The following is a 56,760-nucleotide window of genomic DNA, read 5'->3' as shown; positions in this document are numbered from 1 at the left end:
AAATCGCCGCAACTTGAGCGATGGATTGCTTGCCTTCGATGGTCTTGGAAATCTTCTTCAATTCTTCAACCGCCGTACGAACGGCTTTGTCGATCCCTTTACGCAATCCGATCGGGCTTGCGCCGGCCGTTACGTTCTTCAAACCTTCGCGGATCAGTGCTTGAGCCAAAACCGTCGCCGTCGTCGTACCGTCACCGGCCACGTCATTCGTCTTGGTTGCTACTTCTTTAACGAGTTGAGCGCCCATGTTTTCAAAGGCGTCTTCCAGCTCGATTTCCTTAGCGATCGTTACGCCGTCATTCGTGATGAGCGGGCTGCCGAATTTCTTCTCCAGAACGACGTTGCGTCCTTTCGGTCCAAGCGTAACTTTTACTGCGTTAGCCAAAGTGTCAACACCGCGGAGCATCGAACGGCGGGCGTCTTCACTGAATTTGATTTCTTTTGCCATTAGTAAATTACCTCCCTGGTTAATTATAAATGGTTACAGCTGCAATTCGGATGTATAACGCACCGTCTTAACCGACGATGGCATGAATGTCGCTCTCTTTCATAATCAAATACTCTTTACCTTCGTACTTCACTTCTGTTCCGGCATACTTGGAAAATAATACGCGATCGCCTTCCTTCACTTCCAGAGGCACACGAACACCGTCCTTCAGCGCGCCGCTGCCTACAGCGACTACCCGGCCTTCCTGCGGTTTCTCCTTCGCCGTGTCCGGAAGGACGATTCCGAAAGCGGTTGTCTCTTCTTGTTCGATCGGTTCTACCAATACGCGTTCACCTAAAGGTTTGATCATGAAAAAATAGCCTCCTTTAAATATGTTGTGTTGATGGATTGAAGTAAACTATGTATTAGCACTCAACATACTCAAGTGCTAATAACCACTTTTATGATACTCAACTTGTTTGCAGATTTCAAGTCCCTGATACAATTTTTGTCTTTAATTTATGAAAATCTTGGACAGCCTCGCTTCACCATTCTATCCTCCGGAGGATAAATATATTCCATTGCGGGGATAGGGGCATAGACACTAAAGTACCCGCGTATTTTTAATGGACGCTATAGCCGCTAATTAGTTCCGTTAACATTCGCCCGCCGTCCCGCCGCAAAATAAAACCCGGTCGCGAGACAGACTCCTCCGAAACCGGGTTTTTCTTGATTCCAAGAACCTATTTATATCTCCGTTCCCGCTCGGCATCCGCCGCAAGCTGCTTCCGATGTACCCGCTTGGACAACACGACGCTTAGCTCGTAGAGAAGAATAAGCGGGACGAGTACCAGGAACGCGGAGAAAAAGTCGGCCGGGGTAATCATCACCGAAATGACCACCAGAATAAAGTAGGCCATGCGGCGCATTTTTTTCAGCCGGACAGGATTGAGCAGCCGCAGTTGGGTCAGGAACAGAATCACCAGCGGCAGTTCGAACAACAGGGAGATCGGCAGGACAATATTCATCAAAAACTTGAAATAGTCCGCCATTCCGTAGGTCTCGATCAGCCCCAGCTGCTTATTCAGCGAGCCCGTAAACGACATCGCCAGCGGAAAGACGACATAATAGCCGAAGGCCACGCCGGCCAGGAAACAAACGAATACATACGGGATGTATTTTAAGGTGGCCTTACGTTCCGCCGGCTTCAACCCCGGACTGACGAACGCCCAGAGTTGGTACAGCGTAAATGGCAGGGTAACCCCCAGCGCCACCACCATAGCGATTTTCATGTAGACGCCGACGCCGTCCCAAAATGAAAAGGCGTTCAGCTCGATTCGGACGCCGGATAGCGCATTGACCGTGATATAATGATAGATCGGGTCCACGACAAAAAAAGCGGCCACGAGAACCAGCACAAAAACGAATAAGACATAAAACAACCGCCGCCGCAGTTCCGCCAAATGAGCGACAACACTTTGCTTATCCTGCTCTTCAGCCAAAATTTTGCCTCCTTACCATCCGATGCGACATCTACAAACAAAATCCCTCCCGGTCAGGGAAGGATTCCTGGGAGCTTTCCTCTCAAGTTGGGCTCACTCCGGCAGGCGACGAGGGTCGCCCTTCTCGGGCTGCACCGCCGCAGTCACCGGTGCCTCGGCTTTCCTCGGCTCGGGCTCGTCATCGACGATATCCCGGGTCGCCTCCTTGAATTCACGGAATGTCCGTCCAACGGCGCGTCCGAGCTCCGGCAATTTGTTAGGTCCAAACAGCAGCAAAGCCGCAATGATGATTAACAAAATCCCGCCTGTCATCCTGACTCTCCTTCCGCAAACCCTTTCATTATAGATATACCATAACTTATATCACAAAATTAGTCCATAATTTTGACGGATTTCCCCATCCTCCCTGGGGGCTCAACGTCTACAGCCGAAATTGGCCGGTAACCATCAGCAGCGCTTCCGGAAGCTGGTCCATAATCGCCGCCAAGTTCTCGTGCACCCCTTTAGGAGTGCCTGGCAGATTCACGATCAAGGTGCGTCCGCGAATACCGACAATGCCCCGGAAGAGCATGGCTCCCCGGTTTTTCTTCATCGCCGTATAGCGCATCGCCTCAGCCATCCCCGGAACCTCCCGCTCGATGACCCTCCGCGTCGCTTCAGGGGTTACATCTCGAATGGCCAGTTCCGTTCCGCCTGTCGTCAAAACCAGATCGGCGTGAAAATAATCGGTCATTTCGATCAAGGCCGCGATAATTTCATCCGGTTCATCGGGAACGATTCGATACTCCACAATTTCTCCGCCAAGCTCTTCCTCCACCAGCTCGCGAATTACCTGGGCGCTCGTGTCTTCACGTTCGCCTCTGGCTCCTTTGTCGCTTGCCGTAAGGATCGCTGTTTTCCAAACCATGAGTCACCCTCCTCATCCATCTCGGAACGAAAAATGATATTAACCCTCTCTGACATAATCCCCGCTTTTTCCGCCGCTCTTCGAGCGCAGCTGCGTAGGGCCGATCACGATATCCTTCTGCAGCGCTTTGCACATATCGTAAACCGTAAGCGCCGCGGCGGAAACGGCCGTGAGCGCCTCCATTTCCACGCCGGTTTTGCCCTCCGTCTTCACCGTGGCTTCCACGTACAGCTCGTCCTTCCCGTTATCGGTAAAAACGAGGTTCACCCCCGTTAACGGCAACGGGTGGCACATCGGAATCCAGTCTGACGTGCGCTTCGCCCCTTGAATTCCGGCGATTTGGGCTACGGCAAGGACATCCCCCTTCCCGATCCGGCCTTCCTTGATCGCTTGCAATGTAGAAGGAAGCATGCGGACCGTCGTTTCCGCAACCGCTGCGCGGACCGTGGACGCCTTGCCGGAGACATCCACCATACGGGCTCTGCCCTGCTCGTTAAAATGAGTCAATTTCCCTTGACCGTCTGCCGAATCCATTCTTCTCCTCACTACTTTCCTTCTATATATATTGTACCGGACGCCGTAAACAGCATGTCCAGTCTAAAATCATGTTCTTCCATCGGAAGCGGCTCCTTCACGATAAGTTCCCGGTACGCGAGGGCTGTCTTTAGAACCCGTCGGCTTCCGCACGACATCACAGCATGACTCGTCTCTCCCAGGACGCTCATGAAACGGTCATAGTACCCGCCGCCGTAGCCGATCCGACCGCCGAGGCGGTCAAAGGCCAGCCCGGGGACCAGTATCACGTCCAATTCCCCGTAGCGGCTGACAGGCCAAATGGGAATTTTCTCATTCGGCTCCGGGATTCCCCAAAGCCCCTCGATCAAGTCCTGTGCCCCGTTCAACCTATGCAGCGTCATCACTCCGCCACCGGACACACGGGGAACCAAGATCCGGTCTCCCCGATCCCGGCAGTTTCGCAATAGCGGAGTTGTGTCCGGTTCATCGCGGAACGACAAATAACTGAAAACCGTAAGAGGGGCGCCCTTTCGGGCCCGCAGCGGACCGAGCACTTCCTGCTCCGCACGCAGGCAGGCAGCCAGCGCCTCGGCTTGACGCACAGCCTCCGGAATACTCGACCGTACCCCAGCCATGTGAGCTCTGAGTTCTTTTTTGCGTTCCTTGATGTCCATCCGTAAACTCCCTCCCGTCAAAATACGGGAACTGCCATCTCCTCCCTTAGTGTATCATTGTTAACGCAAAATGAAAACTGAACCGGCAGGTTTCATCCCTTTTCCGCCGGGAATGAGCGGTGCATTTACCCCGCATTTCATGTACACTGAATACAGATGGGTGTGATATATAGGAGGATCAATACGATATGCTGCTTCAAGCTACGGACATTACGAAATTGTACGGAGTAACCACCATCCTCGGCGGGATTAACCTCCAGGTTCTGGAACGGGACCGGATCGGTCTCGTCGGGGTAAACGGCGCCGGCAAATCCACTTTGCTGCAAATTTTGGCGGGTGAATTGACTCCGGATGGCGGACAAATTTTTAAAGCGAAGGAAACGAGGGTCGGATACCTCGCCCAAAACAGCGGTTTGCAATCGGACCGCACTATCTGGGAGGAAATGCTCGCCGTTTTTTCCGATTTGACGGAAACCGAGCAGGAGCTCCGGCAGATGGAAATCCAGATTGCGGACCCTGCCGCGGATCATGAGGATAAAGCCTATAAAGAATTGCTCAGCCGGTACGCCGCCAAGTCCGATTGGTTCAAAGACCACGGCGGTTATGAAATCGAGACCCGCATCCGCAGCGTGCTGCACGGCATGGGTTTCGGCGGCTTTTCGCCGGATACCGTGATCTCCACGCTCAGCGGGGGGCAAAAAACCAGGCTGGCGCTCGCCCGGATTCTGCTCCAGGCCCCGGATCTGCTCATGCTGGACGAACCTACCAACCATCTGGATATCCAGACGCTGACCTGGCTGGAGGACTATCTGCGGAACTATTCGGGCGCATTGCTCGTCGTATCCCATGACCGTTATTTTCTGGACCGGCTCGCCAATGTGATCGTGGAGATCGAACGGCACCAGTCCCGCAGATATACCGGAAATTACAGCCGTTATATCGAATTGAAGGCGGCGGAATACGAAAGCCAAATGAAGCTCTACGAAAAGCAGCAGGACGAAATCGCCCGGATGGAGGCTTTTATCCAGCGCAATATCGTACGGGCTTCAACCACGAAACGGGCGCAAAGCCGCCGCAAGGCGCTTGAAAAAATGGAAGTCATGGACCGGCCGCCCGGCGACTTGAAGAAAGCGAGTTTCTCCTTTGAAGCGGAAATCATGAGCGGTAAGGATGTGCTTCAGGTTGACGGTCTCTCGTACGCCTTTGAACCCGGAGCCGAGCCGTTATTCCGCAATGTTTCCTTCAGTTTAATACGCGGGGAAACCGTGGCTTTGATCGGACCGAACGGGATCGGCAAATCGACGCTGTTGAAAATGCTCACCGGAGACCTTTCCCCTACTTCGGGCAAGTTGACCTGGGGAACGAAGGTGAAGATTGGTTATTATGACCAGGAACAAAGCCATTTAAACCCGGGCAACACCGTGCTGGAAGAAGTCTGGAGCGCGTTTCCCCATTTGGAGGAAGTTCGGATACGCAGCGTGCTCGGCAATTTTTTGTTCAGCGGCGAGGATGTGCTTAAGAAAATCGCGGCATTAAGCGGCGGGGAAAAAGCGCGGGTCTCCCTGGCCAAGCTGATGCTGCAGAAGGCCAACGTGCTGATCCTTGACGAACCGACCAACCACTTGGATTTATTCAGTAAAGAGGTGCTGGAATCGGCTCTGCTGGATTATGACGGCACATTGCTGTTCATCTCGCATGACCGCTACTTCCTGAATAAAATGGCCGAACGTATCGAGGAACTGAATCCCGACGGAATAGAACATTTCCTGGGTAATTATGACGATTATTTGGAGAAAAAACAGGAGCTGCGCGAGTTGGTTGCCGAGCAAACCCTGGCCCCTTCCGGGAAAGAGAGTCGTAATCAAACCAGTCCCCCCGGGGAAAAAGCGGGCGCGATGTCCTATGAGGCGGAAAAGCAGGCAAAACGGCAGGAACGGGCGCGTGCCCGCAGGTTGGAACAGTTGGAAGAAGACATTTCCAAATTCGAATCGGACATCGCCGATTTGGAAGCCGAACTTATGCTGCCTGAGGTCTACCAGGATTATGCCCTGCTGCAGGAGCGCCAGGCCGCGATTGATAAGCTCAAGTCGGAGCTGGCTGCCGCTTATGAAGAATGGGAGGCGCTGGCGGCAGAATAATTTGCAAAATAGTCAAAATAGCCCGGCTCCCTTTATTCACAACTTTATCCACAAAATCAACAGGGATACCCACAAGAAAAAACGACCATTGAGGTCGTTTTTTCTTGATTTCTAAGCTGATTTTGATCGTTTTCCTGTATTATCCACGAAGTTATGCCCATTATCCACAGTTTTTTGAAAATAAACCGGTTGTTTTCACGAATAAGCCTCCGTCTTTGGCCGGCAAGCTTTCAGTCCATTTTCATAATCAAGGACGGTATGCTAGAGATATTGTTGTCCACAACTTGACTTTTCCGGTTTCCCTTAACCCATTCCCAAGTGATTGTTCTCCTCGCAAGAAATTTCCCAAGTCCGAATTTCATAGTTCTCCGCTCCCGATTTTACGAACGGATCATTTTCCGCCCACCGGATCGCCTCCTCCATTCCCTCCGCTTCAATAATCACCATCCCGCCTTTATAATTCCCGAACGGTCCGCACATGACCAGTTTCCCCAAACGGTCCAGTTCCCGCAGATGATGGACATGGTCCCGGACCAGGGACTCATCCAAACTTCTCCCGGGATTTAAAGTCAACAAAATGACGTATTTTGTATAGCTCTTTTCCTTTAGATTATTAACCATTTTTGCTTCATTCCTTTCTTAATTTATGATACGAAACTCCCATACCGGCAAAACTTGCTCCAGAACTGGAGCTTGATCCCAAACAAACCAACCGAAATACCTATTGCCATTTCCATGAAAAAATACAATCATTTATATAAGAATTTATTACAAATTTGTCATAAAGGAGCTCGATGATGAAGTTAGCTAAAATCGCCTCTATAGCAGCCTTAGGGACAAGCCTTGTCTTCGTAGGTGGCTGCCAAATGTCCGGTACGTCCGGAAGCTCATCCTCTTCCCTTCCCGTTAAGGAATCCTCGTTGCCAGGCGGGGGAGTCGCTTTTCCGGAGAACGAACGAATCCATCTGTCGACCAATCAAAAATGGGTCGCCGACGAAGGTCATCTGTCCGATTTGATCCGCCTGCAGTGGACCGCCGACCGAGCCAAACCGGCCATTTCCTGGGCCGACCAAAACGGGGATGACAAGACAGCCATCGTGTCCCACGATAAAGCCAACAATCCGGAACAGCACGACCATAAACACATTTCCATAGAAACGACGATGTCCCCCACGGGGAAAAATAAAGGCGAACTGTTCACCCGGTTTGAAATCCCTTACGATACCGACGTAGCCGAAATCCGCACGCATTCCTCCAACTTCAACGTCATGGACGGGATTATGAGAGTCGCCGGAGAAGGCGCCCGTGACGTCCAATTTGCCAAAACCGGCAAAGACAACGCAACCACACCGCTTTGGGCCCTCCGGACGAATAACGGAGAAACGGCGGGAAATAAAGGAGCCGATTTCAACCTGATCCGGTATGACGATCAAGGCCAGCCCATCGACAGCGCCATCGCCGTCAGCCGGGAGAAAGGCAACGTCGGAATCGGGACGTCCGATCCGGAGAGCAAGCTCGATGTGAACGGTGATTCGATTCGGATTCGCGAATCGCGCACGCCGGCTTCGGCAAACTCCCCCGGAAATCAAGGAGACGTCGTTTGGGATGAAAACTACATTTACATTTGCGTGGCCAAGGATACCTGGAAGCGTACGGAACTTAAGTCCTGGTAGCTTGTGTTTAAGTCTCTCGATAATAATCCTGAGTGGTAGGGAGCAAGGTTACGATCTGAATGAGCAGGCCCAGAAACATATAAACGAGATGAACGATGTAAACCGCATCAAGAACATACATCTGCACCGTGATCCAAATGATTAAGACAAAGCCGGTATACAGCGAGAAGGTCCATGACCAATGAACCGTTTTAAACACATTTAACGCTTCTCCGAGTTTCCAGCGTTTTTTGCCTAACAAAGAAAACAGGACTCCCAGTGGACCGATGCCGAGCACAAGAAAGAGGATCAAGCCCGGAATCAGGAAATTCGTAAAAACAGGGACTCGCATCATATCCGGGGGCATCCCCAGCCCCTGCCCGCTGGGGTCCAGCACTAAAGCGCCCCCGCCAAAGAGAGCCCCAACGCCTAAAAAGAAATGAAGGCCCATTAATATCTTTACGGTTATGGGCATGCTCGCCATCCGATTCATGACTCTCCCCCTTGTGATATAAATCACAATTATTAAACTGTTTCTCCCCCTCTTAACGCACGAAGACGAAACCTCCAGGCTTCGTCTTCGTTGTTAGATACACCATATCATACCCGCGGTTTTCGGGAAATCCCCCGCCTTAAGTTTTGCGTTGAAACCGCCGCACCGGCATGAGTAAAATAGACATAATCGTCATCACTTGCAAATGTCGAACCGAAGATGCGGAGGCGAAGGAGCATGAAGCGGAGAGTAGTGGACCATATTGTAGATCTGGTAGGCGAAACGCCCGCCGTAAAAATAAATCGTTTGACCGGAACCGGGGACGCGGAGGTGTATGTGAAGCTTGAGTTTTTTAATCCCAGCGGCAGCGTAAAGGACCGGGCAGCCTCCTACATGATCGCGGAGGCGGAGAAAGCCGGGCTCCTCCGGCCGGGCGGCACCCTTATCGAGCCGACCAGCGGAAACACCGGCATCGGGCTGGCCATGAATGCGGCCGCCAAAGGATATAGGGCCATCCTTGTCATGCCGGATAATATGACACCCGAGCGGATCAACCTGTTGAAAGCTTACGGAGCGGAAGTGGTGCTCACCCCCGCTTCGCGGCGGATGCCGGGCGCCATTGACAAAGCCTTGGAGCTGCAGGCAAGCATACCAGGCAGTTTTATTCCCGGGCAGTTTCAGAACCCGGCCAATCCTTCGATCCACCGCTTGACGACAGGTCCCGAAATTCTGGCTCAAATGGAAGGCCGGCTCGACGCCTTTGTCGCCACCTCGGGCACGGGAGGGACGATCACCGGGACCGGAGAATATCTGCGCGAACATTTGCCGGAGATCCGCATTGCCGTCGTGGAACCCAAAGGGTCGCCTGTGCTTTCGGGCGGCGAGCCCGGTCCGCATAAGCTGGTGGGCACGAGCCCGGGTTTTGTCCCGCCGGTCCTCAATACGCAAGTTTACGATGAAATCGTTCAGGTGGACGATGACGACGCGTTAAATACGGTACGGCGGCTTGCCGCCGAGGAGGGCATCCTCGTCGGGCCCTCATCTGGCGCGGCGGTTTGGACCGCCCTTAAACTGGCCCGGATGCTCGGCAAAGGCAAACGGGTGCTTTGCATCGCCCCGGACACGGGCGAACGGTATATCAGCATGGGGATTTTCGAGTAGGCATAACCGGCCCGTCTTTAACGGAGCCGGTTACTTGCGGTTTCGGGTCATCCAATCCACGGCATAGTCCACCAGAGGCATTTGCGGCATGAGCAGGCAAGCGGCTCCCGCCAGGTTCCCCCGCCGGACCAGGCCCGTGTCTCGTTCGAAGTCGGCCCCGATCCGGTCGAAATCTTCGGCATCGATTTCGACATCGCGGTAATCCACCCACTTTTTCAGTCCATTCACCATCATGGGGGCGTTTTGGACGGTTTCTTTTTTGCCGGGGTAATCCGCCCGATATTCGGCCAAATGGATGGAAGTGTTGTTGCCATGACCTACGCCCAGCAGCAGAACCCAGCCTTCCGTCTCGTATATTCTCGCCAACGGCGAGGTTTCGCCCAACCCGTAATCGAGACCGTGGCCGTCGGTGATGTCCCGGGCTTTAGCTCCTCTGGCGGCAAAAGAGACGTTCGGATGCCCGCTCCGGATCGTCCCCCCTTGTTTCCGGAACAATTCCGGGATAACTCCCATGTACCACAGCGGCGTCAGATCGGGATCGTAAGCCGGCATTTGCTCCCGGATCGTCTCCCACCAAGCCTCGGGAACCGGGGGATTCTGCCAACCGGACGGATCGCTAAGATCACCGGAATGCGTCGGTACGACCAGCGTCCCCATTTCTCCCAAGGCTTCTTCCAGGGCCAGAATGACCGCAACCGGCCCTCCGGCAACAAAACCGCCCAGGGACTTATAGGAGGAATGCACAAGCAGCGTCATTCCCTCTTCGACGCCGAGCGCCCGTAAATCGGCGAACAGCGAATCTTTTGTGATCAGCGGACCTTGTACCTCGTTCATCCTATCTTCCCTTCTTTTCTGTGAAAATAAATCAAAATACTAAACCAAAGCGCTCTAGGTTCTCCGGCTGCGCATGGCCAACAAGAGCTGGATGTCCTCGCGCCCCGTTTCCGCAAAAGCGCGGTACTGCGGCGAATCCGCCCCATAAATCGCCATCTTTCCTTCCGCATCGTAGTGAACGCCCCAGCCGTATCTTTTGGGAAGGGCCGAGGCCCGCATGCAGGCATGTTTTTTGGCGAACAAGGCTTCCCGAAATTCTTGCCTGCGTTCGAGCAGCATAGAGTCGGAAATGCCCTTGTGCCGGACATGCGTTTCAAACAGCAATTCATCATAATTATACTTGTACGGATTCGCTGTGAGCAGCTCGTACTGAATGACGTGCACCGGCTTGCTCTCCTTCCTGCTTATCGGCTCGATCCCTTCCTGAACCGGGCAATCCGAGGAAATCAGGATAAATGTATTTTGATAACTCATGGTAAGGGGGCGCTCCTTTCAAAACGACACGTCTTTCTCCCAGTATACTAAGTAAACCGCCGTCTGCGGAAGCAGAAAAAGAGTCCTCCATCCGCGGACTTGCCTGCGGATGTGGACTCTGCGATTTTATTTACCCTTCCCGGTTATTCAACGCGCCGACCAGGCCTCCAAAGACAAGGAGGGCTCCGGTTTCAGCTCCATCTCCGAAAACTCCCCGCGCTGCCATTTCAGGTAGGCTGCGGCGCCGATCATGGCCGCGTTGTCGGTACAGTATTTCATCGGCGGGATCGACAGCGGAATGCCTTCCCGTTCACAGCGTGCGCCCAAGGCTTGACGGAGGCCGCGGTTCGCGGCCACCCCGCCGCAAAGCAGCAGTTGTACGGCGCCGGTCGATTTGACGGCGCGGATCGCTTTTTCCACCACGACCTCGATCACCGACTCTTGAAAACCGCGGGCGATGGCGGCCTGATAGCCGTCCTCCCCGCGCATACGATGCCGGTTGACCGCATTCAGGACGGCCGATTTCAGGCCGCTGAAGCTAAAATCGTATGAGTCGTGCTCCAGCCAGGCACGAGGAAGCTCCTCCGCCACCTCCGATTCCATCGCCAGCTTGTCGACATGCGGCCCGCCCGGATATGGAAAGCCGAGCGCGCGCGCCACCTTGTCATAGGCTTCGCCGACCGCGTCGTCCCTCGTCCGGCCGATCAGCTCAAAGCTGCCTTCCCGGCGCATGAACACGAGCTCCGTATGTCCGCCGGATACGACCAACGCCAGGCACGGGTAACGGATCTCTCCCACCAGCCGGTTCGCATAGATATGGCCCGCAATGTGGTGGGTGCCGATCAAGGGCTTGTCGAGCGCAAAGGCCAGGCTTTTGGCCGCCATAATACCGACCAGCAGGGCGCCAACCAGGCCCGGCCCCTCGGTCACGGCCACGGCCGACAGCTCTCCGGGAGCGATCCCCGCCTGCTCGACCGCCTCCTCCAGCATGAGCGTAATGCTCTCCACATGCTTTCGGGAAGCGACCTCGGGGACAACGCCTCCGAACGCTTTATGCGTCTCGATCTGGCTGGCAATCAAATTCGACAGAACCTCGGTCCCGTTCTTGACGACCGCCGCCGAAGTTTCGTCGCAGCTCGTTTCCACCGCAAGTATATAACAATCCTGATTCCGCAAGTTATTCGCTTCCTTCCTTCTCGCCGCTTCCGCGCAGCTCCTCCGGCAGCTCGCACCACATGATTACGGCGTCCTCCTGATTATCGGAATAATATCCCTTCCGCACGCCCGCCGGGACGAAGCCGAGCTTGGCGTAGAGCGCTTGCGCCACTCGGTTGGTGGCGCGCACTTCAAGGGTCATCCGTTCCATGCCGAGCTCCCCGGCCCAACTCATCATCCGGCGCAGCAGCCGCTCGCCCAAATGCCGCCCCCGAAAAGCGGTTCGGACGGCTATATTCGTAATATGCGCCTCATCGACGATCGTCCACATCCCGGCGTATCCTACCGGGTGCCCGTCCACCTCCATGATCAGGTAGCGGGCAAAATGGTTCAGCGTCAACTCGTTGCGAAAAGCCTCCTCGCTCCAAGGCAGCGAAAAGGACTCGTGCTCGATGACCATCACATCGGGAATGTCCCCCAGCTCCATCGTTCGGAACCCGACATGCCCGGCGGTCTCTTCCTTAAGATATTCCATGATCACCGGCCCCCTAACGCCGTTCCCGCAGCCGTTTGGCTTCGGCTTCGGCCAGTTGGGTGTAGTTCGGCTCGAGGGCGTGCACCTCGTCGCCGCCCGCCGTCCGCGCCCGGCGGACGGCAGCCAACCCGACGGCGATTCCCTCCAGTTCGTAGGGAATCACGTGCAGCGCTTCGCCGAGCAAGGGCCGAAGCGCTTCAGCCGCGGGCGCATGCTGCCCCGTTTCGCCCACGAACCATACGCCGGCCGGGCGTTCCGCCGGCGCCAGCTCCCGCAGCCGGGCGCCCAGCTGCTCCGTCCAGTCGCTCATGAGCCGGACCGCGTCCGGCTCCATGCGCTCCGGACACGGCCGCCCGGCTCCGGCAGCGAACAGCGCGGTATAGGTCTGACCGCGCCGCGCGTCCACCAGCGGGATGACCCAGTGGTCCCCGCTGCCGGTTTGGACGCCGAGGTCCGCGGCGTCCAGGCCCGCGCCCTGCGCGAGCCCGCCCCAGGCGAGCGCCTCCAGGCTCGACAGGCCGTACACCGGCAGGCGCAGGGCCCACGCCAGCGTCTTCGCCGTCGTGACGGCGATCCGGGCTCCCGTATAGGAGCCCGGGCCCACGCCGACGGCGACGCCGTCCAGCGCCGCCTTCGCAATGCCGGCGGCCGCCAGCGCATCTTCGATCGCGCCGATCAAGTACGCCGAATGGTTCCGTTCGGCGCGGATATTTCGCTCCGCCAGCAATTTGCCGTCTTCCATCACGGCCACCGCCAGGGAGGACGTCGATGTATCGAAAGCCAATAACCGCCGGACTGGCCGTACCTCTTGCTCGTTACTCATGATCCCCGACTCCATTCTCCCGCAAGTTGTCGATCCAGGCTTCGTAGGGCTGCCCGCAGCCTTTTAAGTAAAAAGTCCGCTCCCCGTCCATCCCCGATTCGATGTAGATATACAGCGTCTCGGGCGGCAGGAGTTCTTCGATCAGGCTCGCCCATTCCACCAAGGTTACCCCGGCGCCAAAGAAATACTCGTCCAGTCCAAGCTCCTCCGCTTCTTCCAGCGACAGGCGGTACACATCCATATGGTAAAAGGGCAATCTGCCCGCATACTCCTTGATCAAGGTAAACGTCGGACTGTTCACGGTGTCCGCCACTTGCAAATGCTTGGCGAACCGCTGAGAGAAAGCGGTCTTTCCCGCTCCCAAGTCCCCGTCCAACGCGATGACGGTCCCGGGAACGGCCATATGGGCCAGCCGGCCGGCGAGCCGGTCGGTCCCCTCCAGGTTCTCCGCCCGAAACACGAATCCCGCGGCGCCTTTATCAAACATCCATTCATCCATTCTTCGGTACCCTTCTTTCAGTCATAACCTCCGGCTTGGCCGGTGGCTTCCATCAGCTCTATAAGAACATGTTGCGAGCAAGCGTCTCGCTCGTGCACAAGTGCACTATCGTGGCATTAAGCAATTTGAATGCCGTGCAGGTAAATAAGGGCCTGATGAGCACTGAAGTTGCATCAAACCTGACAGGGTGCTACTTATTTTGAAACTTGTCGCCTCGGTGTGGCGAGTTGGATCCGGCGTGTCCCATTTCCCTAACCGCCGTCGCATGAGCAGCCTTGCAAGAAAGACGGAAATTAACGCTAACGGTTGCCACAGCCGTTATTTGTCCTGAAAACGCCGATTTCCCATTCTAATGGTCGCCACAGCGCTTATTTTCGCATAAACAGGCTGTTAAAGCGAGAATCCAAGAGAATAACGGCGCTCACGACCGTTAGAATTTCGAAAGGGCTACTTTTCGTTAAATAGCGGCTGCTACAGCCGTTAGACTCCTCTCAGGCGTTAGTACCAGCCGGAATGCCTGACCTTTTGCAGGAATTCATACTCGATTATTTCAATGCAGGTCAGCCTTGGAAGGCAAAAGAAAATTTCCCGAAAAAAAAGGAAGACTACGCCATGCGTAAGATAGGGCTCCCATTTTTAACCACACTCTTCTTTCATGTTAGGGTTAGTGCATCGCTAGTGCCTGATGAGGCGCTATTTTGTCGAATTCGACTAGGCGGTGTGAAATAGCGGCTTTTTCGGGTCTTATTGTTGGGAAAGCGGGCCAGTCCCTGATTATGGGGCCCTGGGCAGGTCAATAAGGCCCTTTTGGGCCGCTATGATTCGCCCGAAGCCGAATCGGGCGGAAATAGCGCCCCAAAAGGCCGCTATTTCCACCGGGCATCCAAATACCTGCAGATATTCAAAAAAAGCCTGGCGGCACCCGAAATGCCATGGGACTGGCGCCCGCTTTTCATCCGTAGCCCTCAAAAAACGTATGTCCCCATTATATCGGTCTGTCCCAGGCCCCGCAACACGGAATCCGACCCCGGTAGGCTCGAACTGACCCTTATAGAAAACCAAATTTTATCTAATACTAAGGAAAATACGATTTTAAAGGAGCGATTGATAGATGCATACCGTCTGGAAGGGAGCGATCAGCTTCGGTCTTGTCCATGTGCCGGTCAAGATGTTCTCCGCCACCGAGGACAAAGATATTTCGATGAAATATATCCATAAAGTGTGCGGCAGTCCAATCTCCTACGTCAGGCGCTGTCCCACCTGTGACGAAGATGTAAATTGGGAGGAAATCTCGCGCGGGTACGAATACGAAAAAGGCAAATACGTTCTGTTTGAGAAAGAAGAGCTGGAACAGCTGTCCGCCCGTGCCGAAAGAACGATCACCATCCTAGATTTTGTCGATCTTCATGAGATCGATCCGATTTATTTTCAGAAAACTTATTACCTGTCTCCGGACCAGGCCGGATCGAACGCTTACCAACTGCTGCTAGAGGCGATGCGCCAATCGGGTAAAATCGGGGTCGCAAAAATCGCCATCCGCTCCAAAAGCAGTCTGGCCGCGATCCGGGTGATGGAAGGCTGCCTCGCGGTGGAGACGATCTTTTTCCCCGATGAGATCCGTCCGATCTCGCAAGTGCCGAACCTTCCGGAACAGATCAGCACCAATGAGAAGGAACTGACGATGGCCCGGCTGCTGATCGAACAGTTGTCCACCCCGTTTGAACCGGAAAAATACACGGACGACTACCGGGAAAACCTCCTGCAGCTGATCGAAAGCAAAGTGGCCGGAGAGGAAATCAGCCTGGCTCCCACCAGGCCGGAGAGCAATGTGATCGACCTGATGGCCGCGCTCCAGGCGAGTATCGAGGCCGTCAAGCCGATCGCCACCGATCCCGGGCCGGCCAAGGCCAAGCGGGGCCGGACGAAGGCCCCGGCGGCAGAGGGCGCGGCCGCGGCGGGCGGCGGCAAAAAGACCAAAGCCCCCGCGGCGGGCGCAGGTGCGGGCGAGCCGGAAGTCGTGACGAAGCCTAAGCGCAAAAGCACGGGGAAAACCGCGAAGAAGACGATATCCTGAGCATACGCCTGCTCCGCTTTAGCGGCTCCCCTTGACCCTTAAACCTGCTGGGTGAGGACGCAGGCTTCGGCAGGCACGCCCGCCCAGCCCTGGATGACCGGGTGACGCATGGTCCCCCCGGGCGTCCATTCCAGAAACTGGACTTTCACGGTAAGCTGCGGCATCAGCCAGTCCGCCCCTTTAATGCGTTCCGGCGTGTTGGCGAATGGCCTTGTTCCCGTTCTGAGCTGATGCGCCAGCTCCGTGATTTTTCTCCATTCTTCGATTTTCCATTTTCCCGTTCCGGCATGGCCAATATACAGAAATCTTCCTTCTGCATCGTACACCCCCAGTAGAATAGCGTTGACCCTGCCGTCGCGGTAGGTAACTCCGCCGATGGCTGCGTATAGATCATGCGCCAGCTTCAGCTTGGTCCAGCGGGCATCTTTTCCGCCGACCGCATAGGTGCTGTTCAGCCGTTTGCAGACGATGCCCTCCCAGCCCTGCTGTTTCATCACCGCAAAAAGACGGTCCGCGTCCGCCACATTGGGAACGGGCTGCAGCCGTTCATGCGGAACGAGGATCTCCTTCAGCAGATCCTGGCGTTCTCCTAGCGTCCTCCCCGTCACCCAATCGCCGTTGCAGTACAATATATCAAAGATCATATAAATCGCCGGAACCCGCGAAACGGCCGAGCGGATCTCCTGGTCCCGCCGCAGGCTGTCGCGTTTCATCACTTCGTGGAAGGAGGGCTTCCCGCCGGAGATCGCGATCATTTCACCGTCCAGAATCACCGAGTTCGCACGACAATACCCCGGCACATCCGTGAATTCCGGATATTGGCGGGTGCGGTCGTTTCCTTTTCGATTGATCAGCCTCACCTCCCGGCCGTCAAAATAAGTCAGCATGCGCACTCCGTCCCACTTTACCTGGGCGACCCAATCTTCCCCATGGGGCACTTCATGCGCTCTGACCGGCTCAAACGGAATGACCGGCTTTAGCTCCATCTCTCCGTCCTCCTTTTTCGCTTCCACCGCGTCATTTTTCTCCTTCCGATGGTGCGGGCTTTTTTCCAAGTGTGCCCACCCGCCCTGCTCCGCATTCCTGTTCCTGTATTGGCTAACCTATGCTCCGGTATCCTCCCCCGGCCTTCTTTATCCCGTCGGGGGGAGGCTTATAGTTTCGGGGAAACGGGCAACGCTATAAAAAGAAGCTGGAAGGAGGGTCTTGTTATGGCGCGAACGATCAAAGGGAGTATTACGATTGAAGGAGCCGAGGTGCCTGTAAGCAACCCGGACAAGCTGCTATGGCCGGAAGCCGGGATTACGAAGCTGATCTACTTGCAGAGGCTGGCCGAGCTTTCGCCTTATCTGCTCCGTTATTGTCAAAACCGCCTGCTGACAACCATTCGGTACCCCGGAGGCATTCACGGCAAATTTTTCTACCAAAAAAACGCGCCCGATCCGCTCCCGTCCTTTGTCCAAACCGCCGAACACGAAGGAATCCGGTACATTGTCATGGACAGCCTTCCCGTCCTTTTGTGGCTCGGCAATCTGGCGGCCATCGAGTTTCACCCCTCCCTGCATTATGTAGGGGAGTTATTGCCCTGCGAATGGATGATCGACCTCGATCCAACCCTGCAGGAAGAGCCCCGGATCATGGAGGCCGCCTCATATGTCGGCGAAATCCTTACCTCGCTCGGCCTGTCCTCGGTGCCCAAGACTTCGGGAGCGACCGGCGTGCAAATTATCGTGCCGATCCAGTATGGCGTTACGTTCGATGAACTGCGGCTGATCGGCCATTTTGTCGCCCGTTATGTCACTGAGAAGCATCCGCGCCTGTTTACGATCGAACGGCTAAAAAAAGACCGCGGCGATAAAATCTACTTCGACTACCTCCAGCATTACGGCGGAAAAACGCTGGCCGCCCCCTACACGCCCCGTGCCCGGCAGGCGGCCAGCGTTTCGACGCCCCTTACGTGGGAGGAGGTCGCCCGCAATCCGTCTCCGGCCGATTTCCATTTGCTCAATATCGGGCAGCGCCTTCGGGAGCGGGGGGATCTGCTGCAGGATGTGCCGCCTCAATCGGTGGAACTGATCCTGCAGCACTTGCGGAAGCCGGGGGTCCGCTAGGGGAACAAGCAATGGGAACCTGCTTGAAATGGCCCTGTGATTGCGGTACATTGATGTTGTGGAAATAACGACCAATACATGTTTTTGTCGGTGTGAAGCACATGCCGCCTTGATGCGCAGGCCCTTTTAGGAGCCGCGTATTGGGGCGGCTTTTCTTTTTAATAATTTCGGAAAAAGCGGGAGGCAAACAAATGAGCGTATTTGAAGAGGTCTATGCGGGTTGGCTGCAGCGGCAGTTGAGCGAAGAGACGAATGCGAGGCGGCGGGAGCTTTTGGCGAACGGGTTGGGACACGGGACCGTGGAATTTCTGCGCGCGATCTGGTTTCCGACGATCGGAAACCTGGATCACTTATATGCCGAGTACGAGGTACGCGATTTGAATAACGGCTGCCGTTACCTTGACCTTGCCTACATGCCGGGCCCGGGCGGTGCCAAAGGCTGCATCGAGCTGCATGGTTTCCGCTCCCACGCCAGAGATATCGAGGCCGGCCGGTTTAAGGATCTATGCATGAAGCAGGCCTTGCTGGTCCTGGACGATTGGTACTTTCTCCCGATTGCCTACCTCTCCATCAAAGAGGACCCCGCCGTCTGTAAGCAGTTGGTCCTCGCTTTTGTCGGAAAGTTCCTGTCCGGTGCGGTTCCGCCCGATTTGAACTGGGCCGAAGCCGAAACGCTGCGCTATGCCCGCCGTTTGCTGCGGCCGTTTACGCCCCCGGAACTTGCGAAGCATCTGCAACTGTCGGAAAGACGGACAAGAGTTATACTGCATTGTCTATTGGCGAAGAAGCACCTCATAGTCGCGAGCGGAAATCAGCGTTATCGTTCATATAAACTCGCTTAAATGGACCGAGAGTGGAACGGGATGATAACGGCGCCATTATAACGGTCGCCACAGCCGCTATTTTGCCAAAATTCACCTAAACAGATTTCTAACGGTCGTGAGCGCCGCTAATTTGCGGAATTCGAAGATAAGTCGACCCAAATGGCTCGAATAAGAACTCTCACGACCGTTAGAATTTAAAGCCACTCTATTTCAGGAAAATAACGGCTTTGGCGACCGTTAGAATTTTCATTGGCTCTCTCCCTCCCCCGCTCGCCCCTACAGCAGCGGCGAGAGCAGCCGCGCGACCAGCTCGGCCATGCGCTGCCTGCGGGAGCGGCGGGCGAATTCCCGCGGGTTGATGCGGCGGGAGTCGACCATGTCCTGCTGGAAGTCCCGGGACAGGCGGGCGATGGTTTTTTCGTCGAACAGCAGGGCCGTCATCTCGAAATTGTAAAAAAAGCTGCGCATATCCATATTCGCGGTTCCCACGGAGGCCAGTAAGTCGTCGACGATCAGCACTTTGGCGTGCATGAAGCCTTTGGTGTATTCGTAAAACTCGACTCCCGCCTGCAGCAGTTCCTCCACATAGGACAGCGAGGCCAGTTTCACGAGGCGGCTGTCGGAGTTGTAAGGGATGATAATCTTAACATCGATGCCGCTCACCGCCGCGGTTTTGAGGCCCGCATAGACGCTGGCGTCCGGGATGAAATACGGGGTGGCGATCCAAATCCTCCGTTTGGCCACGGCGATCGACCCGAAACACATTTCCTGGATGGCGTTCCAGTGTTGATCCGGACCGCTGGCCAGAATCTGCACCTGTTCTTTGCCGAGACAATGATGCTCAGGGAACAGATCGGGGTCATGAATCCCCTGACCTGCGGCCAGCTTCCAGTCGCCAAGAAACGTGTTTTGCAAAAAATAGACAGCATCCCCCTTAATCTGCAAATGGGTATCCCGCCAATACCCTACTTTATCGTAAAGGCCGAGATAATCGTCACCGACGTTCAGCCCGCCCACAAATCCCACTGTCCCGTCCACGACAATGATTTTGCGATGATTGCGGTAATTGATCCGGCGGTCCAGCGTGGCGATCAGCGGAGGCAGAAAAAAATAAACCTCTACCCCGGCCTCCCGCAGTTCCCGCACGAAAGAACGCGGCAAATGATAGCTGCCCAACCCGTCACAGATGAGGCGCACCTTCAAGCCCTCCCGGACTTTCCAGATCATGACTTCCTTAAATCTTCCGCCTAAGCCGTCATCCCGAAAAATATAAAATTCGATATGTATGTGATGTTTGGCTTTGCTCATCTCTTCGAGCATGGCCTCAAAGGCCTCTTCCCCGCTGCTCAGCACCCTGGTCTCGTTGCATCCCGTAATCGGGCTTTCCGAGAGATGGGTCAGCAGACCGAAAAGGCGCTCCTGACCTTCGAAGCCTTTATTGTTCATTTGCCCGGAGGCTTCCACAATGACCGACTGCTGCCACAGCTTGGCTTTCATCTCCTGAAACAGCCGGGTTCCCTGGCTCCGCAGCTTCCTGCGTTTTTTATAATCCTGTGCCACAAAATAGTAGAGAATAAAGCCGATCAGCGGAACGACGAACAGAATGAACATCCAGGCGACCGCCTTGCTGGGCTTCCGAAACTCCAATACAAGTATCGTAGCGATTTGAAAAATGAATGCGAGCAAAACGGTAACCAGCCACACCATGGTCTTCACCCTTCCCTTCAATCAGCATTAACCATTCTGCCTCCGGTTTATTCAGGTCCACTCCGCCTCGTCCTCCGATATATCAGACAAAGCCGGATTTTTTGACATGTTTTAAGAGTCATAGGAATAGATAAGTTATAGAAGCTCATTTTGAGAGGAAGGGAGATGCCATGAAAACCGCCAGTTTAGGCCTCGCCCACCCCCGGCGGATGACCCTGCTCGTCCTGAGGGATGCCAACCAGCCCGTAAAACAGCTTCAGGTTTCCAAACCGCTGGTCATCGCCGTGCCACTCTTTGCCTTATTGTCCATTTCCGGGCTGATCATCAGCCTCCAGATTCAATCCGGACAGACGATTTCCCGACTCGAACACCAGGTGCGGGATCAAGAACTGCGATTCGAAGCAATCGTGACCGACAAAAACGCAGCGATCGAAAGGCTGCAGAATGAAGTGATCGCGTTGTCCGGGCAGTCCCGTGAAATGATGGACCGGATGGAACGCGTTTCCGAGCTTGAAACCGAGCTGCAGCGATTCATTAAGAAGTATGGCGGACAGGAAGGTTTGCGGAACCTCTCTTCTCTGTCCTACGAAGAACCCGAAACCCTCGGGGTGGGAGGCGAATTTATTGCGGTCCATGAGAACGAAATTGAACAGTTGGCTGCCGTGACGCGTGAACAATTTGCGGAAATGAGCTCGCTCCTGGACGAAATGGAGCGCAATATCCCCAACACGCTAAAAAAAGCCCGGCAGACACAGCGCTCGATTTCGGGCACGCCCACCGAATGGCCGACGTTGTCCAAGCGCCTGACTTCCAATTTCGGATACCGGAGCGACCCTTTTTCGGGACGGGCCTCTTTTCACGCCGGCATCGACATTGCCGGAAAAACCGGCGACCCGGTCTACGCCGCGGGTGCGGGGAAGGTGATTACGACCGCCAGGGACGGGTCTCATGGCAATTACATCGTGGTGGAGCATCCCGGAGGACTGCAAACCTGGTATCTGCACCTTAGCCAGATCGGCGTTTCCGAGGGGGACAGCGTCAAAAAAGGACAGGAAATCGGCGGCTTGGGCAGTACCGGCCGGAGTACCGGCCCCCATCTCCACTTCGAGATCGTCAAGCAGGGGGAACCTGTCGACCCGTTGCCTTATCTCAAGTAATTTTTCATTATATTTTTCATGAAGGAGGCAAAAAACGATGCTCAAAAAGAACAGTGCCGCCGCAGACGGTACAGATACGCTGATAGGGAAGGGAAGTTCGGCGGAAGGCAAGCTGGAATGCCAAACGAACATACGGATTGAAGGGAAATTTTACGGTGACATCGAGTGCGGCGGGCAGGTCGTGATTGGGGAAACCGGCGAAGCGTTGTCCAATATCAAAGGGAGCGACATCATCGTGGCCGGTAAAGTCATCGGCGATATTACCAGCCAAGGCCGGCTTACCATTACCGGCAGCGGGCAAGTCGAAGGAACCGTCCATGTGGCCAAACTGGTCATCATCGAAGGAGGGCTCCTGAACGGATCGGCTCAAATGGAAAGGACGTCTCCTTCCGTGCTTCCCGTCAAAGAGAAGTCCTCGAAAAAAGCGGCTCAGCCTGAAGCGGGGTAATCGCGGTGACTCGAAAAAAATAAGTTCCCGGCTGCATATGATGCAATCGGGAACTTTTTTGTTGCTGAATGCTCGGGGTTATGCGGCGACGTCCCTCTTTTTGAATACGAGCCAGGCGATGACCAGGAACGCGATCACATAGCCGCTAAGCACGGCGGCCGAAAAGCCAAGCGTCATTCCCGCAGGCCCCAGCTCGCCTCCCCGATACTTGCTTAAGTCCATATTCACGAACAGCATATACTTCGCCCAAGGATAACGGGCCGGGTGAAACAGCATTGTAAAGAGCCCGCCCGCAAACAAAATGAACATCGACAGACCGATGGCGATTCCCCCGGACCGGAAAACGGTAGAGATCATAAAAGAAAAGGTCGTAATCACCAGAAGGTCGATATACCGATAAAACAAATTCTCCACAATCATCCAAAAGGCTTCCACCCCTGCCGGGAATACACCGGACGGTATATCAGAAAACAGAAGGAACGAAACCGCCAGGCAGGCCAGGAAAAACACCACCGTCGTCAGCACCGTAAACAACAGCACCGCCAGCAGCTTGGATAGCAGAATTTTCGTGCGGGTCCAAGGCCGGATGAGAAGCAGCTTGACCGTCCCCCAGGTAAACTCTCCCGCAACGATGTCGGATGCGACAACCACCGAATAAATCGTGACCAAATAGTAGAGAAAAGACAATTGATCCACCGCATCCCAGACTCCGACCGGGCTTGTCGAGCTGCCTAAATAGTACAGCGTACCGAACAGGATCGTTAGAACGACCAGAATGGCCGCCATCACCCAGGTCCGCAACCGACGGTAGATTTTCATATTTTCATTTTGGATGAGCCGTAAAAAATCAATCAATTTCTCCGCCCCCCGTCATTTCCAAAAATTGATCCTCGAGCGAACGGGTCAAAATCCGAATGCCGTATACGGAAATCCCGGCCAAAACGAGCTTTGTATTGATTTCGGCGGTTGCGGAGCGATCGGCGGTGACTATCAAGTGCTTGCCTTCAAGCCGACCTTCCTTTACGAGATGCAGCGCTCTTTCGGGTGCGTCCACTTCGAATGCGGTTTCTTGGGGGCGGTCCGCGGCGCTGTTTTCCCTGTCGAGCGTTTTGACATCGATCAGCCGCCCATGCTGAATGACCGCCACGGTATCGCACATCAACTCCATTTCGGATAAAAGATGGCTGGAGACGAAAACCGTCGTCCCCTCCTCTTTCGCCAAAATCCGTAGGTAATCCCGCAACTCGCGAATGCCTTGGGGATCCAGGCCGTTCGTCGGCTCGTCCAAAATAAGCAGCTTCGGCCGGTGCAAAATCGCCTGAGCCACTCCCAGCCGCTGCCTCATGCCGAGCGAATAGGTTTTCACTTTATCGTGAATCCGGTGCTGCATCCCCACGCGCTCCACCGCTTCCATAATCCGATCCCGGGTAATCCCGGGAGACATCCGCGCATAGTGCAGCAGGTTCTGATACCCGGTGAGGAACTTGTACATTTCCGGATTCTCCACAATCGCCCCGACCGCCGAGATCGCCCGCTCGAAATCATTTTTGACGCTGGCTCCCTGGATCAGAATATCTCCCTTTGTAATCGACATCAGACCGACCATCATCCGGATGGTCGTCGTTTTGCCGGCCCCGTTCGGTCCCAGAAAGCCGAATACCTGGCCCGGCGGGATGTCCAGGGTCAAGCGGTCGATCAACACCTTGGATCCGATTTTTTTGGTGACGTTCTTGATACGCACGACTGGCTCCTGCGTCATATATTCACTCCCCCTCCTGACCAACCCATCGGCACTCCTGATCAATGCGCCGGTATTTTCCCCTATTTTACCATAAGTACCGGTAGAATGGGTTCCCGCATATTTCCATGCAAAAAGCAGACAATAACCCATGAATCCCCTGAAAGGAGTATGAAGAGATGGCCCAAATCAATCAGCAGGAGTTGCAAAGCCTGCGCCATCTGATCGGCGCGCATGAAACGGCAAACCAAAAGATGCTGGCTTACGCTCAGCAGAGTACCGATCCGCAGGTGAAAGCTTATTTCGAAAAATCGGCCCAGGACGCGTTAAACACCAAGCAACAGCTTTTGTCATTCTTGAACTAGGGAGGAATCAAGTCGACATGATGCAGGAAAAAGAAATGGTCAATGATGCGCTGTCCATGGTCAAAAACAGCCTGACTACCTATGCCAGCGCGATCTCGGAATGCGCCAACCCCCAGCTCAGATCGACCATCCAGCAGATCAGAAATAACTGCGAAGCCTCGCAGTACGAACTGTTTAGGCTGGCCCAGTCGAAAGGTTATTACCAGCCGGCCATGATGGCCGATAACCAGGAAATTCAGCAGGTAAAAACGCAGCTTGGCAGCTAATGGAGAAATGAATTGCAAAGAAGACGGCCCTGATCCCCGGCCGTCTTCTATTATCGTCGTCTTAATTTACTTTACCGTACCGATATATCTTCGCAAGCTTTCCTCTACGCATCCGGCGATCAATTGTACAAACGGCTCCAGCCCACTTTGAACGCTTGCAGCTTCCAGCGTCTCGTAATACCTTAACCGATCCCTGGTCTCAGACTTTAGTATGGCCGGAGGATATCCGTATTTCATAAGGATTAAGTTCATGAGGAGCCTTGCCGTTCGCCCGTTCCCATCGTTGAAGTGATGAATATAGACGAAGCGGAAGTGGAATTCCGCTGCCAGTTGGACGGGATGAAGCTTATCTTTTTGCTCGTAATACCACCGGACCAATTGCTCCATTTTCTCGGAAAGTTCGTCGTCGATATTTTTCAGAACAAGATGATGAAGCGACTTGATCACGAACTCGGTTAATTCGATCTTGCGGTCTACGATATCTTGAACATAATCAATAGCTTCGGAATGGTGGACGACTTCAAAATGCTCACGCAGTTTTTTGCCCCCAATAGTCAAACCATCTTCGAGAACAAGTTTCGTTTCCAGAAGGGTCAGCGAGTTTCCTTCGATCGCATTCGAGTGGTAGGTCCATTCGACACGATAGACTTCTTCCAGATTTTTGACGGCTGCTGCCGGCAAAGGCCGGAGGGCATCCAATTCGCTTTTAAGTTGATCTATTGTACCGAAGTCCATATTACCGCTCCTTATCCCGCTATTATCCATCATATATCATGAGTGGGTATAATAAAATCCGGGCTTCTCCGCCTTTTCCTTATTTCGAAATGGCCTTGAACGCGGCCGACTGCTCCCGGATGCCCTTCTCCGCCGCAAAACGCTCGATGCTGGAAGCTCCGAAGAAGCCGTCGATATCGGGTATATTTTGCATGATATAAGCGGCATCCGCCGGCTCGGCGATCGGGCCGCCGTGGCAAATGACCATGATCTCCGGACGAACGGCACGCCCCGCGGCAATGATATCCTTGATTTTCACGACGCAATCATCCAGGGTGAGCGCTGTCTTCGCGCCGATCGTACCTTTCGTGGTAAGCCCCATATGAGCCACCAAAATATCCGCACCGGCTTCCGCCATCGCCTTGGCCTGATCCGGGTCAAAGACATAAGGGCAGGTCAGCAGGTCCAACTGATGCGCCTTGCGGATCATTTCCACTTCCAGGTTATACCCCATGCCGGTTTCTTCCAGGTTCTGCCGGAACACGCCGTCGATGAGTCCCACCGTCGGGAAGTTTTGCACGCCGTTAAAGCCCATATCCTTCAATTGCTTTAAGTAAATATCCATGACGCGGAACGGGTCGGTACCGCAAACGCCGGCCAGCACCGGAATGTCCTTCACAACAGGCAGCACCTCGGAAGCCATTTCGACCACGATTGCATTGGCATCGCCGTAAGCGAGAAGCCCGGCCAAAGAACCTCTGCCGGCCATCCGGTAACGGCCGGAGTTGTAAATAATCAGCATATCCGCGCCGCCCGCTTCGCTGCTCTTGGCGGTAATGCCGGTGCCGGCGCCTACGCCCAGTAGGATCTTTCCGCCTTCAACTTCCGCTTTGAATTTGGCCAGGATTTCGTTTCGGGTCATCGTATTCATGTTTTATTTCTCCTTTTGTCTGTGAATGATTAGGCTTTGCTCTCCATCATGGCAATGAGTTTTTTAGCGGCGGCAAGCGCAAAGGAATCATCGTTGATGTGCTCATCCAATTCGCAAAGCTCCACCCTGCTGTGATTCAGGTTGGTTCTTAAAGCATCAAACAAAGCTTGGTTCTCCTCGGGGCCATGGAAAGGCTGGCCCTCGGCGTCAATCATGGAGACGCCCTTCAGCGGCAACATTAAAACGCTTTCACCCTTGGCCAAATTCAGCTTCTCCGCCAATTTCTCGCCGACGGCTTTGTTTTCCTGGGCCGTAGTACGCATCAGGGTGACCGTCGGATTATGCCGGTACAAGTTGCGGTGCTTGTAGCGCTCAGGCACGGTGTCGATCGGGCCGAAGTTAACCATATCGCAAGCCCCCACGGAAACCACCTGCGGCACGCCGCAAAGTCCGGCGGCTTCGCTGCGGTTCGGCCCGGCATTCAGCACGCCGCCAAACAGCTCATCGCACCATTCGGTCGTCGTCAAATCCAGCACACCTTGGAAATAACCGCTGCGCACCAGGTCCTCCATCGTGCGGCCACCGGTACCGGTAGCATGAAAGACCAGCACTTCATAGCCCTGCTCCTCCAAATAGGATTTGGCTGTTTCTATGCAGGGGGTCGTCACCCCAAACATGGTGGCGGCAACCAAAGGCTTTTTCTCTATTCTTGTAGCTTCATGCTCGAGCATGCCCGCCATGGCAAAAACCGCGTTGCTGAAAATCTTGGTGGAAATGGAGTTGAGTCCGGCCACATCCACAATCGAAGGCATCAAAATCACGTCGCTGGTGCCTATATACTGTTCGGTATTCCCGGAAGCCATGGTAGATACCACAATTTTCGGTACGCCGATGGGCAGAGCCCGCATCGCCGGCGTGATAATCGAGGTGCCGCCTGAGCCGCCCAAAGAGATGATGCCTTGGAACTTGCCTTCCTGATAAAGGCGGAGCACGGTTTTTTCGGTTCCCTCTGCCATAGCTGCCGTGGCGCGAGCCCGGTCTTTCCGGGCTACCAGTTCCCGAAGATTTTCACCTGCCTCGGCAGCAATTTCTTCGTTGGAAACATCGGGAACAAAGGCGGGTTCAAAGGTTCCCGTATGCAGGGTCAAGGTGTTAAGGCCGATTTCCGCAAACAGCTCCTTCAAGTAAAGGAATTCCTTCCCCTTGCTGTCGAAGGTCCCCACGATGGCTACGGTTTTCATTGATTAGAAACACCTCCTGGAATGATCTGTTTCTGTCCGCCGTTGATCATGTAACGGCTTTCAGAACTGATAACCTAATTGTACGACTTGGCGGAAATTTTGATATTGTTTGAAGTACGCCGTTTTTGTGCTTATATTAGATTTCGCCCCGCTGGCCGTATTCTTTCGGGGAGTGGGTTTTTCGATAGCCTGTGGGCGTCATGCCTTTATATTTCTTGAACATTTTGGTGAATTGAAAATAATCGCCATAACCAACCAGCTCCGCCACCTTTCCCACGGGCATGTCGGTCTCCCTCAGGAAGTCCCCCGCCTTGTTCATTCGGAAACGGATCAAATATTCCGTAAAGCTGCAACCGACAATTCGTTTGAACTTGGCGCTCAGATAGGAAGGCGTGACATGGGCCGCCAAGGCCAGCTCGCTAAGGAGAATCGGTTCATTATAGTGATGGATGATATGCTCTTTAATAAACTCCACATAGTCGTAGTCCTGAGCCTGTCCGTTCAACACTTTGATAAGGCTATTTTCTTCCTCGTCGCTTTGGGAAATTTTAAAGGATTTGGTTGTGTTCAAAATGGCCTTTTCCGCCGGAATCCGTTCGAAGGAAGAGCCGCCTAAAAAGCCCTGGCAAGCGGAGTTGTCGTAAAAGTAGCGGGCATCGATGGAGGATTTGATCGGGCCGCCGTAGACCATCTTTATCGCCTCCGGACGAATCCGATCGCAGGTATCGAAAATCCGCTGGGCATCCCCCCGCCCTCTGTCCAACGACTGCACTTTCTTCGCGCCCAAAACGCCGCCGGTCGTCAGCCCCAGATGGGCGCAGATGATATCCGCTCCGGCCTTCAGCATCTGCTCCGCCTGCCAGGCATCAAAGACAAAGGCCAAGGTAAACAGCCCCTGCTCATGGGCAAGGCGGATCGCCTCGATTTCCTGACGATAGGAGATCCCCTCTTCCTCCAGTGCCTCGCGAAACTTCCCGTCGATCAGTCCGATCGTGGGCCAGTTGTTGATCCCGTCAAAGCCGGATTTTTTAATATGCCTAATGTATTCCGGGAGCGAAATACCAGGGTCCGTAGCGTTCAGTCCGAATAAAATCGGAGTATCCTGCAGGAGCGGCATCAACTCGCGCGAGGCAAAATCCATTACAACTTCATTGCTGTTGGAATAACAAAGATAACATCCCAGAGACGCCCGTCCCATCTGCCGAAAGCGTCCGGCACTAAGGGCCAGAATAAGATCCGCCCCGCCCAAGACGCTGTATTTGGTCGTCATGCCGCTGCCGGCAGCGACACCTATAATATGTCCGTTGACTTTGATTTGAGCATTTAGCCGCTTGAGTATTTCCTGTCTTGATATTTGCATGGCGAGACCTCCTTAATGCCAACGATATCAATCGATCAGGTTATTCTACAAATTCGCGCTATTACAACACGATTTTATATCCATATATTGTAAAACGCTATGCGATCTTATTTTGATTTTATGTGTTTATATCTTTTTCCGCTATAGTACTCAAGGTAATTTTCCGGAAATCTATTAAGCCGGGTTGAATTTCTACCGATAATAAACTTATTCGACAATTTTCTACATCTATACAGCATAGATCAGACAGCTTAGGAGATGTTTCCTTTGATTGAGATGAACCTGGAAGAACAGCGCCTCCATCGAATTCTTGCAAGATGGGGTTACAATTCACACGCACACTTATATTATCTTGGCGATAAAGAATGGTTTTGGGACTCCGGAATGGAGGCATTGATCGCCTATCGCACGGTCGGAAACCGGAGAATCGTCCTTGGCGACCCTTTGGGCCCACCGGAAGCGATGGAGCGAATCATCAGAGAATTTATCGCTGATTGCCGGAGAAGGAAGCATATCCCCGCCTTCTACCAAACGGGGGCTTCGAACCTGGACATGTTCCGGGGCTATGGATTCAGACATCTCAAAATCGGTGAAGAGGCCCATGTGAATTTGCCGGAATTCCATTTAAACGGTAAGGCCTGGTTAAAATTGCGCAACCGCCTGAATAAGTTTGAACGGGCGGGGTTCTCCTTTGCGGTGCACTTCCCTCCGTATTCCGAATCCTTTTTGGCTCGACTTCATACCATTTCGGAGGAATGGCTGGGCGGGCGGAAGGAAAAAGGCTTTTCCGTCGGTTTTTTTGACCGTGAATACATCAGCCGGTTTCCCGTAGCTTTATTGGTTGGACCGGACGGAGAATACGAGGCCTTCGCTTCGATCGTCGGCGATCCGCCGCTGCTGTCGGCCTCGGAGGAGGTTCCGGTTTGCAGGCAGCTCACCGTCGACTTGATGCGATACTCCAAGGCATGTCCTCACGGGACTATGGATGTCCTCTTCGCCTCCCTGTTCAAATGGGCTAAAGAGCATCACTATGACTCTTGCGGTCTGGGAATGGCCCCCCTGGCGAACGTGAATGAACTGTTGATCGCCCGTTGGATCTACAAATTCGGGAACCGTTGGTACAACTTTAAAGGGTTGTACGATTACAAAAACAAATTCGCCCCGGAATGGAAGGAAGTTTACCTGGTGTATCCGCCCTCCTCCTTGTCGCTTACGCTGGCCCTCCTGATGTATATGGTCCATACGCCGGGGACCCGAAATCCCGCAAAAAGACAGCCCGCCGCGCCCAGCGTCTCGTAAAGCCCGATGCGGGATATAACGGGGGATGGGCAACGAGAGGAAGCTGCACAGATTCGCAAAAATAACGCACCCCAAAAAAACGCCGCCTCCGTCATTTCCCTGACGAAGGCGGCGCCTTTTCGTTTGCAGTTTAGTTACAGACGGGTTGATGGGCACTAATTGACCGCAAGATAGCTCACCTGGCAAAGTCCCCGTTTCCTCTGTCCTTAATTCGAAGTTCCTCTATCCGCTTGCTGATCCTTTAATACCTGATCCAAGGCGACCTGTCCTTCGTCCTGAATCATTTTAGCCGCTTCATCAAGTGACTTTTTACCCTCTTGCACCTGGGAGAGCTCTCCGCTCACAATAGACTGGAGCTGTACATAAAACGCATCGGGAATTTTATCCGAATTCATATGATCTGGGTTTATCTTTGGTTTTAGAGCATAAAAGACATCGAGACTTTGACCTCCGTACTCTTCATTAAACCCCATTCTTGACAGCAAAGTCCCATTCATTGATTTTGATTTCACTCGGGCGTAATCTTCACCGTTCACGAATTTAAGGAACTCCCAGGCAGCGTCTTTGTTCGTTGAATTCCCATGAATCGCAAATATCTCGTCCACACTTGCAGTCAGGGTTGTTTCAGGATCCGAAGAATTCACCGGCCCGGAGACGATCCCCATATTGATCGGCTTGTCATCTTTCAGGATGTCCCGAGCTAGTTTTGCATTTTGTGATGTATAAGGATCGCCTATAATCATAGCAACCCGTCCCATCAGAAACGCCTGGCTGCGGTAGTACTCTTCGATCGATCCTCCCGTAAATCCGGCATCCTTCGGATTATAAATGACTCCCGATTTTTCAGCTTCTATAGCCAACCGGTATACCTTTTTCCAGGAATCCGTGTCAACTGTCAGCTTCAAGATATTCGGATTTACACTCATCAAGCCTTCCGTATTGGCAATGAGATCGACCAAATTTCCTACAGACATCGGATAGTTCATTACCGTTATCGGATAGTCATTTCCAAAGCCGTATACCCGGGACCCCTCATCTCCATCGGTTGGAAACCGGCGCGCCAAATCCAAGACTTCCTGCCATGTCATTCCATCATGCGGTTGTTCAATCCCGTATTTGCTGAATAATCCTTTATTATAAAAGAGGGCGGTCCCATAAAAGGTCGGAGCAAGGCCGTATAACTTATTCCCCCCCAACTCCTTTAACAGGTCAATGAGCCCCGGATAGATTCCCTCTAAAGGATAATGATCTTTTTGAATGAGCGAGTCCAATTCCAAAAGTTTGCCTTCAGATATATAGTTTTTAAAAGTAGCTGTATCTAGTATCAGGATATCCGGTTGTTCGGTTTTTACAAGCTCGTCTAAAGCTTCCTCATAAGTTCTATCCCGCCCATTGCTGTTCAGGTTTGGGGTACGGATCACTTCAAAGTCGATATTCGCGTGACTCATCCTAAATAGATCGCCGTATTGCCGAAAAAAGGCCTCCTCGTTGGGATAGAGCACTTTCAGAGTCACTTTTATTTCCTCGGAATGATGACCGGCCCCCCTTGTACAGCCTGCAACAAGTAAACAACTCATAATAACGATGACCACCAAGCCCTTGTTAAACTTTTTACCATACATCTCACCCATTCCCCCAATCATCCGAAAACCGCGTCAATTAGCATGCTGCGCTTCCATACCTTGCACTTTGCCGCGCTTAATTCGGTATATGTAGTCCGCTTTTTTCGCGACTTCATTGGAGTGGGTGACGACGACAACACATTTTTGAAATTCATGTGCGCTTTCTCTCAGAATTTCCGTGATCTCCGCCGCGTTATCTTCATCCAGGTTTCCGGTCGGCTCATCCGCGAGCAACACGGGAGCATCCGATGCCAAGGCACGGGCAATCGCTACCCGTTGCTGCTGGCCTCCGGAAAGTTGTAGAATATTTCGTTTTGCCTCCTCGTCCGTAAGGCCCAATCTTTTCAAAATCTCCAGTGGATTCTTGTGTGTGATCATCTTGATATTTTCCACGGGATTCATATAATCGATAAGATTATAGTTTTGAAAAACCAACGCTACGTGATGCCTCCGATGGTACTCCAGTCCTTTTTGCGCTATATCCTCACCATTAAACAGAACTTTACCTTGCATCGGAGAATCCAGTCCCCCCAGGATTGAGAGCAAGGTTGTTTTACCTGAACCGGATGGGCCAATTATGGCATACATTTTCCCTGTTTCCATGCTCATATCAACCCCACTAAAAAGTAATTTTTGCTTGTCGTAGGAGTAGGATACATGGAGTGCCTCAAAATACATCGCCTTTTTACCACCCTTCTTAGCTCATTTTGGAAAGAATTTCTTTGGGATTCAGCCTCATGACCGAAACGGATGACATCCCTACGGCGATTACAATAATCAAGGTTCCGATCAAGTATAGCTGGACAAAACTCCTTGAGGTTACCTTTACCTCGATACTATCTAAGGCTTCCGTGCCGGCTATCGGCTCAGCAACCACAACTGACGACACCGCCACGGTGCCAGTCTGTTCACTTGGTTCTCCCCGGGAAAGCTGCTGCTGCAGCAGCGCGTTCCCTACGTTCTCCGCAATAGCATTTCCCGAAAAATAGGAGATTCCAAACGCAACTATTGCGATGAGCAGAACTTCCGTCACATACTGACCCAATATTTTGAACTTATGGATTCCTAAAGCCAGGAAAACCCCTGTTTCATACACTCTGTTTCTCATCCATAGCGTTAAGAGCAGAGAAAGAATGGCAACGCTAACCGCCATCATAATAATCAGCAATATCTTAACCAGACGAGACAGGTTGTTTAATGGTGCAGCCGCCTGGCTGTATGTCTCGTTATCCACACTGACATTAAATTGTTTCCAGTCCATGCTTGGGAGTGCTTCAACTTTTTCCACTATGGAATTTAATTGATCAGGGTTTTGCACAAAAAACGTAGCCTCCGAAAACCCTGGCTCCTTATCGCTATTAAACAGCTCCGCCTGCGAATAAATATCCGTGAACACACGGTTTTCGATCATGTTATAGGCAGAAGTCATCTCGGTTATTTGGTCCTCACCCGTCGGTTGAAATAACCCGACAATCTTGAGTTCAATCTTGTTGTGCGGATTGATCCCCAGTTGGTTTGCAACGCTATCCATGATCCCCAGTTTTAAGCTATCCCCGACTTTCAATTTGTTTTCCTCGGCTAATGCGCGACTGATCACAGCAACATGACGATCCTTCGGTAAAATGTGGCGCCCCTCGGACAGCTGAATGGATCGTGCTGTAAAAAAATCGCTGACCTCTGTTCCTGACACCGCTATGGCGTTAACCATATTTTCATAGCCGTCCTTAATAGGAAGTTTGCCTCTCAATAAATTAAAGTTCTCGGCATGAGGCTGCCACATTTCGGAGGCATAGTAGTTCTTTATTCCACCCACCGATTTGACGGACTCCAGCGTTTCAGCCGAAATCAGCGGACCCGTACTGTATGAATTTATACTTAGTTTTCCGCCGTCACTGGGTTCCGTTCTTTCCGTAACTACATAAGGGTTATCTTTACTCATATCTATGTAGATGGTAAATCTCCCCCCCAGCGATTCTCTAAGGTCGGTGCTTGCCGCTTGAGAAGCGTCTTTAATGGATATTCCCGTCAAAACAAAAGTCGCGATCACGAATAAAACCAAAAACAATAAAATACTCTTTCCTTTTTTTCGAGTTACGTACATTACTGCCCGATGCATAAAACTCATGATGAACAAAGCCTCCTTTTCAAGGATTGTGATGACGAGAACCAGTTTAACACCTTGAAATGGAAGCCATTTAGAATGTATGTGGAGCACGGATGTAGTCATAAAAAAAACCGCCGAGATTATCCGGGCGGTGAATTTACTTTTTTATTAGAAGGCTAAAGGCCATCCCTTTTTTCGATGGTGTTGGAGTGAACGTGTAGCTAATCCGTAAGGCGTTTAGAATGGAATCGACAATATACAAACCCAGCCCGTTGCCTCCCGGATCTCTCCCTCTTTCATATTCCGGCCGGTAAAACGGTTTAAATAATTCTTTCAGATGCTCTTCGGGGATGGGGTCGCACTCATTTTCAATGACCAAGTGGTCAGCATCACAATACACCCTTACTGAATGTCCCCTTTGGGTATAAGAGACCGCATTGGAAACGAGATTGTTTAGCGCTTTGCCAAAAAGCTCTGGCGGCAAATGGACAGTCTCCCCCTCCGTAACGTCCAACTCAAACCGAATGCCTTTAGCCTTGGCTATGATTTGAAAAGGCTCGCATAATTCGGTTAAGAACGCCGGAAGATGAATGTCGGTTGTTGCTTCATCCCGTACCAAAACACTCAAGTTTGAGGTATCAAGAACATTTTTGATCATCTCGGCCAGTTGTTCCGTCATTCGCTTGCACTTCGGTAAATAGACTTCATGATCCTTGTATTTGCCTACGCCAAGCATCATATTCTCCAGCATCGCATTCAGTGCGGTTACAGGCGTTTTCAATTCGTGCGAGGCCATTCTCAGAAAATCCACTTTTGATTTTTCGGATTCACTCACCTTGATTTTCTCTATTTCCAAATTTTCGATGGTTTTTAGGAGGCTGTGATATAACCGGTTCACGTTGTTCCCCAAAGCGCCGATTTCATCATCGGACTGAACTATACACCATGCGCTTCTATCCAAGGTTTCCATCTGTGCTGTTTCAGCCGAAATCCGTCGAATCGGCCGAGTCATCGCTCTGGAAAAAAGCAGGGAGCAGAGCACGGAAACTATAAAACAAATAAGCATCGAAATGGGAAGAACGGAACGAATAATGCCGGCGATATAATCGGAGAGGTTTAAAGTAACTGCCGTCAATACGGGATCATCAGTATATTCTTTAGCAGTGAAGCTTACGGGAGGCGTTAAAAGGTAAAATAAAGTATGGGCCATTACATTCATGAATACCATCAAGCCAAGCGTATACAAAAAAGTTTTGGGGAAAATTTTCAACCGTTTCATGGGCGAGCCTCAAACTTATAACCGACACCCTTCACAGTTACAATCGATTCCAGCCTAAGTTTTTTGCGAAGGTTCTTAATGTAGGTGTCAATGGTTCTGTCATTAATGGTACATTCTTCCCCCCATAAATCGTCAAGGATTTGGGTTCTGGTCAATACATGTCCCTGATGTTCCACCAACAGTTTCAACAGTTCAATTTCTTTGGGGGTAATATCAATTCTGCCGCCTGCGTCGCTAGCCGTATAACCGGAAAAGTCCACCTTGACATCTCCGAATGTCATAAAGCTGACGTTTTGCTGTTTATTACCTCTGCGGAGTAACGCCGTTACCCGCTTGCCCAGCAGCACCATGGAGAATGGCTTGGTTATATAATCATCGGCTTGGATATCAAAACTGATAATTTGTGTGTATTCATCACTAATGGCCGTTAACATCACAACGGGCACCGCACTGGTTTCCCTCACCTGCAAAAGAACCGACAGACCTGAAATTTTGGGCAACATAATATCCAAAATGATAAGGTGGATACTATGATCTCTAAAACAGCGCAAAGCTTCCTCCCCATCAAAAGCGGAAATAACCCGATGTCCCGCAACTTTCAAATATTCGGCAATAGCCTCATTGGTTTCCCGATCATCCTCTACAACCAGTATCGTTGACAATCCCCCGCGACCTCCTCATACCTATCTGAAGTTTATTTTAACTGGTTAGTATGAAATGTATATGAAAAAACGCCGCCCCCGTTATTTTCCTGACGAAGGCGGCGACTTTTCGTTTGCAGTTTAGTTGCCGGAGCGGGCAAGCTCCCGCGTGTTGGCTTCGAAGGCGGCGAGCAGGGCGGCCTCGCCCTTCAAGCCTTCGTTCTCCACCTTGCGGATTTGCTCCAGCATCCGCTTGTAATCTTTCGGAATGACGCGGACGAATTTCGGCAGCAGTTCATTCCAATTGTCCAGCACGCGGCGGCCGACGATGCTGTCCGTATACAGGACATGGCGGCTGATCAGCGTGCGGAGCTGGTCGGCCTCTTCCGGTTCGAATACCTGCTCCAATAGCACCATCTCCAGGTTGCACCGCTTGACGAAATCGCCCGTCACATCCAGGACGTAAGCGATCCCGCCCGACATGCCCGCCGCAAAGTTGCGGCCGGTTTCGCCGAGGACAACGACGCGTCCGCCGGTCATGTATTCGCAGCCATGGTCGCCTACCCCTTCGACCACAATGTTCGCGCCGGAGTTGCGGACCGCGAAGCGCTCGCCCGCGATCCCGCGGATGTAGGCTTCGCCGCCGGTCGCGCCGTAGAACGACGTGTTGCCGACGATGATGTTCTCTTCGGCCGCGAATGTGGCCTTCGGCGACGGCTTCACGATCACCTTGCCGCCCGATAGGCCTTTGCCGGTGTAGTCGTTCGCGTCGCCTTCCACCGTCAGCGTCATACCCTTCGGCACGAAAGCGCCGAAGCTTTGGCCCGCCGATCCTTCGAACCGGAACGTAATCGTATCCTCCGGCAGACCGGCCGCGCCATAAATGCGCGTCACTTCACTGCCGAGGATCGTCCCCGTCGCCCGGTTCACATTGCAGATCGGCAGCAGCGCGCTGACGGCTTCGCCGCGCTCCAGCGCCGGCGCCGCCAGCTCCAGGAGACGCGTCATATCCAGCGTCTCCTCCAGGCCGTGGTTTTGCCGGCGGGTGCAGTAACGGCTGCCGCCCGCAGGCACCTCCGGCATGTGAAGCAAGGCGGACAGGTCGACGCCCTTCTTCTTCCAATGGTCGACCGCCTTGAGCGTGCCCAGGCAGTCGGTCCGTCCGATCATTTCATCCAGATTACGGAAGCCGAGCTCGGCCATCCATTCGCGGAGGTCTTCGGCCACGAAGGTCATGAAATTGACCACGTGCTGCGGGTCACCCGTGAAGTTTTTGCGCAGCTCCGGATTTTGGGTGGCCACGCCGACCGGACAAGTGTCCAACTGGCAGACGCGCATCATGATGCAGCCGACCGCCACGAGCGGAGCCGTCGAGAAGCCGTACTCCTCGGCGCCGAGCAGCGCGGCGACGGCGAGGTCGCGTCCGGTGAGCATTTTGCCGTCCGTCTCCAGGACAACGCGGTCGCGTAAATTGTTCAGCATCAGCGTCTGCTGCGTCTCGGCGAGCCCAAGCTCCCAAGGGAGGCCCGCATGGCGGATCGAGCTTTGCGGGGACGCCCCGGTCCCGCCGTCATAGCCGCTGACGAGAATGACATCGGCACGGCCCTTGGCCACGCCCGCAGCGATCGTGCCGACCCCCGCTTCGGACACTAGCTTGACGTTGATCCGTGCCCGCGGATTCGAGTTTTTCAAATCATAGATCAGCTCCGCCAAATCCTCGATCGAATAAATATCATGGTGCGGCGGCGGCGAAATCAGACCCACGCCCGGTGTGGAACCGCGGACTTCGGCGACCCAAGGATACACCTTGCGGCCCGGAAGCTGTCCGCCTTCCCCCGGCTTCGCGCCCTGCGCCATCTTGATCTGAATTTCATCGGCATTGACCAAGTAATGCGAGGTGACCCCGAAGCGGCCCGAGGCGACCTGCTTGATCGCGCTGCGGCGCAGATCGCCGTTGGCGTCCGGCACATAGCGCGCCGGATCCTCGCCGCCCTCGCCGGTGTTGCTCTTGCCGCCGATGCGGTTCATCGCGATCGCGATCGTCTCGTGCGCTTCTTTGCTGATCGAACCGAACGACATCGCTCCGGTTTTGAAGCGGCGCATAATCGATGTGGCCGACTCCACTTCTTCCAGCGGAACTTTGGGTCCGACCGGCTTCAAGTCCAGCAGCGAACGGAGCGTAAGGTGTTTCTCATTTTCCCCTTGAACTAGAGAAGCGAATTTTTTATAGAGTCCGTAATCACCGGTACGCACGGATTGCTGAAGCAGATGAACCGTCTGCGGGTTGAACAGATGCTCCTCCCCGTCATTCCGCCATTGATACTCCCCTACGGAATCCAGCACCGGATCTTTACCGTCCTGACTGGCGAAAGCGCGGAAGTGATGGGATAGCGTCTCCTGCGCCACCTCTTCCAGCCCGATGCCGCCGATCCTCGACGGCGTCCAGGTAAAGTAACGGTCCACGAAATCCTCTTTTAAGCCCACCGCTTCAAAAATCTGCGCCCCCCGATACGACTGGATGGTGGAAATCCCCATTTTTGACAGCGTCTTTATGACGCCTTTCGTCGCGGCCTTGATGAAGTTGCTGACGGCCTTGTAATGGGAAATGCCTTGCAGCAGTCCCTGGGTGATCATGTCATCCAGCGTTTCGAAAGCGAGGTAAGGGTTCACCGCGCTGACCCCATACCCGAGCAGCAGGGCGAAATGGTGAACCTCACGCGGTTCCCCCGATTCCAGCAAGAGGCTGACCTTCGTCCGCGTTTCCTGTCGGATGAGATGATGATGCAGCGACGAAACGGCCAGCAGCGCCGGAATGGCCGCATTTTCGGCGTCCACGCCGCGGTCGGACAGAATCAGGACGTTATGGCCTTTGGCGATCACCCGGTCCGCCGCTTCACAAAGCGTATCGAGCGCCTTGCGCAGCCCTTCCGCACCTTGATCCGCCGGGAACAGAATCGGGATTGTCATCGCTTTGAAACCCGGACGGCGAATATGGCGCAGCTTGGCAAACTCTTCATTGGACAAAATCGGGGATTCCAGCCGGACTTGGCGGCAGCTCTCCGGTTCCGGCTTGAGCAGATTCCGTTCCGGACCGATCATCGTCGCCGTCGAAGTCACAAGCTCCTCGCGGATGGCATCGATCGGCGGATTCGTCACCTGGGCGAACATCTGCTTAAAGTAGTTGTACAGACGCTGCGGACGGTCCGAAAGAACGGCGATCGGAGCGTCGTACCCCATCGAAGCGATGCCCTCGGCTCCCGTAAGCGCCATCGGCTCAAACACCTTGCGCAAGTCCTCGAAGCTGTAACCGAACGCCATTTGACGCAGCGTGATGTTCTCGTGGCGGTCCGCCGGCATTTCCGGAGCTTCGGGAAGATCCTCCAGCAGCACCATGTGCTCATCCAACCAGGCGCGGTAAGGATTCTCCTTGGCGATGGAAGCCTTGACTTCCTCGTCGGAAATAATGCGGCCTTCTTTCGTATCCACGAGCAGCATCCGGCCCGGACGCAAACGGTCCTTGTACAGAACCTCCTCGGCCGGAATGTCCAGAACCCCCACCTCGGACGAAAGCACGATCAAATCGTTCTTCGTCACATAGTAGCGGGAAGGACGCAGGCCGTTGCGATCCAGAATCGCGCCGATTTGCACGCCGTCCGTGAAGCCCATGGCCGCAGGGCCGTCCCACGGCTCCATCAGCGCGCTGTGATATTCGTAAAAAGCTTTCTTGTCCTCGTCCATATCGGCATGGTTGCTCCAAGGCTCCGGAACCATCATCATGGCGACATGCGGAAGGGAGCGGCCGCTCAGGTACAGAAATTCAAACGTATTGTCAAACATCGCCGTATCCGAACCGTCCGGATTGATCACAGGCTTGACCTTTTCCAGATCGGCGCCGAAGGCTTCCGTTTCGAACAACGATTGACGGGCCCGCATCCAGTTCACGTTTCCGCGCAGGGTATTGATCTCCCCGTTATGGATCATAAAGCGGTAAGGATGCGCTCTTTCCCAGCTCGGGAACGTGTTCGTACTAAAGCGGGAGTGCACGAGCGCGATCGCCGATTCGAGACGCTCATCCTGCAAATCGAGATAGAACTGTCCGACCTGCTCCGTGGTGAGCATCCCTTTGTAGACCACCTTCCGGCAGGACATGCTCGATACGTAAAAAGCGTCGCCCTCCGCCTCGCCGCTGTAGCGGATGGCCAACTCGGCCCGGCGGCGGATCACATACAGTTTGCGTTCAAAATCCAGGTCGGTCGTCAATCCCGCGCCGCGGGAAATGAAAATTTGACGCACGAACGGCTTCGCCTCTCTTGCCGATTTGCCCAGCATATCGTCCCGGGTAGGTACCGTACGGAAGCCGATAACTTGTTGGCCTTCCTCCTCGATAATCCGGGTCAACTCGGCTTCCTGACGGCTGCGGACCTTCTCGTCATGCGGCAGGAACAGCATGCCTACCCCGTATTGACCGGCCTCGGGAAGACGATATCCCAGCTTCTGGGCCTCCGCCTCAAAAAAGCGATGCGGGATTTGCAGTAAAATACCTGCGCCGTCCCCGGAATTCGGCTCGCTCCCCTGGCCTCCGCGGTGCTCCATATTCGTCAGCATCGTCAAAGCCTGACTTACGATATCATGGGAGGCCTTGCCTTTGATATGAGCGACAAAGCCCATGCCGCAGGCGTCTTTTTCAAACGTCGGATCGTAAAGTCCCTGCTTTGGTGGTATAACCGTATGTTTCATATTCAGCGTCAACCTTTCTATAAATAAACTAAACCTTACTGTTAACGACATGTTTTATTTAGTATTTTTATTCTAACGGAAAACGCCGCGACTGTTTTTGCACTATCTTCTCTTTCTTTTGCACTAATGCCAAGAAATTTAAGAAGGAAAATCATCCAGTCGGCAAGATCTTGGTCGCTCCCGCTTTATTTTCTAAAAATAGGCATGATCAGCCCTACCGTTTGTCAGCTGTCATCTCTCATCCCGCCTTTTGCCGTGTACCCAAAAAAAGAACCCGAACAAAAAAGTTCGGGTTCTCTTTTCGGGCTTGCCGATACAGATATTAAGCTAATTAAGCCTCCAGGCTCGTTTCAGCGCTCACAATTTCGCTGTGTTTATGCATAACGAAGTAGAGCAGCGTCAACGCCAGGAAGACAACGGCGAAACCGGCGAGGATGCCGAGCTGATTCCAGGCATGGCTGAAATCGCCCGTGGAGACGACCGCTTTGTAGCCGCTGACGCTGTAGGTCATCGGGAGAAGCGGGTTGAACGCCTTCATCCAGTTCGGAATCAATTCCAGCGGGAAGGTGCCCGCGCTTGTGGTCAATTGGAAAATCAGCATCAGGATCGCCAGGAAGCGGCCGGGATTCTCAAGCCAAGTCACCAGCGCCTGAATAATAAACATGAAACACAAGCTCGTGACGAAGCTGAAGAGGAAGAACAGCGGAACGCTCTTCACTTCCAGGCCCAGTCCGTACAGCACCAGCAACGATGCCAGGAGGGATTGGACCAGGCTCATACCGGTAAAGGCGAGCCCGCGGCTCACAAACCGGTTCCAGGCGCTGGCCTCCGCCACGGACGATTCGCGGAGCGGGACTACCAGCGTGGAAATCAGAGCCCCCACGAACAGACCGAGCGACAGGAAGTAAGGAGAGAAGCCGGTTCCGTAGTTCGGCACTTCGCTAATCTTTTGTTCCTTGACTTGCACGGGCTCGGCGTACATGCTCACCAGCTTGTCGTTTTTCTTCACGCCGGACGTTTTTTCGGCCGCTTCATTCAGCTTCGAAGCCAGTTCGCCGGAGCCTTCGGTCAGCTTATCCATGCCGTCCTTCAGCTCGCCCGCACCGGCGCCAAGCTGCTTGGAACCGCTGGCCAGCGTTTCGACGCCGCCGGTCAGTTGGCCCATGCCGCCCTCGATCTTTTGGGCCCCCGCACTCAGCTTGCCCGCCCCTTGGACAAGTTCATGGCCGCCAGCCGCAGCCTCGGACAGTTTGCCGCCGAACAGCTGCAGACCCTCGGTCAACTGCTTTTGACCGGCCGTAAGCTGGTCGGCGCCTTGAACGAGCTGCCGCTGGCCCTGCGCCAACTGCTCGCTGCCTTGCAGCAGCTGACCGTGGGCGCTATGCAGTTCCCGGCTGCCCTGCAGCAATTGAGCCTGGGCTTGCCGGACCTGCTCGCTGCCTTGGGATACGGCCTTGCTGGCCGTCAGCAACTGTTGAACGGCCGGGTTTTGGGCCAGTTCCGGATTGCTCTTGGCCAACTGCTCCAAGCCTTGGGCCACGCTCTTCGCTCCCTCGGCCACTTTGGCGCCGCCTTCAGAGGAGGATTCCAGCCCGGCTACGAGCTTGCCGCTGCCTTCCTGAGCGGAAGTCAGGCCGGCTTTCAGCTTGTTCGCGCCTTCCGCAGAGGACTCCAGCCCGCTTTGCAGCTTCACGCCGCCTTCGTAAGCCTGGGTCGCCCCGCTCTCCAGCTTCTGTTCAGCCGCCTTCAGTTGGTTTAGCCCGCCGGACAGCTTCGCCGCGCCGGTTTGCACATCCGCGGCCCCTTTGCTCAAGTCCCCGGCGCCTTCCTGAAGCGGAGCGATGCCTTTGCCCAGTTTATTCGTCCCGGCGACCAGCTTCGCCAGGTTTTCTTTCAATTTCTGCGCGCCTTCGTCCAGCTTTACGGCCCCTTCATTCAGGGTGCTTGCGCCGGAGCCCGCGTCGTTCAAACCGCCGGACACTTTTTCCACCTGATCGAACAACGTCTCGGTGTACGCCTCCGTCACTTTGGCGGAGACCTTGGATTTAATCTCCTTCACGGCCGTACCGCCGATTTGCGCAGCCAGGAAATTGTAACCCTCGTTCGGCTCGAACATCAGCTCGGCCGGCTGCGGATTATCGTCCATGACCGTTGTGGCCTGCGACGAGAAGTTTTCCGGGATGACGATCGTCATATAATATTCGTTCGCTTCCATCCCTTTTTCCGCCTCTTCACGCGAGACGAATTTCCATGAGAAATCGTTGCCTTTCTTAAGTTCTTCAATCAGGTCCTTGCCGACCTGGAGCGATTTCCCTTCATACTCCGCCCCGGTGTCTTCATTGACGACCGCGACCGGAATTTCGTTCATTTTCCCGTATGGATCCCAAAACGCCGCCAAAAACATGCCGCTGTACAACACCGGTATGAACAGGACGACGATAATCGGGACAATGACTTTCGGTTTCTTGAAGGACGCAGCCAGGTCCTGAAAAAACACCGATATCGATTTCATGATAGTTCCCTCTCCTTCATCCCGTCTTTATTTTTTCTTGATTGACCAAAAATCTAATTCGGTCATTAAGTCATTCACTAATCTATCATTTCCCCCGGGGCATGACAAGAGCTTATTTTCTGTAATTTTCACAATGTATTTCCATCATGTTGTACGGCCCGGTCCGGCCCGCTCCCCGACCTAAGTCCAGCCGGAGACCAGTCCCCGGTCTCTTTTTAAAATGGCCGAAAAAAAATAAACTGAAATTGCGAACACCAATCTGTCGCGCAAACCAGTTTATTGAAGAGGTGAAACTTATGCCGTTTAAAAGAGTGCTGATCCTATCCGAAGGCTTCGGCAGCGGTCATACTCAAGCGGCCTACGCCATCGCCGCAGGTTTAAAGAAAATAGATCCCACGATTCGCGCTAAAGTGCTGGAGTTGGGCTCGATCCTTCATCCTGTTCTGGCTCCCTGGATTCAAGGCGCCTATCGTCTGACCGTGAACACGAGCCCCGCGCTTGTCGGCATGGTCTACCGCAAACAATACGAGAAGCCCGTAGGGCGTTTAACCCGCCTTGCGCTCCATAAATTATTTTACAATCATGCCTCGCGTTTTATCGAACAGATGAAGCCCGAGTTGATCATTTGCACGCATCCGATTCCCGGAGCCGTCATTTCCAGGCTCAAAGCTTCCGGTCTGACGGTTCCGCTGTTTACCTTGATTACCGACTACGACGCTCACGGCTCTTGGATCAGTCCGGAGGTCGACCGGTACTTCGTCTCCACTCCGGAGGTCCAAAACCTGTTGATCCGCCGGGGGGTGAGCCCTTCGGCTATCCAGGTGTCCGGCATTCCGGTCCATCCCGAATTCTGGATTCGGCAGGACAAAGCCTCCGTTCGGCGGGAACTGGGTCTCCGCCAGCTTCCTACCGTCCTGATCATGGGCGGCGGATGGGGGATGATGAAAGACGAACTGGTCGCCAAAATGTCCGAGTGGAAGGATCGCGTTCAGATCGTCTGCTGCATGGGCAGCAATGAGAAGCAGGCGGCCAAACTGCGCAGCCACCCGGGCCTGCAGCATTCGAATATCAAGATCCTCGGTTACACCCGCAATATCAGCCAATGGATGGACGCCTCGGACCTGCTCATCACCAAGCCGGGCGGCATGACTTGCACCGAGGGGCTGGCCAAAGGGATACCGATGCTGTTTTATGAGTCCTTGCCCGGCCAGGAGGAGAAAAACCGCGAATATTTTATGAAGATCGGATGCGGTACGGAACTGACCTCCGAAGATATGCTGGATTTTTGGCTGCATAAGCTGAGCCGCAATTTTTCCGGAAAAACACGCTCCCTTTCGGCAGAAAAACTAAATGGATCCCGCAGTTCTTATCAGCCGGATTGCTGCGCAAGGACGATCGCCGAACTGCTGTGTGCCCCTTACCGGACGGCGAATCTCCAGGGACGCCGGGCATAGCGAAACAAGCCGGAGGTTCGTGCCGGATTCTACTTATAGAATGTATGGTTTCCAATCACCTCCGCCTTATCCTTGGTACGGGCGATGGTTAAATCGGTGGCCAGCTTTAGCGACAAGAAATAGTATGTGTCGTCCGAAACCTCCTTGCGGCCGTTCAGCGCCTCATTTACGGCCCGGATCGTCTCTTTGTTCGGTTTGACCCTGTTTAGCCGGCCGTTTTGCACCGGACTGAACTGCGATTTTTGATAAATGACTTCCTTGATCGTATCGGGATAATTGGCGGACCGTAGCCGGTTTAAGACAACATTGGTGACAGCCACCTTGCCTTCGTACGGTTCGCCCTCTGCTTCTGCCATCACGATCTTTTGAAGGAGAAGCAGTTCCTCCTCGTCCAAAGCGTAGCTCCAGGTCGCCTGATCTTTATCCGCCTGGCTTAACAGCTTCGTTCGAGTGAAGAATAATTGGTCGGGGGGATGTAATGGGTCCGGAGTCTGTCTCTTGCTTCGGACTGCCGCCGCCTGGGTGCGCAGCCAAGCCCGTTCCGCCGCCAATTCCTTGAGCAGCAGCGTATGGCTTACTCCGGTTTCTTTTTTAGGACGCTTGATCTCAAGCGTAGTTAGATGCAAAAAAGCCGGCTGAAATGGCCTCTCGCCCGATTTCACGTTAACCGTGATGTTCCTGCCGACAGACGTCACAACGGCCCGGCTTGACTTCGAAGCATCCGGCACGCCGGGCATCTCCCGATGGCCTATCCGCTCCCGGCTCGAATGGGGTTGAAGCAAGTAAATGACTCCTAAACATACAAGAATCGCTCCGATCAGAAGCGCGACATAACGGTTTTGCCGAAAAATATACATAAAATAAAGACCTCCTGCCCGACAGTTCTCCCGAATGAGGAATGCGGCTCAACCCGGAAGATAACATCCATTGTAATGACACATTCTTTCATCTATGTAACCGAAAAAAAGAGTTTTGAATACAAATTCGATTTTTTTCAGCAAAAAAAGCCCTCCGAAAGGCCGGCGGGCATCATCATATTCGCTTGTGTCACCCCTGTAAAGCAATCCTCGCCACTTCTTCATACATCGGCGTCATACGCATGCGCGTCCGGTAAATCACCATGGCATCAACGGTCCAGGCCCCAAATTCCGGGACTTTCTCCTTTAAGATCGCGGGGTCAAAACGACCGCCTTCCTTGTACTTGCGCGCCAAGGTAATGTGCGGATTGTATGAACGGTCCTCGGGGATGTAACCAAGCTGCTTGTTGGCAACGACCACGCGATTTTGCAGTTCCCGCAGCGGTTCCAAATCCCCCTCCACTCCCGCCCACAACACCCTTGGGGCCGAAGGGCGGCCAAAATGCCCGCAGTTCCGGAACTCCAGAGAGAACGGCCGGATTCCTGCCGCCGCCTCCGAAAGCCCGTCCCGAATCTTTTCAATCCGATCCGGCGGCGTGTCGCCAAGAAACTGCACCGTAATATGGTAATCCTCGGGATAAACCCATTTTGAAAAGGCCAGCCGGTTCTTGTAATCTCCGCACCAAGCGGACAAGGCTTCCTTGATCGGAACCGGAAGCGGTATCGCCACAAAAATCCTCCACATCTCGTCTTTCTCTGCCACGGCTTGTCACCTCTTGTGAATATTAGTACATAATTCGTTTTTTAGACACATTACGACTGCTTTATTTAATATACGTCAATTTAATTCTCATTATAATTTGATGTAGACCTTTCACCCAGAAAAACAGCAAACCATTTGTAAGTGGGGTATGAAAATTTATGGGATTCGCTAAAAAAATAACCGCCGGTATCATCGGTCTTCTGCTGTTGGTCAGTGCGCTCATCGGGATCACCAGCTATCAAACGGCGTACCGTCAGGTCGAAGAAGCCGTGGGCGTCGAGACCGTTGGCTGCGCCAATATCACGACCGGGCTCGTGGATCCGGGCGTGATCGAGCGATTAAAAGAGGGGGATTCCTCGGGACTCGCGGCGCTGGAACAGCGCCTGAATTGGACCGTGGAGCACAAGCCGCTTTTTAAGGAGGTATTCATCCTTTCTCTGGACGGAAAAATCCTGGCCGCCGACCAAAATATTAAGAAGCGCGGCTATCAAGCCGGCGATTCGTTTTATTTCGACGCCTCCAGCCGAGACATGTTGATGCAGCACAAGCACTCCGTCTATACAAAAATATATAATTACGACGGGGTCAGCCTTCTTACCGGTTATGGTCCGATATTCAAAGATCATGATCCCACCAAGGAAATCGTGGGGCTCATGGCGATCAATTTCGACGCTTCCATTATAAATGAACGTGTCTGGGACATTCTCGGCCTCCCCTTCGCCATCGGAAGCGGGGTGTTCCTGCTCGCCATTATTATCGTCTACTGGTTTATTCACCGCATGGTGCGCCCGCTTGAACAGCTGTCCCGCCAGGTCAACCGCGTGGCTCAGGGGGATCTAACCGTCGCCCCGGTCGCCCTATCGGGCAAAGATGAAGTCGGAACGCTGTCCCGCGACATCGGCAATATGACCGCAAACTTGCGACAGCTGATTGCCGAAGTGAATCATACCTCCGTTCAAGTGGCTTCCGCCTCGCAGGAGCTCTCCGCCAGCAGCGAGGAAACCGGCAAGGCCAGCGAGCAGACCGTGGAAGTTACGCAAGCTCTCGCGGACGGTGCGGAAAGACAGCTGCGGAGCCTGGAGCAAAGCTCGGCCGCGCTGCAGGAAATGTCCGATTCCATTACTCTGATTGCCGACAACGCCGACGGGGTATCCCGGGAAACCCGGCTTTCGGCCACGGCCGCGAAAAAAGGAGCGGTCTCCATTGAACAAAGCGTACAACAGATGAATACGATCGAAGAAAAAATCGACACCCTTGCTTCCAGTATCGAATTGCTCAGCGGACAATCCAAGGAAATCCAGAGTATCCTGGACATCATTACGGAAATCGCCGCCGAAACCAACCTGCTGGCGATCAATGCGGCCATCGAGGCCGCCCGGGCGGGAGAACAAGGCAGCGGCTTCGCCGTGGTTGCCACCTCCGTCCGCAAGCTGGCCGAACGCAGCGCGGCATCCGCCCAGCAAATCGCCGAGTTGATTTCCTTTATCATCAAGCAAATGGAGCTGACGTCAAGCACGATGGGAGAGACTTCCCGCGAAGTGAAGCTCGGCGCGGAACTGGTCGATCATGCGGGCGAATCCTTCCAGGAAATTCAAAGGTCAACCGCCTCCGCAGCGGAGGCGGTCGCCCACGTTCGCGATACCGTCCACCAGTTGTCGGCCAAGTCCAGGCAGCTTGTCGAAGCGATGGAGCAGCTTGTGGGAATCGCCAACAATACGGTGGAAGGCAGTCTAACGATGTCGGCCGCTTCCGAGCAACAGCTTGCCGCTATGGAGGAAGTCGATGCTTCGGCCTCCTTCCTCTCCAACTTGTCGGAGAAGCTCCATACGCTGATCGACCGCTTTAAAATATAGCCGCCGGCGGGCATAAAGGCAAAGCGCCCTCATCCGGTAAGGATGGGGGCGCTTTTTATAGTTTAAGTTTAGTCCCGTTGACGTGCGCGTGCTTGGCCGCCCTTACGGCCGGCTTCCTCACGGCTCATTTTGCCGTCATTGCCATCGGAGTCGTTGCGGGCTTCGCCGCCCTTTTGTCCGATTTCCTGATAGAACTCTTTGCCATGCGAGCGTGAAGTGGCTTCCCCGCCTTTTTGGCCAATATCTTGATAGAACTCTTTATCATGACTGCGGGAAGTCGCTTCTCCGCCCTTTTTACCAATCTCTTGGTAAAATTCCTTATCATGATTTTTAGCTGTTGCTTCTCCTCCCAGACGACCGGCTTCCTCACGGCTCATTTTACCATCACGATTGTTATTTGCCATTTGAAATCACTCCTTATCGTTGTTTGGAAGGTACCGGCTGCCCGGTACGCTATTGTATTACCCCCTCCCGGCAAAATAAAACAGGAACCGTGATCTACGAAGTCCGATGTGAATTTCAACCGGATTTGAAAACGGCCCTCCCCAGAAAAAAGGACCACAGAGCGGAATGGTAAGCCTCTGTGATCCTTCTTTGATTGTTTTATTAAAGTGAATTAGGAACCAGCTCGTAATTATGACCATAGTTATTATCCCAATACGTTTGCCCACCGGTTGTGTACGAAATCGCATATTTAACATTTGTAGCACCCGGAACATTGATACTATAGTTCCAGTTTTCAACACTATTGAAATTATTCAAGGGGTGAGTATAAATGGCATAAGCCTCACGAGTCGTTGCCCAATCATCCGTAGTGTACAGGATCTTTACTTTTTTTTCAGGATCCAGATTTTTCACATAGATATCCCCGCTAAATTCACCATTGCTCAAAGTACTATTGGCGCTAAGCACATTGGGAGATCCCAAAATCACGGATCTAAGGGGTAAATTTCTATTCACCTCATTGTAATAATTCGCTGACCCATTGTTATCCCAATAAGTCTGGTTATTCACTTCGTATTGGATTGCAAATTTTATGGATTTCAGATTCTTCAACTCGGGATGATCTGTTGAAGCATCATTTCTGAAAATGCTAAAACGCCATTTCTCATGGCTTCCATCCGTCGGACCTACATAATTCGCACTCGTATCGTACCAAGTCGTGTCATCTGTCGTGTAATGGACCGTCACATTCTTCTCGGGTCCCAGATTAGCAACCTCAATATTGCCGCTGAATCCGACATATCCATTTTTATAAATTACGCTGACTTCCGAGTCAATAAGCTTGACCTCATCACCGCTCGCAAATGCCGATCCAGCAAAAGATACACCAAAAATCAGAGTAAACATCATCAAACCAGCAAATAATTTTTTTACTGCTTTCACAATTGTACCTCCTCTAATTTTAAATCTTCGCACCTGAGCCTGATCCGACAAGGAATACATTCATTTGTAGGTTTTATTGTTCTTTCATCCCTCCTTTAACACTTCGAAACCAACTTGTTATTTTCGGAAAGTTAATTATTTCCTATTCATAGAATAGTCTTGATGGAAGTTTATGTAAATAGTAAAAAAGTAGCATATTTTGTATATTTAGTAATACAATGCTTTGTCATGAAAAGTCTAAATATCAGGAAGGCAGTAAAGAACTCTTTCCTATGTCCGCCCGGCTAACAGCATAATAAAACGACCTCCATAGCGAATAATATCCGCCATAAAGGTCGTTTCACAGTCCTAACGCCCAATTTTAGGATTGTTAATATACCGGATGGGGGTTGCGGACTCGCTTATTTTCGCGTACAATCCGCAACTCCAAACGTTCGTTTGCGCCACTGCTACGTTTCTCAATCACAAACTTCCGGCCTGCCCTCTTCGTCCCTCATGCGGAACGATTGGCCGCAGCCGCAGGAAGCGATCGCGTTCGGATTATGGATCGTAAAACCGCCGGACATGCCGGATTCCTGGAAGTCGATCTCCAATCCGTTGAGGTAGCGTACGCTGTCCTTGCCGACAACCACTTTAATTCCTTTGACGTCCAGGTAGACATCCTCTTCGCTCTCCTGATCGTCCAGTCCCATACTATATGAAAAGCCGCTGCATCCGCCGGGGTTCACACCGAGGCGGAGAAACATATTCGGGGTTTCCTCCCCGGCAATCATGTCCTTGATTCGCTCGGCAGCACTATCCGAGATTTCAATCATAATCAACCCTCCTCTGTATATAAAAAGTATACTCCTTATCGTGTTTCCCCTCAAGCGGTGTGATTTTTATAACAGCAAACTCGAAACATCCCCGTTCCGCTTGTTGTCCCTTTCTCCGTCGAGGTTTATAATAGGAAGGGTGGTTAATCAGCCTGCCGGGATGAATCCGGTTAGGATTCTCCCCAGGGAAACGGAGGTATTATCATGTTCACTGCAGTAACGCCAAGCACCGATAAGAGAATGGCCGAAATCGTAGAGAAGGTAAGACAAGGTGAGCGCTTAACCCTGGAAGACGGGGTGTATTTATATGAAAGCGACGATTTGTTGACCATTGGTCAGTTGGCGAATGAAGTCAACTTGCGCAAGAACGGCAAGAAGGTTTATTTCATAGAAAATATGAGTTTATATTTCACCAATGTGTGCGAATCCCATTGCGCCTTCTGCAATTTCCGCAAGGATCAGGGGGAGGAAGGGGCCTACACGCTGTCGGGCGAAGAAATGATCGCCTACGTCGAGAAACATATTACTCCCGGCGTCCGTGAGTTCCACATTGTCGGCGGACATAATCAGCACGTTCCCTTCCAGTATTATGTCGACTCCCTCAAAGCCTTGAACGAGAGATTCCCCGACATTACACTGAAAGCCTACACGGCGGCGGAAATCGAATTCTTCACCCGGATCAGCGGACTCAGTACAAAAGAAGTGCTTATGGAACTGCAAAAGGCAGGATTAAAATCGCTGACCGGCGGCGGGGCGGAAATTTTGTCCGATCAATACCGGCAAAAGATGAAGGTAGAAAAAGCCAATGTCGACCAGTACCTGGATGTTCACCGGACGGCGCACCGGCTGGGGATGAGAACGCATACGACGATGCTGTACGGATCGATCGAATCGCATGAGGACCGGATTCGTCACATGCTGCAAATCCGCGGGCTTCAAGACGAAACGAACGGTTTCATGGTGTTCATCCCGCTGTCCATGCAGCCGCGCAATAAGAACGCCGGTATTATGCGGCGGAATTCGGCGTACGAGGATTTGAAGACCATCGCCATCAGCCGGTTGATGCTGGACAACATTCAGCATATCAAGGCTTATTTTATCAATATCGGGGTACAACTGACCCAGGTGGCTTTGACTTTCGGGGCGTCCGATGTGCACGGCACGATTCTGAGAGAGCAAATCAGCCACGCCGCGGGGGCGCTTACGCCGGACGGCTTGACCCGGAAAGAGCTCATTTGGCTCGTGAAGGGGGCCGGGCGCATCCCGGTCGAGCGGGACACGTTCTATAACGAAATCGAAGTTTACGAATAATGGATTCCGTATTACGACGTTCAACTATTTAAAAAAGGCTACACGGCGGGCGGTAAGCCCCCTGGCAGAAGGAGAACGGTGGCGATGAGGCAACTTGTCATTCTGGGTGGCGGCTATGGTGGAACGATGATTGTACACGAACTCTTCAAAGGGGGAATTCCGGCGGGTGTTCAAGTCATCCTGGTGGATCGGCTCCCGTTTCAAAGCTTAAAGACCGAGTACTACGCCTTGGCGGCCGGTACAGCATCGGATTACGAACTTCGCGTCCCTTACCCCCACTATGAGGGAATGTCAATCAAATACGGAGAGGCCGCATCGGTCGACTTGGACCGGCGCATCATTTATTTTGCGGACGAAGCGGAGGAACCGTTGTTTTACGATCAGCTCGTCATCGCCCTGGGTTGCACCGACAACTACCACAACATCCCGGGCGCGAAGGAATTCTCCTGCGGCATCCAATCTTTCGCTTCGGTGCGGGAATCCTATATGCTCTTGAACAACGCGAAGCCTTACAGCAAAGTCAACATCGTCGGCGGAGGGCTGAGCGGGGTCGAAATCGCCGCGGAGCTGCGCGAAAGCCGCCCCGATCTGAATATTGCCCTCATCGACCGGGGGGCGCGGCTGCTCTCGGCCTTCCCGCAAAAAGTGTCCACCTATGTGACCAGGTGGTTTCATGAACACGAGGTCGAGACGTTCTCCCATATCTCGATTACATCCCTGGAGCGGGGCGTGATCCATTACGAAGGCGGGGATATTGAATCCGATGTTACCGTATGGACCGCAGGGATCCAGCCGGTGGAGCTCGTTCAGAACCTGAACGTCCCCAAAGACCGGCAGGGCCGTGTTCTTCTCAATCCGTACCATCAAATTCCGGATTATCCCGAGGTATTCGTCTGCGGCGACTGCGCGAGCCTCCCGTTCGCACCCAGCGCCCAGGCGGCCGGAAGCCAGGGGCATCAGATCGCGGAGGTGCTTACCGCACTATGGCGCGGCGAAACGCCGAAATTACAGCCGATCAAGCTGCGGGGCACGCTCGGCTCGCTCGGCAAAAAGGCCGGTTTCGGCCTGATGGGCAAAACCCAGGTGACCGGCCGGGTACCGCGGCTGTTGAAAAGCGGCGTGCTCTGGAAATCGAAGCATCATTGGGGCTGATTAAGTGCTTATTCCCTGTTCTCATCGGCTTCGCTGATGAGTTCGATGATTCGCCGATACAGCCCTTCGGCCGTTTCCTCTTCAACGGTCTCGCCATCGAGCAGGCAATAAGGGGACATATAGCACATGCCGCATCCCGTAAGACAGCCGTATTCATAAACCTCGCAGTCATGCTGCTCCTTCAGGCGGTTCATGACTTGATCGGTGCCGAAGGCGGCATTGTTCGCACAAAATTCAACAATATGTTTCAAGCTGGTCCTCCCCGTCAGCGAAGCATTTAAATTTAAAGTTTTTTGTAATATAATATATAGGAAAGGAAAGGAGTTGAAAACAATGAGTGAAAACGTACAAGATAAATTGTATGACGAAGTTCTAGAAGTTTTGGATAAACTGCGCCCCTTCCTGCAACGCGACGGCGGTGACGTCGAACTGGTCGACGTGGAAGACGGCATCGTAAAGCTGAAACTGATGGGGGCCTGCGGCAGCTGCCCAAGTTCCACCATTACCCTCAAGGCAGGCATCGAGCGCGCACTGTTTGAAGAAGTGGAAGGCGTGCAAGAGGTCGTACAAGTATTTTAATGATATACAGCGCAAAATGAAACACGGTCCCCGGAATATCCGGCGAGACCGTGTTTTTTTATTATTTAAGAATGTTGGCACTAAGAGGGCTTCACCCAAGGCCGAATCGGGTCCAGGCCTCCGGAAATGTCCATGATATTGCCGGTAATAAAATCGGAATCATGGTGGCAGAGAAAAGAAATCACCCGCGCGATGTCCTCCCCGCTCCCCGGGCGGCCCAACGGGGTTTCACCATCGGATAGTCCGCGGGCTTCCCGGATGGAGATCTCCTTGTTCCGGCCCCGAATGTCCCCGGGACAGACCATATTCACCGTAATGCCGAACGAAGCTTCCTCGACCGCCAGCGTTTTGGTGAAGGAGACCAGCCCGGTCTTGGCGGCGGCGTAAACCGCACGATGCGGCCAGGCCCGCGATTCCGCGGCATGACCAAAGCCGAAATGAATGATCCGCCCCCAGCCGTTCTGCCGCATATCCGGCAGAACGAGATGGTCCAGCAGCATTGTACCGACCAGGTTGCCGTTAATCATGGCCAGAATTTCCTGCTGGTCATAATCCGCAAACAACCGGCGCTCACGGATGAACGGTCCGGCGTTGTTGACCAAAATATCGACCGGGCCCAGCGTACCGCGGATTTCCTCCACCAGCGCCCCGATTTCCTCCCGCCGGGAGACATCGGCCCGGACGGCCATACAGCGCACACCCATCGCTTCGATCTCAGAACGGAGCGCCATCGCCTCCGCCTCGCTATGTACATAGTTCAGCGCGATATGGCATCCCTGCTCTGCCAGCATCAGAGCGGTCTTCTTCCCCAGCCCTTTTGCGCTGCCCGTAATCAGGGCGACTTTTCCCACCAACGTCGTTTCCTCCTCACGTAAGGCCTTCCATTTCAGTATAAAAGATTTGCCCCGTTCCCACAAACCGGGAGGTTCGACGATAGGCGGACATCTTCCCGTATTTTACCGGGACTCGCCACCGGAGTTTGAATTCCCGTTCATAGAACGACAGATCTTTTCAGCATATTCGGTAATAGCTTCATCATAATCCGGATACTTATATCCGAGGGTTTCCGCCACTGCTTGGGCGTATTTTCTAAACAACGCATAGCAAGTGAATAAAGACTGCCACATGTTTTGGATGCTGTTCTGAGAAAAGGTTGACAGCAACGTCTCCCAATCTTCTTTAGGAAGATACCGATTTATAAATTTATAGTTTTTCCCTACACTAAATGAATAACCTTGCTGCGATCCGATCTGCCAAGACATCATTCTTAACAAATTTGGCCGGGCAATCTCGTTTAAATGGTCAATTGCAAAAAGAATTTCTTCTCTCGCCAATCCCTTTACTATATAAGTCGAAACCATCCAGAATTCATTACAACAATCGTCAAATTCTCTGGCAGTGGGTTTTTTAATCCAATATTGACGGTCGCTCGCAAGCACTTCATTTTGGACAAGAGCATCCTTATCAAGCAAGACTTCAACCAGTCCGTCGCTATTCGTAAAATAATCCTCCGCTTCGTTTACCGGAATAAGGGTCAGGTCCAGTTTATTGCCATCCTCAAATAGAATGATATACGAAAACCAGTTCCCTAATTCCGGCGGGAAAAGTTCCATGTCCTCGGGCTTTTGCATCATCCTGCGGTGCCCAAAAATATCCAGCCATTGATCATTTCCTTTAAAAGAATCCATGTCGGTCACAAAATAAGAAATATCAAAATCCTGGAATGTATCGGGGGGAATGTTTTTGTTTGTACGTGACCCTTCCAAAGTTACCAATCGAATTCTATGATCATTCACCGCAAAATCAACAAACATATTCATCATTTCCCGTTCACTTCTCATAGCGGCAACCCCCTCCTCCCTATAATATGAAAAAAAATCACTTAAAACTAATTTTATCATTTAATTTAAGGATAATGTACTCGAACCGGAGGTTTTCAAATACAGAAAAAAACCGCTGCCTTCCGGCAGCGGGATCTGTGTTTAAGCTATTTTAGAATACCGGAACCAAAGCACCTTTATAGGTGTCTTCGATAAATTTCTTCACATCCGGCGAAGTCAGCGCTTTGGCCAATTTTTGAATGGCTTCGGAATCTTTGTTGTCCGGACGGGATACCAGAATGTTGGTGTACGGCGAATCTTTGTCTTCGATGAAGAGCGCGTCGGTCATCGGGTTCAGCCCGGCTTCAAGCGCATAGTTCGTGTTAATCAGCGCCAGGTCCACTTCTTCCAGTTGGCGCGGAAGCATAGCCGCATCGGCTTCTTGGAACTTCAGGTTCTTCGGATTTTCAACGATATCCGCTTTCGTCGCCGTGATGCCCGCTTCTTCTTTCAGCTTGATCAAGCCCTGCTTTTCAAGCAGCAGCAGCGCGCGTCCGCCGTTCGTCGGGTCGTTCGGGATCGCCACTTTGGCGCCGTCCTTGATTTCGTCGGCCGATTTCAGCGTTTTGGAGTAAGCGCCGAAAGGTTCAACGTGAACGCCTACGACCGGAACGAGGTTAAAGTTGTTTTGTTTGTTTTGCTCGTCTAGGTACGGCTGATGTTGGAAATAATTCGCATCCAGCTGCTTCTCGAAAACTTGCACGTTCGGTTGCACATAGTCAGTGAATTCTTTGACTTCCAGCTCGATGCCTTCTTCTTTCAGCTTAGGCGCGACGAACTTCAGAATGTCGGCATGCGGCACTGTAGCGCCAACCACCAGTTTGACCGGTTCGGATGCCGCCGGCGTTTTCGCCGTATCTTCCGCAGCCGGAGCCTTTTCTCCATTGCCGGCAGCGGAGCTGCCGTTGTTCTTGGCCGCGTTGTTTCCGCAGGCTGCCAAAACCAGTACCAAAGCCAGCGTTAGCAGCGAAAATGTCCATTTTTTCATCACAGTATGACCTCCCAAAATTTTTTTGAATAAGGATGAATCTGTATATTTAATGTTCCTTATTTCCGCGTAAAATAAATCACCAGCCGGTCACCCAGCATTTGCAACACCTGCACCAGAACAACCATGAAAATAACGGAGATAATCATGACTTCTTTCTCGTAGCGGTAATAACCGTAGCGGATCGCCAGGTCACCAAGCCCGCCGCCGCCGACCATCCCGGACATCGCCGTATAGGAAACGAGCGTAACCGCGGTGATCGTCATTCCGGCGATTAGGCCGGGGAGCGATTCCGGCAGCAGCACCTTGCGGATGACCTGAAAGCTCGTTGCGCCCATGGCATGCGAGGCTTCGATCACGCCGCGGTCCACCTCGCGGAGCGCCGTCTCCACCAGCCGGGCGAAGAACGGAGCGGCCGCGATCACGAGCGGCGGAATCGTGCCCTCCACCCCGGAGGAGACACCCATAATCGCCCGCGTCAGCGGAATCAAAGCGACGATCAGGATGATGAACGGCACCGAGCGGATAACGTTCACGATGAGCGACAGAATCCGGTACACCCAGCTCAGGACCGGCGAGGTCGATCGCGAAAAGGTGTACAGCAGCACCCCGAGCGGCAGCCCGATCAGGAACGTGAACAGGGTGGCGTAACCCATCATTTGCAGCGTGTCCGTGGACGCCGTGCCCATTTCGGACCAGTCGATTTTGGAAAAGTCCAAGCCCCACATTACCCGATCACCTCCACATCAAGATCCCGTTCTTTAAGCAGGGCCAGCGTACGTTCGACCTGCTCGTCGTCCCC

57 protein-coding genes (2 of these 57 only partly in view) are annotated in these 56,760 nt (G+C 53.2%); 16 read left to right on the top strand and 41 right to left on the bottom strand.

All coding sequences use genetic code 11. The annotated features are described in order from the left end of the window. The 7 genes from groL to V4U88_RS12710 all read right to left on the bottom strand — a co-directional run. Positions 1-448, bottom strand: partial view of a chaperonin GroEL gene (gene groL / locus V4U88_RS12740; RefSeq protein ID WP_334073639.1) — the start only. It extends 1,172 nt beyond the left edge of the window; the window shows 448 of its 1,620 coding nt (coding positions 1-448); the start codon lies at positions 446-448; its stop codon lies beyond the left edge, outside the window. Between the two features lie 67 nt (positions 449-515). After that, positions 516-797: a co-chaperone GroES gene (gene groES, locus V4U88_RS12735; protein WP_148450824.1), complete on the bottom strand. Its 282-nt coding sequence runs from the start codon at positions 795-797 to the stop codon at positions 516-518. A 373-nt stretch (positions 798-1,170) separates the two neighbouring features. Then, positions 1,171-1,929 (bottom strand): twin-arginine translocase subunit TatC, encoded by a 759-nt coding sequence (tatC, locus tag V4U88_RS12730; protein ID WP_334073638.1) that lies wholly within the window; start codon positions 1,927-1,929, stop codon positions 1,171-1,173. Positions 1,930-2,022: 93 nt separating this feature from the next. Then, a complete protein-coding gene (tatA, locus tag V4U88_RS12725) occupies positions 2,023-2,241 on the bottom strand; it encodes a twin-arginine translocase TatA/TatE family subunit (protein WP_334073637.1) in 219 nt (72 codons plus the stop codon). 109 nt (positions 2,242-2,350) lie between these two features. Further along, positions 2,351-2,836 (bottom strand): MogA/MoaB family molybdenum cofactor biosynthesis protein, encoded by a 486-nt coding sequence (locus V4U88_RS12720; protein ID WP_334073636.1) that lies wholly within the window; start codon positions 2,834-2,836, stop codon positions 2,351-2,353. 39 nt (positions 2,837-2,875) lie between these two features. Beyond that, a complete protein-coding gene (moaC, locus tag V4U88_RS12715; protein ID WP_334073966.1) occupies positions 2,876-3,370 on the bottom strand; it encodes a cyclic pyranopterin monophosphate synthase MoaC in 495 nt (164 codons plus the stop codon). An 11-nt stretch (positions 3,371-3,381) separates the two neighbouring features. Next, entirely contained in the window at positions 3,382-4,026 is a 645-nt protein-coding gene (locus V4U88_RS12710; RefSeq protein WP_334073635.1) for a 5-formyltetrahydrofolate cyclo-ligase, read from the bottom strand. Positions 4,027-4,214: 188 nt separating this feature from the next. Here V4U88_RS12710 and V4U88_RS12705 point away from each other — a divergent pair, with 188 nt between their 5' ends. Further along, entirely contained in the window at positions 4,215-6,164 is a 1,950-nt protein-coding gene (locus V4U88_RS12705; protein WP_334073634.1) for an ABC-F family ATP-binding cassette domain-containing protein, read from the top strand. A gap of 303 nt (positions 6,165-6,467) precedes the next feature. On the opposite strand, the gene V4U88_RS12700 is transcribed toward V4U88_RS12705, so the two are convergent. Then, entirely contained in the window at positions 6,468-6,785 is a 318-nt protein-coding gene (locus V4U88_RS12700) for a YciI family protein (protein WP_334073633.1), read from the bottom strand. Between the two features lie 245 nt (positions 6,786-7,030). On the opposite strand from V4U88_RS12700, the gene V4U88_RS12695 reads away from it, so the two are divergent. Then, positions 7,031-7,837 (top strand): hypothetical protein, encoded by an 807-nt coding sequence (locus V4U88_RS12695; protein WP_334073632.1) that lies wholly within the window; start codon positions 7,031-7,033, stop codon positions 7,835-7,837. Between the two features lie 7 nt (positions 7,838-7,844). On the opposite strand, the gene V4U88_RS12690 is transcribed toward V4U88_RS12695, so the two are convergent. Continuing rightward, entirely contained in the window at positions 7,845-8,309 is a 465-nt protein-coding gene (locus V4U88_RS12690) for a hypothetical protein (RefSeq protein WP_334073631.1), read from the bottom strand. Positions 8,310-8,546: 237 nt separating this feature from the next. Here V4U88_RS12690 and cysK point away from each other — a divergent pair, with 237 nt between their 5' ends. Then, a complete protein-coding gene (gene cysK / locus V4U88_RS12685) occupies positions 8,547-9,470 on the top strand; it encodes a cysteine synthase A (protein ID WP_334073630.1) in 924 nt (307 codons plus the stop codon). A gap of 30 nt (positions 9,471-9,500) precedes the next feature. Here the strand turns inward: cysK and V4U88_RS12680 are convergent, their stop codons facing one another. The 6 genes from V4U88_RS12680 to tsaE all read right to left on the bottom strand — a co-directional run bounded on the left by V4U88_RS12680 (position 9,501) and on the right by tsaE (position 13,790). Beyond that, the gene (locus V4U88_RS12680; RefSeq protein WP_334073629.1) at positions 9,501-10,304 is read right to left on the bottom strand and encodes an aminoglycoside N(3)-acetyltransferase; all 804 of its coding nucleotides are present in this window, start codon (positions 10,302-10,304) and stop codon (positions 9,501-9,503) included. A 54-nt stretch (positions 10,305-10,358) separates the two neighbouring features. Continuing rightward, a complete protein-coding gene (locus V4U88_RS12675) occupies positions 10,359-10,778 on the bottom strand; it encodes a DUF6157 family protein (RefSeq protein WP_334073628.1) in 420 nt (139 codons plus the stop codon). 147 nt (positions 10,779-10,925) lie between these two features. Then, positions 10,926-11,954, bottom strand: coding sequence for a tRNA (adenosine(37)-N6)-threonylcarbamoyltransferase complex transferase subunit TsaD (tsaD, locus tag V4U88_RS12670; RefSeq protein ID WP_334073627.1), 1,029 nt, complete (start codon positions 11,952-11,954; stop codon positions 10,926-10,928). A 1-nt stretch (position 11,955) separates the two neighbouring features. Continuing rightward, positions 11,956-12,468 carry a ribosomal protein S18-alanine N-acetyltransferase gene (gene rimI, locus V4U88_RS12665; RefSeq protein ID WP_334073626.1) on the bottom strand — a complete coding sequence of 171 codons (513 nt, stop codon included), beginning with the start codon at positions 12,466-12,468 and terminating at the stop codon, positions 11,956-11,958. Between the two features lie 13 nt (positions 12,469-12,481). Further along, the gene (tsaB, locus tag V4U88_RS12660) at positions 12,482-13,291 is read right to left on the bottom strand and encodes a tRNA (adenosine(37)-N6)-threonylcarbamoyltransferase complex dimerization subunit type 1 TsaB (protein ID WP_334073625.1); all 810 of its coding nucleotides are present in this window, start codon (positions 13,289-13,291) and stop codon (positions 12,482-12,484) included. Continuing rightward, positions 13,284-13,790, bottom strand: coding sequence for a tRNA (adenosine(37)-N6)-threonylcarbamoyltransferase complex ATPase subunit type 1 TsaE (tsaE, locus tag V4U88_RS12655; RefSeq protein ID WP_334073624.1), 507 nt, complete (start codon positions 13,788-13,790; stop codon positions 13,284-13,286). The genes tsaB and tsaE overlap by 8 nt, the downstream gene beginning before the upstream one ends. A 1,111-nt stretch (positions 13,791-14,901) precedes the next feature. Here tsaE and ku point away from each other — a divergent pair. Beyond that, the gene (ku, locus tag V4U88_RS12650; RefSeq protein WP_334073623.1) at positions 14,902-15,864 is read left to right on the top strand and encodes a non-homologous end joining protein Ku; all 963 of its coding nucleotides are present in this window, start codon (positions 14,902-14,904) and stop codon (positions 15,862-15,864) included. Positions 15,865-15,902: 38 nt separating this feature from the next. Here the strand turns inward: ku and V4U88_RS12645 are convergent, their stop codons facing one another. After that, complete coding sequence (locus V4U88_RS12645; RefSeq protein ID WP_334073965.1) at positions 15,903-16,850, bottom strand: ATP-dependent DNA ligase; 948 nt, start codon at positions 16,848-16,850, stop codon at positions 15,903-15,905. A gap of 225 nt (positions 16,851-17,075) precedes the next feature. On the opposite strand from V4U88_RS12645, the gene ligD reads away from it, so the two are divergent. Both ligD and V4U88_RS12635 read left to right on the top strand, forming a co-directional pair. After that, on the top strand, positions 17,076-17,975 hold the full coding sequence (ligD, locus tag V4U88_RS12640) for a non-homologous end-joining DNA ligase (RefSeq protein ID WP_334073622.1): 900 nt from the start codon (positions 17,076-17,078) through the stop codon (positions 17,973-17,975). Positions 17,976-18,166: 191 nt separating this feature from the next. After that, positions 18,167-18,817 carry a transcriptional regulator gene (locus V4U88_RS12635; RefSeq protein ID WP_334073621.1) on the top strand — a complete coding sequence of 217 codons (651 nt, stop codon included), beginning with the start codon at positions 18,167-18,169 and terminating at the stop codon, positions 18,815-18,817. Positions 18,818-19,075: 258 nt separating this feature from the next. On the opposite strand, the gene cls is transcribed toward V4U88_RS12635, so the two are convergent. Next, complete coding sequence (gene cls / locus V4U88_RS12630) at positions 19,076-20,506, bottom strand: cardiolipin synthase (RefSeq protein ID WP_334073964.1); 1,431 nt, start codon at positions 20,504-20,506, stop codon at positions 19,076-19,078. A 170-nt stretch (positions 20,507-20,676) separates the two neighbouring features. On the opposite strand from cls, the gene V4U88_RS12625 reads away from it, so the two are divergent. Together V4U88_RS12625 and V4U88_RS12620 are read left to right on the top strand one after the other, a co-directional pair. Next, positions 20,677-21,663 (top strand): M23 family metallopeptidase, encoded by a 987-nt coding sequence (locus tag V4U88_RS12625; RefSeq protein ID WP_334073620.1) that lies wholly within the window; start codon positions 20,677-20,679, stop codon positions 21,661-21,663. A 37-nt stretch (positions 21,664-21,700) separates the two neighbouring features. After that, positions 21,701-22,111 carry a bactofilin family protein gene (locus V4U88_RS12620; protein WP_334073619.1) on the top strand — a complete coding sequence of 137 codons (411 nt, stop codon included), beginning with the start codon at positions 21,701-21,703 and terminating at the stop codon, positions 22,109-22,111. A 78-nt stretch (positions 22,112-22,189) separates the two neighbouring features. Here V4U88_RS12620 and V4U88_RS12615 read toward each other — a convergent pair whose 3' ends face one another. After that, a complete protein-coding gene (locus V4U88_RS12615) occupies positions 22,190-22,966 on the bottom strand; it encodes an ABC transporter permease (protein WP_334073618.1) in 777 nt (258 codons plus the stop codon). Next, positions 22,959-23,870, bottom strand: coding sequence for an ABC transporter ATP-binding protein (locus V4U88_RS12610; protein WP_334073617.1), 912 nt, complete (start codon positions 23,868-23,870; stop codon positions 22,959-22,961). Before V4U88_RS12610 ends, V4U88_RS12615 begins: the two co-directional genes overlap by 8 nt. 158 nt (positions 23,871-24,028) lie before the next feature. Between V4U88_RS12610 and V4U88_RS12605 the strand changes: the two genes are divergently transcribed. Then, on the top strand, positions 24,029-24,214 hold the full coding sequence (locus V4U88_RS12605; protein WP_334073616.1) for a hypothetical protein: 186 nt from the start codon (positions 24,029-24,031) through the stop codon (positions 24,212-24,214). A 17-nt stretch (positions 24,215-24,231) separates the two neighbouring features. Then, a complete protein-coding gene (locus V4U88_RS12600) occupies positions 24,232-24,480 on the top strand; it encodes a spore coat protein (RefSeq protein ID WP_334073615.1) in 249 nt (82 codons plus the stop codon). Positions 24,481-24,546: 66 nt separating this feature from the next. Here V4U88_RS12600 and V4U88_RS12595 read toward each other — a convergent pair whose 3' ends face one another. The 4 genes from V4U88_RS12595 to V4U88_RS12580 all read right to left on the bottom strand — a co-directional run bounded on the left by V4U88_RS12595 (position 24,547) and on the right by V4U88_RS12580 (position 28,726). Further along, the gene (locus tag V4U88_RS12595) at positions 24,547-25,215 is read right to left on the bottom strand and encodes a Fic family protein (protein WP_334073614.1); all 669 of its coding nucleotides are present in this window, start codon (positions 25,213-25,215) and stop codon (positions 24,547-24,549) included. 79 nt (positions 25,216-25,294) lie between these two features. Continuing rightward, positions 25,295-26,125: a phosphoenolpyruvate hydrolase family protein gene (locus tag V4U88_RS12590; RefSeq protein ID WP_334073613.1), complete on the bottom strand. Its 831-nt coding sequence runs from the start codon at positions 26,123-26,125 to the stop codon at positions 25,295-25,297. A 29-nt stretch (positions 26,126-26,154) separates the two neighbouring features. Next, complete coding sequence (locus V4U88_RS12585) at positions 26,155-27,366, bottom strand: Tm-1-like ATP-binding domain-containing protein (RefSeq protein WP_334073612.1); 1,212 nt, start codon at positions 27,364-27,366, stop codon at positions 26,155-26,157. Positions 27,367-27,502: 136 nt separating this feature from the next. After that, positions 27,503-28,726, bottom strand: coding sequence for a phosphoenolpyruvate hydrolase family protein (locus V4U88_RS12580; RefSeq protein ID WP_334073611.1), 1,224 nt, complete (start codon positions 28,724-28,726; stop codon positions 27,503-27,505). Between the two features lie 276 nt (positions 28,727-29,002). On the opposite strand from V4U88_RS12580, the gene V4U88_RS12575 reads away from it, so the two are divergent. Continuing rightward, on the top strand, positions 29,003-30,025 hold the full coding sequence (locus V4U88_RS12575; protein WP_334073963.1) for a phosphatidylglycerol lysyltransferase domain-containing protein: 1,023 nt from the start codon (positions 29,003-29,005) through the stop codon (positions 30,023-30,025). Between the two features lie 206 nt (positions 30,026-30,231). Here V4U88_RS12575 and V4U88_RS12570 read toward each other — a convergent pair whose 3' ends face one another. From V4U88_RS12570 to V4U88_RS12540, 7 genes are all read right to left on the bottom strand, one after another. Beyond that, the gene (locus V4U88_RS12570; RefSeq protein WP_334073610.1) at positions 30,232-31,647 is read right to left on the bottom strand and encodes an ABC transporter substrate-binding protein; all 1,416 of its coding nucleotides are present in this window, start codon (positions 31,645-31,647) and stop codon (positions 30,232-30,234) included. 33 nt (positions 31,648-31,680) lie between these two features. Beyond that, entirely contained in the window at positions 31,681-32,325 is a 645-nt protein-coding gene (locus tag V4U88_RS12565; RefSeq protein WP_334073609.1) for an ABC transporter ATP-binding protein, read from the bottom strand. 19 nt (positions 32,326-32,344) lie between these two features. Continuing rightward, positions 32,345-33,772, bottom strand: coding sequence for an ABC transporter permease (locus V4U88_RS12560; protein ID WP_334073608.1), 1,428 nt, complete (start codon positions 33,770-33,772; stop codon positions 32,345-32,347). 136 nt (positions 33,773-33,908) lie between these two features. Further along, a complete protein-coding gene (locus V4U88_RS12555) occupies positions 33,909-35,030 on the bottom strand; it encodes a sensor histidine kinase (RefSeq protein WP_334073607.1) in 1,122 nt (373 codons plus the stop codon). Further along, a complete protein-coding gene (locus tag V4U88_RS12550) occupies positions 35,027-35,692 on the bottom strand; it encodes a response regulator transcription factor (RefSeq protein ID WP_334073606.1) in 666 nt (221 codons plus the stop codon). Before V4U88_RS12550 ends, V4U88_RS12555 begins: the two co-directional genes overlap by 4 nt. Before the next feature lie 120 nt (positions 35,693-35,812). Continuing rightward, complete coding sequence (gene gltB, locus V4U88_RS12545; RefSeq protein WP_334073605.1) at positions 35,813-40,408, bottom strand: glutamate synthase large subunit; 4,596 nt, start codon at positions 40,406-40,408, stop codon at positions 35,813-35,815. Between the two features lie 331 nt (positions 40,409-40,739). Next, positions 40,740-42,920 carry a YhgE/Pip domain-containing protein gene (locus V4U88_RS12540; RefSeq protein WP_334073604.1) on the bottom strand — a complete coding sequence of 727 codons (2,181 nt, stop codon included), beginning with the start codon at positions 42,918-42,920 and terminating at the stop codon, positions 40,740-40,742. 296 nt (positions 42,921-43,216) lie between these two features. Between V4U88_RS12540 and V4U88_RS12535 the strand changes: the two genes are divergently transcribed. Beyond that, positions 43,217-44,374: an MGDG synthase family glycosyltransferase gene (locus V4U88_RS12535; protein WP_334073603.1), complete on the top strand. Its 1,158-nt coding sequence runs from the start codon at positions 43,217-43,219 to the stop codon at positions 44,372-44,374. Between the two features lie 29 nt (positions 44,375-44,403). Here V4U88_RS12535 and V4U88_RS12530 read toward each other — a convergent pair whose 3' ends face one another. Together V4U88_RS12530 and thpR are read right to left on the bottom strand one after the other, a co-directional pair. After that, positions 44,404-45,231, bottom strand: a complete 828-nt coding sequence (locus tag V4U88_RS12530; protein ID WP_334073602.1) for a cell wall hydrolase — start codon at positions 45,229-45,231, stop codon at positions 44,404-44,406. Between the two features lie 190 nt (positions 45,232-45,421). Continuing rightward, positions 45,422-45,994 carry an RNA 2',3'-cyclic phosphodiesterase gene (gene thpR, locus V4U88_RS12525; protein ID WP_334073601.1) on the bottom strand — a complete coding sequence of 191 codons (573 nt, stop codon included), beginning with the start codon at positions 45,992-45,994 and terminating at the stop codon, positions 45,422-45,424. Between the two features lie 158 nt (positions 45,995-46,152). Between thpR and V4U88_RS12520 the strand changes: the two genes are divergently transcribed. Then, positions 46,153-47,847, top strand: a complete 1,695-nt coding sequence (locus V4U88_RS12520) for a methyl-accepting chemotaxis protein (protein WP_334073600.1) — start codon at positions 46,153-46,155, stop codon at positions 47,845-47,847. A 68-nt stretch (positions 47,848-47,915) separates the two neighbouring features. Here V4U88_RS12520 and V4U88_RS12515 read toward each other — a convergent pair whose 3' ends face one another. The 3 genes from V4U88_RS12515 to V4U88_RS12505 all read right to left on the bottom strand — a co-directional run bounded on the left by V4U88_RS12515 (position 47,916) and on the right by V4U88_RS12505 (position 50,048). Next, positions 47,916-48,251, bottom strand: a complete 336-nt coding sequence (locus V4U88_RS12515; RefSeq protein ID WP_334073599.1) for a general stress protein — start codon at positions 48,249-48,251, stop codon at positions 47,916-47,918. Between the two features lie 202 nt (positions 48,252-48,453). After that, entirely contained in the window at positions 48,454-49,233 is a 780-nt protein-coding gene (locus V4U88_RS12510; RefSeq protein WP_334073598.1) for a hypothetical protein, read from the bottom strand. Positions 49,234-49,691: 458 nt separating this feature from the next. Further along, on the bottom strand, positions 49,692-50,048 hold the full coding sequence (locus V4U88_RS12505; RefSeq protein WP_334073597.1) for a HesB/IscA family protein: 357 nt from the start codon (positions 50,046-50,048) through the stop codon (positions 49,692-49,694). A 204-nt stretch (positions 50,049-50,252) separates the two neighbouring features. Here V4U88_RS12505 and mqnE point away from each other — a divergent pair, with 204 nt between their 5' ends. Next, positions 50,253-51,359, top strand: coding sequence for an aminofutalosine synthase MqnE (gene mqnE / locus V4U88_RS12500; RefSeq protein WP_334073596.1), 1,107 nt, complete (start codon positions 50,253-50,255; stop codon positions 51,357-51,359). An 84-nt stretch (positions 51,360-51,443) separates the two neighbouring features. Then, the gene (locus tag V4U88_RS12495) at positions 51,444-52,511 is read left to right on the top strand and encodes an NAD(P)/FAD-dependent oxidoreductase (protein ID WP_334073595.1); all 1,068 of its coding nucleotides are present in this window, start codon (positions 51,444-51,446) and stop codon (positions 52,509-52,511) included. An 8-nt stretch (positions 52,512-52,519) separates the two neighbouring features. Here V4U88_RS12495 and V4U88_RS12490 read toward each other — a convergent pair whose 3' ends face one another. After that, the gene (locus V4U88_RS12490) at positions 52,520-52,762 is read right to left on the bottom strand and encodes a DUF1450 domain-containing protein (RefSeq protein WP_334073594.1); all 243 of its coding nucleotides are present in this window, start codon (positions 52,760-52,762) and stop codon (positions 52,520-52,522) included. A gap of 82 nt (positions 52,763-52,844) precedes the next feature. On the opposite strand from V4U88_RS12490, the gene V4U88_RS12485 reads away from it, so the two are divergent. Continuing rightward, positions 52,845-53,090 carry a NifU family protein gene (locus V4U88_RS12485; RefSeq protein ID WP_114496928.1) on the top strand — a complete coding sequence of 82 codons (246 nt, stop codon included), beginning with the start codon at positions 52,845-52,847 and terminating at the stop codon, positions 53,088-53,090. 80 nt (positions 53,091-53,170) lie between these two features. On the opposite strand, the gene V4U88_RS12480 is transcribed toward V4U88_RS12485, so the two are convergent. The 5 genes from V4U88_RS12480 to V4U88_RS12460 form a co-directional block, all read right to left on the bottom strand. Then, positions 53,171-53,944 (bottom strand): SDR family oxidoreductase, encoded by a 774-nt coding sequence (locus tag V4U88_RS12480; protein WP_334073593.1) that lies wholly within the window; start codon positions 53,942-53,944, stop codon positions 53,171-53,173. 102 nt (positions 53,945-54,046) lie between these two features. After that, on the bottom strand, positions 54,047-54,931 hold the full coding sequence (gene ant(6) / locus V4U88_RS12475) for an aminoglycoside 6-adenylyltransferase (protein WP_334073592.1): 885 nt from the start codon (positions 54,929-54,931) through the stop codon (positions 54,047-54,049). 151 nt (positions 54,932-55,082) lie between these two features. Beyond that, positions 55,083-55,958 (bottom strand): MetQ/NlpA family ABC transporter substrate-binding protein, encoded by an 876-nt coding sequence (locus V4U88_RS12470; protein ID WP_334073591.1) that lies wholly within the window; start codon positions 55,956-55,958, stop codon positions 55,083-55,085. A 59-nt stretch (positions 55,959-56,017) separates the two neighbouring features. Next, positions 56,018-56,686: a methionine ABC transporter permease gene (locus V4U88_RS12465; protein WP_334073590.1), complete on the bottom strand. Its 669-nt coding sequence runs from the start codon at positions 56,684-56,686 to the stop codon at positions 56,018-56,020. Beyond that, positions 56,686-56,760: the 3' end of a methionine ABC transporter ATP-binding protein gene (locus V4U88_RS12460; protein ID WP_334073589.1), read on the bottom strand. 951 nt of this gene lie beyond the right edge of the window; only the last 75 of its 1,026 coding nucleotides appear in the window; the start codon falls outside the window, past its right edge; its stop codon occupies positions 56,686-56,688. Before V4U88_RS12460 ends, V4U88_RS12465 begins: the two co-directional genes overlap by 1 nt.

The sequence above is a fragment of the Paenibacillus sp. A14 genome (genome assembly GCF_036864815.1).
In the GTDB taxonomy this organism is placed as follows: Bacteria; Bacillota; Bacilli; order Paenibacillales; family Paenibacillaceae; genus Fontibacillus; species Fontibacillus sanfengchensis.
The sequence above is the reverse complement of the archived record's forward strand: the minus strand, read 5'-3'. Positions and strand labels throughout refer to the sequence as shown.

Excerpts from the sequence above, each read along its gene's own strand:
- groES (WP_148450824.1), bottom strand. The coding sequence starts at position 797 with ATGATCAAACCTTTAGGTGAACGCGTATTGGTAGAACCGATCGAACAA.
- tatA (WP_334073637.1), bottom strand. The coding sequence starts at position 2,241 with ATGACAGGCGGGATTTTGTTAATCATCATTGCGGCTTTGCTGCTGTTT.
- V4U88_RS12720 (WP_334073636.1), bottom strand. The coding sequence starts at position 2,836 with ATGGTTTGGAAAACAGCGATCCTTACGGCAAGCGACAAAGGAGCCAGA.
- moaC (WP_334073966.1), bottom strand. The coding sequence starts at position 3,370 with ATGGATTCGGCAGACGGTCAAGGGAAATTGACTCATTTTAACGAGCAG.
- V4U88_RS12710 (WP_334073635.1), bottom strand. The coding sequence starts at position 4,026 with ATGGACATCAAGGAACGCAAAAAAGAACTCAGAGCTCACATGGCTGGG.
- V4U88_RS12705 (WP_334073634.1), top strand. The coding sequence starts at position 4,215 with ATGCTGCTTCAAGCTACGGACATTACGAAATTGTACGGAGTAACCACC.
- V4U88_RS12700 (WP_334073633.1), bottom strand. The coding sequence starts at position 6,785 with ATGGTTAATAATCTAAAGGAAAAGAGCTATACAAAATACGTCATTTTG.
- V4U88_RS12695 (WP_334073632.1), top strand. The coding sequence starts at position 7,031 with ATGTCCGGTACGTCCGGAAGCTCATCCTCTTCCCTTCCCGTTAAGGAA.
- V4U88_RS12690 (WP_334073631.1), bottom strand. The coding sequence starts at position 8,309 with ATGAATCGGATGGCGAGCATGCCCATAACCGTAAAGATATTAATGGGC.
- cysK (WP_334073630.1), top strand. The coding sequence starts at position 8,547 with ATGAAGCGGAGAGTAGTGGACCATATTGTAGATCTGGTAGGCGAAACG.
- V4U88_RS12680 (WP_334073629.1), bottom strand. The coding sequence starts at position 10,304 with ATGAACGAGGTACAAGGTCCGCTGATCACAAAAGATTCGCTGTTCGCC.
- V4U88_RS12675 (WP_334073628.1), bottom strand. The coding sequence starts at position 10,778 with ATGAGTTATCAAAATACATTTATCCTGATTTCCTCGGATTGCCCGGTT.
- rimI (WP_334073626.1), bottom strand. The coding sequence starts at position 12,468 with ATGGAATATCTTAAGGAAGAGACCGCCGGGCATGTCGGGTTCCGAACG.
- tsaB (WP_334073625.1), bottom strand. The coding sequence starts at position 13,291 with ATGAGTAACGAGCAAGAGGTACGGCCAGTCCGGCGGTTATTGGCTTTC.
- tsaE (WP_334073624.1), bottom strand. The coding sequence starts at position 13,790 with ATGGATGAATGGATGTTTGATAAAGGCGCCGCGGGATTCGTGTTTCGG.
- ku (WP_334073623.1), top strand. The coding sequence starts at position 14,902 with ATGCATACCGTCTGGAAGGGAGCGATCAGCTTCGGTCTTGTCCATGTG.
- V4U88_RS12645 (WP_334073965.1), bottom strand. The coding sequence starts at position 16,850 with ATGGAGCTAAAGCCGGTCATTCCGTTTGAGCCGGTCAGAGCGCATGAA.
- ligD (WP_334073622.1), top strand. The coding sequence starts at position 17,076 with ATGGCGCGAACGATCAAAGGGAGTATTACGATTGAAGGAGCCGAGGTG.
- V4U88_RS12635 (WP_334073621.1), top strand. The coding sequence starts at position 18,167 with ATGAGCGTATTTGAAGAGGTCTATGCGGGTTGGCTGCAGCGGCAGTTG.
- cls (WP_334073964.1), bottom strand. The coding sequence starts at position 20,506 with ATGGTGTGGCTGGTTACCGTTTTGCTCGCATTCATTTTTCAAATCGCT.
- V4U88_RS12625 (WP_334073620.1), top strand. The coding sequence starts at position 20,677 with ATGAAAACCGCCAGTTTAGGCCTCGCCCACCCCCGGCGGATGACCCTG.
- V4U88_RS12620 (WP_334073619.1), top strand. The coding sequence starts at position 21,701 with ATGCTCAAAAAGAACAGTGCCGCCGCAGACGGTACAGATACGCTGATA.
- V4U88_RS12610 (WP_334073617.1), bottom strand. The coding sequence starts at position 23,870 with ATGACGCAGGAGCCAGTCGTGCGTATCAAGAACGTCACCAAAAAAATC.
- V4U88_RS12605 (WP_334073616.1), top strand. The coding sequence starts at position 24,029 with ATGGCCCAAATCAATCAGCAGGAGTTGCAAAGCCTGCGCCATCTGATC.
- V4U88_RS12600 (WP_334073615.1), top strand. The coding sequence starts at position 24,232 with ATGATGCAGGAAAAAGAAATGGTCAATGATGCGCTGTCCATGGTCAAA.
- V4U88_RS12595 (WP_334073614.1), bottom strand. The coding sequence starts at position 25,215 with ATGGACTTCGGTACAATAGATCAACTTAAAAGCGAATTGGATGCCCTC.
- V4U88_RS12590 (WP_334073613.1), bottom strand. The coding sequence starts at position 26,125 with ATGAATACGATGACCCGAAACGAAATCCTGGCCAAATTCAAAGCGGAA.
- V4U88_RS12585 (WP_334073612.1), bottom strand. The coding sequence starts at position 27,366 with ATGAAAACCGTAGCCATCGTGGGGACCTTCGACAGCAAGGGGAAGGAA.
- V4U88_RS12580 (WP_334073611.1), bottom strand. The coding sequence starts at position 28,726 with ATGCAAATATCAAGACAGGAAATACTCAAGCGGCTAAATGCTCAAATC.
- V4U88_RS12575 (WP_334073963.1), top strand. The coding sequence starts at position 29,003 with ATGAACCTGGAAGAACAGCGCCTCCATCGAATTCTTGCAAGATGGGGT.
- V4U88_RS12570 (WP_334073610.1), bottom strand. The coding sequence starts at position 31,647 with ATGTATGGTAAAAAGTTTAACAAGGGCTTGGTGGTCATCGTTATTATG.
- V4U88_RS12565 (WP_334073609.1), bottom strand. The coding sequence starts at position 32,325 with ATGTATTTTGAGGCACTCCATGTATCCTACTCCTACGACAAGCAAAAA.
- V4U88_RS12560 (WP_334073608.1), bottom strand. The coding sequence starts at position 33,772 with ATGAGTTTTATGCATCGGGCAGTAATGTACGTAACTCGAAAAAAAGGA.
- V4U88_RS12555 (WP_334073607.1), bottom strand. The coding sequence starts at position 35,030 with ATGAAACGGTTGAAAATTTTCCCCAAAACTTTTTTGTATACGCTTGGC.
- gltB (WP_334073605.1), bottom strand. The coding sequence starts at position 40,408 with ATGAAACATACGGTTATACCACCAAAGCAGGGACTTTACGATCCGACG.
- V4U88_RS12540 (WP_334073604.1), bottom strand. The coding sequence starts at position 42,920 with ATGAAATCGATATCGGTGTTTTTTCAGGACCTGGCTGCGTCCTTCAAG.
- V4U88_RS12535 (WP_334073603.1), top strand. The coding sequence starts at position 43,217 with ATGCCGTTTAAAAGAGTGCTGATCCTATCCGAAGGCTTCGGCAGCGGT.
- V4U88_RS12530 (WP_334073602.1), bottom strand. The coding sequence starts at position 45,231 with ATGTATATTTTTCGGCAAAACCGTTATGTCGCGCTTCTGATCGGAGCG.
- V4U88_RS12520 (WP_334073600.1), top strand. The coding sequence starts at position 46,153 with ATGGGATTCGCTAAAAAAATAACCGCCGGTATCATCGGTCTTCTGCTG.
- V4U88_RS12515 (WP_334073599.1), bottom strand. The coding sequence starts at position 48,251 with ATGGCAAATAACAATCGTGATGGTAAAATGAGCCGTGAGGAAGCCGGT.
- V4U88_RS12505 (WP_334073597.1), bottom strand. The coding sequence starts at position 50,048 with ATGATTGAAATCTCGGATAGTGCTGCCGAGCGAATCAAGGACATGATT.
- mqnE (WP_334073596.1), top strand. The coding sequence starts at position 50,253 with ATGTTCACTGCAGTAACGCCAAGCACCGATAAGAGAATGGCCGAAATC.
- V4U88_RS12495 (WP_334073595.1), top strand. The coding sequence starts at position 51,444 with ATGAGGCAACTTGTCATTCTGGGTGGCGGCTATGGTGGAACGATGATT.
- V4U88_RS12485 (WP_114496928.1), top strand. The coding sequence starts at position 52,845 with ATGAGTGAAAACGTACAAGATAAATTGTATGACGAAGTTCTAGAAGTT.
- V4U88_RS12470 (WP_334073591.1), bottom strand. The coding sequence starts at position 55,958 with ATGAAAAAATGGACATTTTCGCTGCTAACGCTGGCTTTGGTACTGGTT.
- V4U88_RS12465 (WP_334073590.1), bottom strand. The coding sequence starts at position 56,686 with ATGTGGGGCTTGGACTTTTCCAAAATCGACTGGTCCGAAATGGGCACG.